The sequence below is a fragment of the Enterococcus ratti genome (assembly GCF_001886195.1).
Classification (GTDB): Bacteria; Bacillota; Bacilli; order Lactobacillales; family Enterococcaceae; genus Enterococcus_B; species Enterococcus_B ratti.
Genome location: NZ_JXLB01000017.1, coordinates 1 through 45,587 on the forward strand (window position 1 = coordinate 1; position 45,587 = coordinate 45,587).

Consider the following 45,587-nt stretch of genomic DNA (forward strand, 5'->3'; position numbering starts at 1 on the left):
TATTAGGCATATTCGGTAAAAATAATTACTCACTCCACTTTTTATAATCAGTTCCACCTGGGATACTTGCATTCATGACTGCTGGTTCTACATTATTCATGTCTAATATAGAATAAATTTTAGATTGTGAAAGTCCTGATTGATAAATTAAGGAATTCTTTTAGAGAGATTTTGCCTTGCTTTTGCCTATAGTTGACGTATTTTATAAAGTGTGAAAACTTTAGTCTTTACTTTAAGGTGACTAATTTTTTCAAAGGAGCCGTTCCAAAATGTTTTTCTTGATAAAGTAAAATTTCTGCACAAGCTCGGCTGTCTTCTAATGCATCATGATGGTGAGTTAAAGAAATATTTAACTGTTTACAGATAGTATGCAAGCGATGATTTGGCATTTCTGGAAATAATTGTCGACTCGTTTTTACTGTACATAAGGATAAATAATTGGGTTGGTAAAGACCATAGTAATCTAAACAATCAGCTAAAATTTTGGTATCAAAAGCAGCATTGTGGGCAACGACTAGACGATTTTTTTTGAAATATTGTTGGATGTCTTGCCAAACTTCAGGAAATTTTGGTGCATGACGTACATCTTCTTGATGGATACCATGAATTTGAATGTTTCTCCAAAAAAAAGGTGTTTCTGGTTGAATTAAAGTGTAATATTCACCAATAATTTGACTATTTTGTACCATGACTAATGCTAAAGAACAAGCACTGTGAGGTTGATGATTTGCTGTTTCAAAATCCATTGCAACAAAGTTCATGTTCAAAACCCTCCCTAAAAGCTAACTATTCATAGAAAAAACAAATAAAAGAAAACTAACGAAAAAGTATGTAAAAATCATTAAAACGCAAAGAAAAAGCAGCTTTTTGTTTTTACGCCAAAAATGGAACAAACCATTTAAAAAATTTTTTTGTAAATGAAGAGGGAATTTCGTCAATCAATAGATTGGCATCATTCCCCTTTCTTCATGAAAAGAGCTTATCATTTGAACTGATCATTGTTATTCATTTAAGTCTAACTCAACTGGGCAATGGTCACTTCCCATAATAGAAGTATGAATTTTGGCGTCACTTAATTGCGGTTTCAACTCTTCACTGATTAAGAAGTAATCGATACGCCAGCCTGCGTTATTCTTTCTAGCATTGAAACGATAGCTCCACCATGAATAAATTCCTTCTTGGTTCGGATAAAAATAGCGGAAAGTATCGATAAAGCCATTATTTAATAGACGAGAAAATGCCTCTCTTTCTTCAATAGTAAAGCCCGCATTTTTTTGATTGGTTTTCCAATTTTTTAAATCGATTTCTTGATGTGCCACATTTAAGTCTCCACAAACGATCACAGGTTTTTGTTTTTTTAGTTCTTCTAAATAATGATAAAAAGCTTCTTCCCATTGCAGGCGATAATCTAATCGTTTTAATTCATTTTGTGAATTTGGCGTGTAGCAGGTCACCAAAAAAAATTTAGGATATTCTAGTGTAATGAGACGTCCTTCTTGATCATGTAGCTCAATGCCCATTCCATAAGAAACATTGAGAGCTGCTTTTTTTGTAAAGATGGCTGTACCAGAATAGCCTTTTCTTTTGGCATAATTCCAATATTGGTAATAACCGGGTAAGTCTAATTCGATCTGTCCTGATTGCAGTTTTATTTCTTGCAGACAAAAAAAATCTGCGTCTAATTCCTTAAATACTTCTAGAAAATTTTTATTAACAATGGCCCGAAGTCCATTGACATTCCATGAAATTAACTTCAACTTGCTGCACTTCCTTTCTTGTTATTGATTCTTGCGATTCTATTGTACCTTATTTTAATTAAAAATAGTGTAAGATAAGAGTAATTAATTGAATGATTGAGGCTAGTAAGGAAATTCCTTTAGACACGACTTCTTCTAGAACTAGAGGTTTTGCTTATACATTAATTTAGGACCTAAAATAAGAAAAATGAATGGCTGGGTAGCAGGTACTTTTGCAGCTGGATATATAGGCTTTTATCTTAAACAATTTATTGTTAATCCTATTACTGCAGGCGCTGTTGCTTGGAACATGTGCTTCTATTAAATGGGCTGTAGAGAATGGGGTTAGACGAGTTTCTGTAGGAAAAAATATTGCAGGTTTTAGCATGGCTTTTAATGTTAATGTATTGTAGGTAACGAAAATATGCATAGTAAAATCGTGTTTTCACTCAAGACAGCCTTAGTGACGTTAGCATTAACTGTGTTTATTTTGTTTTTGATTTCTTTTTGGGTTCATATTAAAATGTGGGATTGGTGTTTTTGGAGTTGTCTCTTTATTGGATCCTTTCTATACGGACAATTCGCTTATGATAAAATGAAAAATAATATTTTATTTTTGCTTCTCTCTGTAACTTTTTAGTTGTTATCTTTTTCTATTCTTATAGGATGATGTCAATGTTAAAAATCTTTTAGAATCGCCGCTAGATTCGTATTTTTTATTTTTCAAGTTTATCCTGATCGGTTGTAAGTTTTCAGTAAAGATGCTGTATTTTAGGTGCGAAACATGATAATTTGGCTTGGCACACAAGAAAGCCGACCTTGCCAGTAGGGGCGGCTTTATGAAATTTCTGAGCTAACAGAGATGATTGTTCCTCAGATAGCAGGAAAACAATTGAAAAAATTTGGCGATTGGGAGAATACATTAGTAAAGTGTGGATTTTAGCCCATGGTTCAGGATTTTTTATCAGAAATAAACAAAAAATCACTAAATGTAGTTGTACTGAAACAACAAGATATTTATAAAAGTCATGTACTTTGTGAAGTGATGTTGGTTAAACCGATTAGATGGCAAATGTAAGGGAAACTGGTAAGTTTGTTTTAAGCGTGATAAAATAATGGAGATATTTGAGATAGAAGGGAAAATCCTGAGTGAATAAAGAAGAGTTAATTGAATTTTTATCAGAAATCAATCTGTTGTTTGATGAACCATTAATGAAATATACGTTCACAAAAACAGGTGGTGTGGCGGATGTTCTTGCGTTTCCAAAAACGCAAAATGAAGTAAAAAAAATAGTCAATTATTGTCGAACACATCAGGTACCTTGGATGGTTTTAGGGAATGCAAGTAATTTAATTGTTCAAGATGGTGGCATTCGAGGGGTAGTAATCATGTTAACGAAAATGCAACAAATACGAGTAGAAGGCACAACAGTGATTGCTGAAGCGGGGGCTAAATTAATTGATGCGACTTATGTGGCTTTAGATGCCTCTTTAACAGGGTTTGAGTTTGCTTGTGGTATTCCGGGAAGTATTGGTGGTGCGGTTTATATGAATGCTGGTGCTTATGGCGGAGAAATTAAAGACGTAGTGGCTGAAGTAGATGTTTTGTTAGAAGATGGAACGTTACAAACGATCGTAAATGAAGAGATGGACTTTTCTTATCGGTATAGTAAAGTCCAAAATACGAAAGCGATTATTTTAGAAGCACGTTTTCAGTTAACAACAGGTGATTATGAAACAATTAAAAAACGTATGGATGAATTAACACAATTACGACAATCAAAACAACCACTAGAATATCCTTCTTGTGGAAGTGTATTTAAACGTCCAGTCGGGCACTTTACGGGGCAATTGATTCAACAAGCAGGCTTACAGGGATTAAAATGGGGTGGCGCACAAATTTCTGAAAAACATGCAGGATTTATTGTCAACGTTGATCATGCGACTGCGACAGATTATATCGAATTGATTGCGCACATTCAAGAAGTGATTAAGAAAAAATTTGATGTATCTCTAGAAACCGAAGTACGAATCATTGGCGAAGACAAACGTTAGAAATGGCAAACATCAATTTTAACTAATTAGAGATAGTATAAAATTTCTCCATTAAATAAATGGGTAGTTGATTTGACTGAACTTTAGTTTTTAAATAAAAAGGAGAGAATGCATGTTAGATAAACGAGTGCCTTATGCAGAAATTTGGATGACTCGACCAATAAGTGAAGCATTGCCAATAGTTTCTTTGCCGGAAGGGTACCATTTTGAATCGTATACTGTAGGAGATGAAAAAGAATGGGCACGCATTGAGGCATCTGTGGGGGAATTTGCAACGAAAGCACAAGGACTAGCATATTTTCAACGTGTTTTTTCTCCTTATTTGCAACAGCTTAAACAACGCATGTTGTTTGTAGCGACGGATGCTGGTGAAAAAGTTGCAACATGTACGGCTTGGTACAAAAAGCGTAAAGATGGAACTTATCCGCTTTTTCACTGGCTGGCAGTAACTCCACCACATCAAGGAAAAGGAATTGCCAAAGCTTTAACTGTCGAAGTACTGCGTCTTTTTCAAGAGGTTGAAGTACAGGGTCCGATTTATTTGCATACACAAACGTGGAGTCATCTTGCAATCAGGCTTTACCAGCAATTAGGTTTTTCGATTAGTTCAGAAAATTTTTCAGGCAGTCAAAATAGTGAATACCTATTCGTAATGGAAGTACTGGAACAACTAAAAATCAATGAAAAAAACAAGCGTTAATTTCACTTGTCAAATTTACAATCATTGCTGACTTTTATGTATAAAAATTAGTCTAGATATTTCACAATACTTAGTCAAAGGAGAAAGCAAATGAAAAAGACCAAAGAAATTGAAACAATATTATCGGAAATATATGATCTGATTTTGGATACAAAAATAAAAGAGGAAGAGCGTACAATATTGCTAACAGCTAAAAATAGCCTAGAAAAAAAACATTACTTTCCAAAGGTGATGCAGGATTTAGAATGTCAATTGCGTCCGTTGGCGATTAAAGGAGAATTAACACCTACGATCGCAGCGTTTTATATGAAAATTTCTACTTTAGGAAAATTTGAAAAAGAGTTAGGTCGTGGTCTTGCTTCAATGCCTATTACTTTTGGACACTTTTAACATAGAGGCCGCCATTTATCTGTGTTTAGAGCGTGAAGTAAAAGTATTCTTTGCTTCACGCTCTTTTATTGTTGCTAATATACAATAAATTTTGCTACTTCTTGTTAGGAAATAAAACAGAGATTTCATTTTCTAACATGTTCTATGAATCTTTTTTGTCTTAGTTAACTGATGCACTTTTAGTTGGTAAAAAAGAAAAGGTTAAGCTATGAAGAATTGTTTTTCGACTAAACTAGGAAGGTTTATTTTATTGACGCTTTTCTCTTTTTTTTCTAGGAATAAAATTTTTTATAAATGTAAATTTTCGATAATCGTTTTGACTATAAAGATAGCCAAAGATGCTAAAGGTTAAGGCACCAATGAAATTGACAAATAAGTCTTTCATTGTATCCATATTTCCGATATCTAAATAGCCTCCAGAAAGAACATATTTTTCTGTTTTTCCTGCGGTATTTTTATGTTCAATAATAGTTTTTTTGATGTTATTGATTGTATAAACTGTATGTCCGTCTTTACTAAGCTCTACGCTATTAATTTCTTGAATCACGCTATCTTTTTGCATGTCAAGTTGAAATAAATGATCGGCAGAAAATTCAACAAATTCCCACATGACACCTACAGTCATTGAAAAGCAAAAAGAAACAACAGCCAAAAGCAAGGGGGTCAGATTTAATGCTTTTGTATTTTTGTTAAGTAAATAGACAAGAGAAAAGCCAACTCCCCCTGCTAGAAAGCCACTTAAGCCATGAAGACCGGTATCCCACATAGAAAAGTAATCATAAAAATTACTTAATTCACCTAAAACGGTTGCACTGAAAATAAATGAGAGGATAATAATTTCCAACATATTTGGTATTTCAATCTTTAACACTTTTTCTAAAAAATAAGGAATCTCAAATAAAATTAACGTGAATAACAAGAGAAACACATTACTTATATTGTTTTGAATGATTTGATCAACCAACATGATTATGACAATAATTCGTAAGAGAATATAAAAAGCATGGGTAATCATTCTAGCTGATTTAGTTTCATTCATAAAAAACCTTTTCACATAATTCATAAAATAACCCCTTTACGTATAATAAAGATTATACTAGGAAAAAAGTGTGAGCTCTATTTTTTTGTACTAAAAGAATAAATAATTTAAGAAGAAAAAAATCAACTAATCACTTTATTTTAAAAAAAGATACATAAATACTTGAAATTGTGGTTTTTTCAATTAAACTAAAAAAGGAGAATAAATTTTTAAGTGGAAAAGCAAAGAAAGTATATAGATTTTTACATATTATAAATGACTTTTCAAACAAACATCAAGAAAAAGGGAAAGAGTAAATGAGTGAACAATTATTTTTTATATTTATAATGATCGCTATCGTAAGATTATATGTACTAAAAATTTCAAGTAAACATGCCAAACAATTATTAAGTACAGGAGCGACGGAATACGGTAAAGTGGCAACCAAATGGTTAGCAATATTACATACATTGTTTTATTTTTCAGCTTTCTTTGAAGGAATCATTCGTAAAGTCCAGTTTGACTGGACTAGTTTCATCGGTGTTTGTCTGATCGTTTTTTCATTTCTTACGCTATTTTGGGTAATGAAATTATTAGGAAATTATTGGTCTGTCAAACTAATATTTGAAACGAACCATCAATTGATTGACCATTGGTTGTTTAATCGTGTGAAACACCCAAATTATTTTTTAAATATTTTACCTGAACTATTAGGAGTTGTTCTTCTTTTTCATGCTTATATCACTTTAAGTGTTTTTCTTCTTCCTTACAGCGTATGCCTTTATTTGCGAATAAAAAAAGAAAATCAGATCGTTGCATCTATCAGCCATGCATAAAAAAGTTTGAAGGATTCTTTGCTGGATCCTTCAAACTTTTTTAGCTATTTAAATGGGGAAACTATTTAGCAGATGGCAATTATTTAGAGGACAAAGTTAAAATAATTTTTCCGATATTTTTATTTGCTTCCATATATTCGTGTGCTTTTTTTACTTCATCTAAAGAAAAAGTTCGATCAATGATGGGTTTTACTTGTTTCTTAGCAAGATAAGGTCCAACGACTTTCATAAATTCTTGTGTTAACATTGCTTTATAGCGATCGCTTCTAGGGGTAAGTAATGTACCAATTAATTGGATTCGTTTAGTTATTAGTGTTTCTAAGTTCATAGTGGGAAGAATTGTTCCACCCAACATACCAATTAATACCCAACGACCATCTACAGCGATAGAAGCCAAGTTTTTTTCCCAATAAGAAGCACCAATAAAATCTAAAATAACATTTACTCCTATACCATTAGTTATTCTAGCTACTTCTTCTTGGAAATTTTGTGTTTTATAATTGATCAGTTCATCTGCACCTAGCTTTTGACAAAAAGTCAATTTTTCTTCTGAACCAGCCGTTACAATAACTTTTGCTTTTGATAGTTGTTTAGCTAATTGTATCGCTGCCGTTCCTACGCCACTTGCGCTCGCATGAATGAGTACCGTTTCACCTTTTTGTAATTTTCCCAACCAATAAAGTGTTTGATACGCTGTTAGAAAAACTTCTGAAAGGCCTGCCGCCTCTATATAATCTAAAGAATCAGGCAGCAAGATTGCTCGATCGGCTGGCATAACGGCATACTCAGCATAGCCTCCTAAATTCACTAACCCACAAACTCTCGTTCCGGGGATAAAGTGGTCCTCAGAACAAGGACTTTCAACGACTTCACCAGCAACCTCCACTCCCAAAATAGGATAAGGTGGTTGTTGAGCAGTTGCTTGTCTGCGCATGATATCTGTCCGATTAATAGCGGCCGCATGGACTTTAATGAGTAACTGTCCTTTTTCAGGTTTAGGTTTAAGTGCATTAATTTCTTGTAAAACTTCAGCAGAACCGGGATGCTTAATTGTAATCGCCCGCATGATTTATTCCTCCTCCATAAATTGATGAAATGCGCTCGAAAGAGGCTGCGTCCCTTTAGATAATACAAACGTCGTTTTAGAGATTTTTGGTTGGTCAACTAAGGCCGTTAAAACAGAAGCAACCGTTTTACGTGAAACCGTATCAGCAATTTTTTCTGAAGGCTTAGCCAATTGTACAGAAGTAACTTCCTCATCATTTGTCAATGAAACAGCTTGTACGATTACATAGTCTAAAGAAGTATGGTGTTTTAGCCATTCGTCTGCATAGTGTTTGGCAATATAATAATCAAGCATATTCTCTGGCCATTTGCTTGGAGTGTCCGCCAAAAACGCACTAACCATAAAATAGCGAGAGATATTTGCCTTTTCAGCCGCAATCATCGTTTTAACTGCACCATCTAAATCTACTTGTAATAAATTTTTTCCTCGCGAACCGGCAGTAAAGATGACGAGATCATTTCCGTTAAAGGCATGTACCATTTCTTCTACTGACCAAGTAAGATTAAAAGGAACATAAGAAACATTTTCTTTTTTTACAAGAGATTGTGTCGCTACCTCACGTACACCTGCTACTACTTGATAGTTGGCTGCAAGGTCTTTTATTAAATGACGACCAATTTGACCGTTCGCCCCTACAACAAAAATTTTCATTTAAACCATCCTTTCTTATTAAGCATTCACCACTAATCATAACACTAAAAGAAAAAAATATAAGAGGAAAAGTGTGCAAGCTAATAAGAAAAACAGTTTTTGTCTTTTTTAGTTAATTGAAAAAGTAAAATCAATCGGAATTTACAAAAAAATTTTCAAACCATTAGCATAATTTCCACCTGTTCTCTTGAAACGATCTATATTTTGATTTTTAAATGTAAGACCGTCAACAATTATTTTTTTGAGGAATAGCGTGCATTAGTCGAAGCAAAACACTGCAAACAGCAGCGGCAGCAATTCCAGCTATAATTCCTTCAAGCACCCCACTAGTGAAAATAACAGCTAAAATCGCAGAATATACAGCATGAATACTCTTTCCAATCACTTGCGCATAATCTTTTTGAAATAAGAAATAAATCATATTCATGACAAGAATAGTATTTACTAGAGAACCAGCTAAACCCGCTAAAAATAAAGAAGCAGTGTGGCACTTATTGCTGCTTAATTTTAGAATTCCTTTATAGACAAAATAAGGAACAACTCCAATCAATAGACGGGGGATAAACACAATGAGCAATGCTTTTAAGCTTCCATGATCTGTGCCAATCACTGGAATAAATGGAGAAAAAACAAAAGACAAAGGCGTTTGAACAACCGTGCTTCGAATCATACTAATCAAGCCAAACGTTCCTCCTAAGAAGGCACCTAATCTAGGACCTAAAACGATTGAAGCAATAATTACTGGAATGTGCATGGTTGTCGCATTAATAGGACCAATTGGAATAAATCCAAGCGGTGTGACAGCTAATAAAATCATGACCGCTAAAAACATAGCCGTTAAAGCAAAAGTTTTGGTGTTTTTCATAATGACTCCTTTATACTAAACAGTTCTTTTGTTTATAGTTTGTACTATTTTCTCGATGATTGTTTGACTATCCGCCAAAGCACCTTTACCAAAATCACCACAAGCTAATAAGGATTCTCTTGGTTCAATTTCTTGGTAACCGATTGATTTTAATATTTTTAAATTTTTTTGAGTAATAGAATGTTGATACATATTGGTGTTCATAGCTGGTGCAATCAGTTTAGGAACTTCTTGTGTTATTGCCATTGCTACAGTTGAAAGCAGATCATTTGCAATACCATTGGCTAATTTTCCAATAATATTGGCAGTAGCAGGAGCAATTAAGAACAAGTCTGTTTGCTTTGCAAGTTCGATATGATTAATAACAGCTGGATTGTTTTCCTGCATACTATCTGTATGAACACTTCGTTTAGATAACGACTGTAACGTAAGTGGAGTGATGAACTGTGTACTGTTTTTAGTCATAATAATGTCTACTTGATAACCACGCTTGACGAGTTCATTGGTAATATCTGCACTTTTGTAGGCAGAGATACTACCTGTTACGCCTAATAGGATTTTTTTCATTTTCTTGCTCCTTTCATTTATCATTAAAAATAACAAAAGAAAATATTCATTATTTTTAGAAACAAAATTGATGAATTTGAGCATAGAACGTCAAAAAATTAACGCTTTAAATACTCAATTTTTATTGGTCAGACAAAGAATCCCCCAGCATAACTAACGCCATCAATTGAGCAATTTCTCTTTTTGTCCATGCTTCTTTGATCGTTCCATCCGTTGCAATGAGGTAGCCATGATGGTTTTGTCCGTCAATTTGAGTGAGGTCATTTGCAAAAATATAGTCAAGTTGATTGTTTTGCAAGTTTTGTTTGGCTATTTCTAAGAGTTCTGTTTGAGGAACAGCTACTAATAATTTAAAGCCGATAATTTTAGCTTGTGGTTGCCATTTTCTTAAATAGCTGATGATTTTAGGCGTTTTTTTCAAGGAAATAAATAAATGCTGCGTATCAGAAGCGATTTTTGCTGTTTTTGCCTGATTTCTTTCATTTTCCAGTAACCAGTTAGAAAGCGAATCGGAGGTTAAAGGCGTTTGAGTAATACTTTTGATAAATTGTTCCTCAGACAGACTGAAAGCAGGTGTAAAATCGCTTACTGCCATACTGTGGATGATGCCGTCATAAGTTTGATCGGTGAATAACTTTTTTAGTGTCTTCATTAAATCTTGCGTTGATTCGATCAGATGAAACCGGATATTTTCCCTGTCATCTGGTTTAACAGCTAAACGTGTGGTGACATAATCAATGGTTACGGATGAATGGCTAAGTAGCGTTTCTGCAATTTTTTTTCCTAACTGACCAGTCGAATGATTCGTGATGGATCGTACTTGATCGATTTTTTCACTGGTGCCGCCTGCGGTAATCAAAATCTTCATTTTTCATCCCCTACGTTGACTAAAGTTCTTCCTTGATGTTTGCCAGCTAATAATTGTTGAATGACTGTTGGCAATTGTTCAAAAGTAATTTCGTTCACTAAAAGCTCATCTGCAATAGAAAGGTCAGCTAGTTGCTGCCAAATCGGGCAACGCTTTTCATAAGGAACATTAACAGAATCAATTCCAATCAACTGGATATTACGCAAGATAAATGGCAAAACGGTTGCAGTTAACTGAATGCCACCAGCATTTCCGCATAGCGTTGCTGCTCCATCATAGGCAATCAAAGGAAGTAGTTGAGTCAATTGCTCACCGCCTACTGTGTCCAAGACATAATTGATTTGTTGCTTTCCTAAAGGCTTCGTTTTTTCGGGGAAAAATTCATGAGGTGCATAGACAGCATTGGCGCCTAAGTCTTTTAACCATTTAGATGCTTCTTTTTTTCTAGAAAGTGCCATCACTGAAGAAAAACCTAACTTATGCAAGATAGCTACTGCTGTACTGCCAACGCCGCCAGAAGCACCAGTAATGACAATTTTATCTGTTTTTTTCATGCCATGATTAAGCAGTGCGTTGACACACAAAAGTGCTGTAAATCCAGCAGTTCCTAATATCATGGCCTGACGAAGAGAAAGATTTTTCGGAAGTGGGATCAGCCAATCTCCAGGTACTTTTTGATATTGACTATAACCGCCGGGATGAGTGACTCCCAACCCGTAGCCTGTTAATAGTACGAGATCCCCGGCAGTAAATCGTGTATCTAAGCTTTCTACGACAGTGCCAGACAAATCAATTCCGGGTGTCATGGGATAGGAACGAATGACGCCTCCTGATTTACTGGTAGCTAGTGCGTCTTTGTAATTGACATCTGAATACGCAATTTTGATCAAGACTTCATTTGTTGATAATATTGGCTTTCCTTGCTCGATGATGGCGGTATGGAAAGTAGGAACATTGTTGACTTGAAACGCTTTAAAGTTATTCATATAAAGATGAAACTCCTTTCCAAAATTTTCTTATATCATACCATAAAGTAGATGATTTTATCGTTATTCCTTAATGTTTGTTATTAAAAAAGCAGAAAAATTTAAATGTGCACATTAAAAAGAATTTTTTCGGGAAAATTAAGATAAAAAAGGTTGTCTTTTTTATTAAAGTTTGTATACTAGTACGAGTAATAGTAAACTTTTTGTTTACTATTAGAAAACTTCAAAGCGGAGGTAAAAAATGGAGATAGGGGAGAAGTTAAGAAACTTGCGTATTCAAAAGAACTTGACGCAAGAAGAACTAGGGGAGCGAACTGATTTATCTAAGGGATATATTTCTCAATTAGAACGGGATTTGAGTTCTCCTTCTATGGAAACATTTTTTTCCATTTTAGAAGTATTAGGCGTTTCTCCAGAGGAGTTTTTTCATCAAGATACCGTAAACTTACAAGTTGTTTATTCCAAAGAAGATTATACTGTTTATTTAGACGAAGAAAATGGCTATGAACTACAGTGGCTTGTAGCAGATTCAAATGAAAAAGAAATGGAACCTGTATTGCTTACATTTCATGAAGCAGGTGAATATAAAATATTTGAACCTTCATTGTCAGAAACGTTTATTTTTGTGTTAGCAGGTGAGTTAGAGTTAAGCTTAGGAGAGGAACGATATGTCGCAAAAGCAGGACAGTCGATCTATTATCAAGCAACAAAGCAGCATCAGTTAAAAAATCACCAATCAAAGTATACAAAGGTTTTGATTGTAGCAACAGAATCATATTTATAGTTTAGGGGGGTAAAAAGTGGGAAAACCAATTATTTCATTTGATCAAGTAGTTAAACGTTATGATGATGAAACGATTTTAAAAAAAGTAAGTTTTGAGCTTGAACAAGGCAAATTTTATACTTTATTAGGTCCTTCTGGTTGTGGTAAAACGACCATCTTACGAATGATTGCTGGATTTACTGACGTAACAGAAGGCGAGATGTATTTTGAAGGAAAAAGATTAAATGATATACCGGCCAATAAACGTCAAGTTAATACTGTTTTTCAAGATTATGCGTTGTTTCCTCATATGAATGTTTTTGATAACGTCGCTTTTGGATTGAAAATAAAAAAGATGAATAAATCAGCGATTGAAAAGAAGGTAAAAGAAGCATTACGTATGGTTCAACTTCCAGGTTATGAAAAACGAGAAATTAGTGAAATGTCTGGTGGACAAAGGCAACGGGTTGCTATTGCTCGTGCGATTGTCAATGAACCAAAAGTATTGTTATTAGACGAACCGCTATCTGCCCTTGATTTAAAATTGCGTACAGATATGCAGTACGAACTAAGGGAATTGCAGCAAAGATTAGGAATTACATTTATTTTTGTGACTCATGATCAAGAAGAAGCATTAGCCATGAGTGATGAAATTTTTGTTATGAATAAAGGAAAAATCATACAAAGCGGGACACCTGTGGCGATTTATGATGAACCAATTAATCATTTTGTCGCAGACTTTGTTGGGGAAAGCAATATTGTCAATGGTGTGATGATTGAAGATAATTTAGTTGAATTTGTTGGCAAACAATTTGAATGCGTGGACGGAGGAATGCGAGCCAACGAGTCTGTAGAAGTAATGTTACGACCTGAAGATTTAACAATTACAACGTCAGATAAGGGAAAACTAATGGTGACTGTTGATACGCAACTTTTTCGAGGAGTTCACTATGAAATTGTTTGTTATGATGAACAGCAAAATGAGTGGATGGTTCATTCAACTAAAAAAGCTAAAGAAGGCAGCAAAGTTGGTCTATCTTTTGAACCAGAAGATATTCATGTTATGCGTTTTAATGAAACCGAAGAGGAATTTGATGCTCGGCTTGACAGCTACGAAGAGTAAGGAGAGAGAACGTCGATGAAAACAATACGTAGAATTTATTCTGTTCCTTATGTTTTATGGCTGGGGTTGTTTGTTATTGCACCCGTTTTGATGATTATTTATCAATCATTTTTTGATCGGAACGGTCAATGGTCATTGAGCAATTACTCTGCTTTTTTTACATCAGGAACTTATCTTGCCATGACGCTTAATTCAGTTTGGTACGCTTTTTTAATTACTTTTTTTACCTTAATCATTAGCTATCCGACTGCTTATTTTCTAACCAAGTTAAAACACAAACAATTGTGGTTGATGTTAATTATTTTACCAACGTGGGTCAATTTATTGCTAAAAGCTTATGCCTTTATTGGAATTTTTAGTATTCACGGCAGCGTGAATCATTTCTTTGAGTTTTTAGGAATCGGTCCTAAACAAATTTTATTTACGGATTTCAGTTTTTTATTTGTAGCCACCTACATTGAAATTCCTTTTATGATCATGCCGATTTTCAACGCCTTAGAAGAAATGAATCCGTCCTTAATCAGTGCTAGCCGTGATTTAGGAGCCAATAATTTTGACACGTTTCGCCGAGTAGTGTTTCCTTTATCACTAAATGGTGTAAAAAGCGGAATACAAGCCGTTTTTATTCCTTCTCTTTCGCTTTTCATGTTGACACGTTTAATTGGTGGAAATCGTGTAATCACGCTTGGAACAGCCATTGAACAGCATTTTCTAGTAACGCAAAATTGGGGAATGGGCTCAACCATTGGTGTCATATTGATTATCGCCATGTTTATTGTAATGTTGCTTACGGGAGAGAAAAAGAAGGGAGGCCGTACACAATGAGGAAAATAAAGTGGTCTCACATTTATTTATTTGTAGTATTTGTATTGTTGTATGTGCCGATTGCTTACTTAATTTTTTATTCATTTAATTCTGGTGGCACGATGAATCATTTTACGGGTTTTACTTGGGAAAATTATCAAGCAGTCTTTGCCGATACGCGTTTGATTATTATTGTTTTAAATACGTTTATGCTCGCTTTTCTATCAGCTCTGATTGCCACTATCATTGGAACATTTGGTGCAATGGGGATTTATTATACGAAAAAGCGACAAGTAAGGACAACCTTATTAAGCGTGAATAATATTTTACTTGTTTCCCCTGATGTAATTATTGGTGCGAGTTTTTTGATTTTCTTTACATTTCTTGGAGTTGGATTAGGTTTTCAAAGTGTTTTACTTTCCCATATTGCATTTAGCATACCGATCGTAGTTTTAATGGTGCTGCCTAAATTGCAGGAAATGAATGACTCCATGGTAGATGCAGCAAGAGATTTAGGGGCGAATAATTTTCAAGTTATAAAAAGTATCATATTGCCTTTTTTATCTCCTGGAATCATTGCAGGTTACTTTATGGCGTTTACGTATTCATTGGATGATTTTGCAGTGACGTTTTTTGTGACTGGCAATGGGTTTACAACCTTATCTGTAGAAATTTACTCGCGTGCTCGTCAAGGAATTAGTTTAGAAATCAATGCTTTAAGTGCGCTGGTGTTCCTTTTCTCCATGGTTTTAGTAATTGGTTATTATTTTATCAGTAAAGAAAATCGTTCAAAAAAGCTGAGAAAAAATCGTCGAGGACGTGAGGAGGTGGCACGTTTACGATGAAAAAATTACAATCCCTATTCATCGGTATCGTCGCAATCATCTGCATCTTGTTTTTTGGTGTTCGGCAATTAGAACAAGCAAGTGGGATGAATGGAGCTAAAATCGTCACGATTTATAATTGGGGAGATTATGTTGATCCCAGTTTGATTACAAAATTTGAAAAAGAATACGGATATAAAGTGAATTATGAAACCTTTGATTCTAATGAAGCCATGTTTACAAAAATTCAACAAGGCGGAACTAATTATGATATTGCCATTCCCAGTGAATATATGATTCAAAAGATGATCAAAGAAAAACTTGTACTCCCATTAGATCATTCTAAGATTAAAGGATTAGCAAACGTTGATGAGCATTTTTTGAATTTAGACTTTGATCCGAATAATACGTACTCTATTCCGTATTTTTGGGGAACATTAGGGATCGTTTATAATGATAAAGTATTTAACAAAAAGGAAATTCAACATTGGAATGATCTTTGGCAGCCCAAATTAAAAGATAGTTTAATGTTGATTGATGGTGCCAGAGAAGTCATAGGTTTTTCATTAAATAGTCTTGGTTATTCATTGAATAGTAAAGTGATGAGTCAACTAAATGAAGCTGCAAATAAGCTAAACGATCTTACTCCTAACGTCAAGGCAATCGTAGCAGATGAAATTAAGATGTATATGATTAATGAAGAGGCATCCGTAGCTGTTACTTTTTCGGGAGAGGCCGCTGATATGATGGGTGAAAATAACCATCTTCATTACGTCATTCCAACAGAAGGGTCAAACTTGTGGTTTGATAATCTTGTGATTCCCAAAACGGCTGCCAATAAAGAAGGAGCTTATGATTTTATCAATTTCATGCTGCAACCAGAAAATGCAGCTCAAAATGCAGAATACATTGGGTACTCTACTCCTAATAAGAAAGCCAAAGCTCTTTTGCCAAAAAAAATTTCAGAAGACGAACAATTTTATCCTTCTGATCAAACGATTGCACATTTAGAAGTTTATAAAGATTTAGGTCCCAAGTTTTTAGGAATTTACAATGATTTATTTTTAAAGTTTAAAATGTATCGGAAATGATGGTAAAACTCAATAAAACTGGGGAAAATTCAAGGCTCAAAAGCCTTTGTTTCCGTGCTTTTAAAAGCTCAGTTTTCCAATTTTCTACCAAAAGCGTCTTTTTAGGCGCTTTTTTTCGTTATTTTATCTTTTCTACCAGTATTTTCTACCAGAAGAAAAGTGGAGTAAATGTTGATAGGTTGGGCAGGATAAAGGTTTTGTGACGAGTGGAAATTATAGTTGTTGCGAAGGATTGAGTGAAGGGCAATAAAACGTTATGATGAGTTTTATTAGACGGTTAATTCTCCCTACTTGATAGCCTATTGGGAAGAAAGAAAATTTTCTACTGATTTATTGGAATTTTAACGGTATTACTACGATAATTAAGATTTGAATGAAACTGTAACCAAAAATGTGTCCACAGTTTTAGACTTATAATAATATTTGCTATAATATGAGCTGAGCCATAGAAGTAATTTTTTCGTAAATCTATTATATAGGAGTTGTAGATAGAATATAATATTAATAAAGTAGTGTATTAGAGGAGTAAAAGCAGGAGTGGATTTTTTGAAACTTGCTAATCAGTTTTAGAGCTATGTTAAATTGAATGCTACCAAATCAACGCCCAGCGCGACCCTCTAATTTGATAGGTTTTAGAGCTATGTTAAATTGAATGCTACCAAATCCTCGTAGAAAATGAGGTAAATTGTGTCGAAAAAGGATAGATAAAAATGTGCGTTGGGGAATTGTTGGTGTAAGTTGTTTTCTTATTTTAGGAATTGGACTGTTTACTGTTAATGAATCGAAGTATAGTAAAAAAGTAGAAGCGATTTCCAGTGAGCAATCAACCAATCCAAAAGCAAGAATTATCAAAAACAGGAAGTACACAAAGTATTCAATGGGGAGTGATAGGATTCCTACTCATGGTTTTTGTTGGATTTGTTTGGTTAAAGCACTCTAAAAGTAATAAATAAGATCAAATCACTTAAAAAATTGAACAAAAGAAGAAAGCTATGCTATAATGAAAATGAAAAAAGGAACTGCGTCAACAGTCCCTTTTGACAGCACCGCTAAAGACGGTGACAAGTTTAATAGTTAGATCAAAGAGAAGTAACTAATCGACTCGCTAAAGTGACGGTTACTTCTCTTTGTCATTTTTGTTGGCTAAGGTTAGAATGCCAAAGATCAAAGTTGCGGTAAATGAATCGAAACTAATCATTAGCCCTAACGCTGCTTCAACAGACAAAAGGCGTCTCCTTTCTTTAAAGTTTGAGATTATGTGCATACGCACCACCTCACTTTCGAATGGATAGCCACCGCCATTCAACTTTACTGTTTCAATTATTATAGCATATAGATTTAGTTATTCCTTTGAAAATTCAAGAATAACTAGGTCTATTTTTTTGCCTAGAGATGCTAAAATAGCCAAAAAATAAATGAAACAAGAATTGACACTTTCATTAACCTGTATTACAATGTTATACAAAAGGAGGCGATAATATGGCTATGATTACGGTACGTGTGAGTGATGCTGAAAAGCAATGGCTTTCTTATATGGCGGAATTTTATGGAGTTACTTTATCTGAACTACTGAAAACCTATTCAATGGAACAATTAGAAGATGAATATGATCGACAAACAGCTGAAATTGCCCATAAACATTGGATAGAAAGTGGGAAGACAACTGTATCCATGGAAGAAGTACTGAATGAATTTGGAGGACTAAAATGACCTATCGTTTAGAATTCACACCTGAAATTCAAAAACAACTTCGTAAAATGGACAAATATCAAGCTACGTTGATCGTTCGATGGCTGTATCAACATATTGATGGCGTGGATGACCCGAGAAAATTTGGGAAAGGGTTGACAGCCAATTGTTCAGAGCAATGGCGTTATCGGATTGGCAAATATCGAGTGTTGGTAGAAATAGAAGATGATCAAATGGTTGTCATTGCTATTCAAGTGGGACATCGAAGAAACGTCTATGATTAAGAATGCTTAAAAAATGTGATGACTTCTGCTCCCGCCGTTCATCTGTGTTTAGAGTATGAAGTAAAAGTATTCTTTACTTTTTGTCTCAAGCTCTAAAACAAAAGAATTAGAAAAAGCAGCGACTTGTAAATTTTGTACGTTTTCTAAAAAATAAAACATTTTAAGGAAAACGCTTGCATTTTTTGTTTATTTAGTATATACTTCAAATACAATTAAATGGGTAGTTACTGATTATGCAGGCTATACCTTATTATGCGTTTTTTACGTGTATTAAGGTATAGTTTTTTTGTTAAGGAGGTGAATGTGGGGAATGATCAAGAAAATATTGAATAACAATGCGGTTCTTGTAAATGAAGATGGAAAAGATTTTATATGGATCGGCACAGGGGTAGGATTTCAAAAAAAAATTGGACAAAAAATAGATAAATCAAAAGTGGAAAAAGTTTTTGTTCTTCATAAGAAAAACATCTCAGAACGTTTTTCAACGTTAATGGAGTCTATACCAATTGAGTATGCGTCTTTAGCAGATGATATCATTGCTTTGGCCAAAAAAATGTTACGTAATGAATTAAGTGAAATGCTTTATGTCTCACTTATCGACCATCTCTATCACTTAGTAAAATTACATAAGCAAGGTCGAACACTTCACAATCGTATTTCTTGGGAAATCAAAAAATTTTATCCGAAAGAGTTCGAGGTTGGCAAACAAGCATTGGTATTACTTGAGAAAAAAACCGGTTATTTTTTTGAAGAAGAAGAAGCAGGCAATATCGCTTTGCATTTGATTAATGCACAATTAACGGATGAATTAAATAAACCTGAAGACATTCAAGAATTAACGAAAAAAATTAGAGATATTGTGGCATTGATCCGTTTATCGAACAAGATAGAAATTGATGAAAGTACATTAGCTTTTGAGCGCTTTATCACGCATCTTAGGTTCTTTTTTCAGCGGCTCAGCATTCATAAAGAATCTTTTCATAAAAGAAATTTATTGTTAGATCAGGTAAAAGAGCAATATCCCAATGCGTTTAAAACTATGTTATTGATAGAAGAATATTTGAAGACGCTTTTTACTGAAGACGAGCAATTATATTTAACATTGCATATTCATAAAATAATTGAAAATGATTAGGTGTTACTGGTAGTGCAGGCAAGACTAATAGAGAAACTCTTTTATAGAGCCTTTATTGGACTTGTTTTTATATTTGAATAGCAAGAAAAGAAAGGAATGAAAAAATGAAGTATCAAGAACTGGTAGAAAAAATTTTAAAAGGTGTCGGTGGAAAAGAAAACATCCAAAGTTTAACTCATTGTATTACACGTTTACGTTTTGACTTAAATGATGAAAAAAAGGCGGATACTAAAAAGCTTAAACAAACGGCTGGTATCGTCACAGTTATTCAAAGTGGAGGTCAGTATCAAATAGTCATTGGAAATCATGTTCCTGAAGTATATAAAGAATTTATGGAATATGCAGGACTATCGGAAGTGGAATCAAAACAAACACATAAGAAAAAAAACCATTTGATGCGTTTATTGATGTTATTTCTGGTATTTTTACCCCCGTATTGAGTTTATTAGCTGCTACGGGGATGATTAAAGGTTTGAATGTGTTGTTTGTTTCACTCGGTTGGATTTCCAATCAATCAGGAACTTATACTATTTTACAAGCTGCTGGAGATTGCTTTTTTTACTTTTTACCTATTTTCTTAGGGTATACGGCTGCAAAAAAATTTAAATTAACTCCTTTTGTAGGAATGACGTTAGGTGCTGCTTTAGTTTATCCAGCTCTTTCTAACCTCACGGCTACTTCGAAACCGCTTTATACATTATTTGCTCATACAATTTTTGAATCGCCGGTATATATTACATTTTTAGGTATTCCAGTTATACTGATGAGCTATAGTTCAAGTGTTATTCCTATTGTGATAGCCACCTTTTTTGGAGCAAAACTCGAAAAAAAATTAACTGAAATCATTCCTAGTTTGTTAAAAAACTTTCTTGTTCCGTTTTTTACAGTATTATTAATGGTTCCCTTAACATTCATTATTATCGGTCCAATTGCAACATGGATGGGAGATATTTTGGGGGCGATTGTACTGAACATCTATGACTTTAGTCCGATGATTGCTGGAATTGTTATGGGAGCAATATGGCAAGTATTAGTTATGTTTGGCTTGCATTGGGGAATGATTCCGATTGCAATTAATAATATTAGCGTATTGGGATACGACCCTGTATTAGTTTTGAGTTCGGCAACGCCTTTTGCTACGGCTGGAGCCGTTCTTGCAGTTATTATTAAATCCAAAAATAATTCTGTTCGTTCAATTGGTGTGCCTGCATTTATTTCTAGTCTTTTTGGTGTTTCAGAACCTTCATTATACGGGGTAACTTTGCCTCGCAAAAAACCCTTTATTGCTACTTTAATGGCTTCTTCAGTAGGGGGATTAATTATAGGAACGTTCGGTACAAAATCTTACATTATGGGCGGCATGGGGATTTTTAGTTTGCCTAATTATCTGGACCCGGAAAAAGGAATGACAAGTAGTGTTTATGGGTACGTAATTGCAATCGCTGCTGCGTTTATTCTATCGTTCATTCTGACGTTTACTTTTATGTATGATCCTAAAGTCGATCAGGCAGCAAATAAAGTTGGAGAAGAAAAGGAACAATCAACAAGTACACAGTTACTAAATGAAACAGAGATTGATTTGCCACTTTCAGGAAAAGCACTCTTATTAAAAGAAATAGCGGATACAGCTTTTTCTGAAGGTTTGTTAGGTAAAGGGTTAGCTATTCAACCTGATACAGGAAAGGTTTATGCGCCTTTTGATGGAACCGTCGAAACACTATTTCCAACCAATCATGCGTTAGGTCTTAAATCATTAAATGGAATAGAATTATTGATTCATATAGGTGTCGATACAGTTAACTTAAAAGGAGAATATTTTTTTCCAACGATTCAACAAGGGGTAGAATTTAAAAAAGGGGAGCTTCTGCTAACTTTTGATTTAGATAAAATTCAAAGAGCTGGCTATTCTACGATTACACCAGTTGTCGTGACAAACACGAAAGATTATTTGGAAGTGATTGGTGAACCAATAGCAAGAAAAATTAAGATTATTAGGTAAAGGAGAGAGTCTGATGCGTGCCATTATGATAATGTTTGATACATTAGCACGAGATTTTTTGTCAAATTATGGAAACGAATGGATAAAAACACCAAACTTTGATCGATTACGTGAAAAAACGGTAACATTTGATAATTTTTATGGTGGTAGCATGCCTTGTATGCCTGCACGACGAGAATTGCATACAGGAAGATATAACTTCATGCATCGCATGTGGGGGCAATTAGAACCTTTTGATCATTCTATTTTTGACGTATTACAAAAAAATAATGTGTATTGTCATTTAGTTACCGATCATTCTCATTATTTTGAAGATGGTGGGGCAACCTATCACAATCGCTATTCGACATGGGAAGGATTTCGAGGACAAGAAGGCGATCGCTGGGTACCGAGAAAAGAAGGAGAAAAGACGCAATTTTATCATCCCTTAAATAAAAGTGGTGTATCCGTTACACAACATTTTGCTAATCGTACTCGACAAGTCAATGAAGAAGAAATGTCCAGTGTTCAGACAATTCAAGCAGGACTAACCTTTTTAGAAAATTATAAGAATGAAGATCAATGGTTTTTACAAATTGAATGTTTTGATCCACATGAACCTTTTTACGTTCCTGAAAAATATCGAAAATTATATGAAGAAAATCCGACAAAAACACCTTATTTTTGGCCCAAATATGGACGTGTGACAGAAGAAATAACTGAAGAAAATCTGATCGAGTTACAAAAAGAATATGCTTCATTGATTTCTATGTGTGACCATCACTTAGGAAAGATTTTAGATTTTGTAGAAAAAAACAATATGTGGAAAGATACATTAATTATTGTGAATACAGACCATGGATTTTTGTTAGGAGAACATAATTGGCTTGGGAAAAACGTTGCTCCGATGTATGAAGAAATTATTCATTTGCCGTTTTTTATTAATTATCCAAGTAGCACGATTGAAAAAAGTTGTCAGGTGTTGAGTCAAACAATTGATATTCCGGCTACCTTATTAGATTATTTTGAAATAGAAAATCGGCTAGACATGGATGGAAAGTCTTTATTGCCTATTCTGCGTAAAGAAGATACGCAATTGCATGAGTGGGTGATTTTTGGAACAAATGGAGGTCATGTCAATATTTACGACGGTCTCTATGTTTATATGCGTGCCTCCGTTCATCCTGATAATGGCCCCATTACTGTTCAAACATTAAATTTTTCTCAAATGAGAGGGTTCTTTACAAAAGACATTTTAGATAAAATGGTACTTAAAGAAGGCAATCGCTTTACCAATCAATACCCTTATATAGAATTAGCAGTTTCTACTTTTATCGATTCCTATTCTGTTGGCCATCTATTATTTGATTTAAAGGAAGACCCCAAACAGGAAAATCCTTTAAATAATCCTGAATTAGAAAAAAAGATGATGGAGCAACTGGTAAAAATGATGGATCAGATTGAAGCACCTACAAGTGAATATGTACGCTTAGGATTGTTAGAAGATTAAAGTCAAGAGGTGAAAAAATGAAGCATCTATCTGTTTTAATAAAACCTGCCTCCTCCTTGTGTAATCTACGTTGCCGCTATTGCTTCTATGCAAATGTCAGCTCACTAAGAGAGATTTCGTCTTACGGCAAGATGAAACAAGAAGTCGTAGACAAATTGATTCAACAAATTTTTATGGATTTAAAAGACAATGATCAGATAACTTTCACCTTTCAAGGTGGCGAACCAACGCTAGCAGGTTTAATTTATTACCAGCATTTTATAGAGTTCGTACAGCAACAAACAAAACAAGTGAAGGTGCACTATGCGCTGCAAACAAACGGCGTACTGATCAATAAACAATGGTGCAAGTTTTTAAAAGAACATGACTTTTTAGTTGGCTTATCCATTGATGGACATCCTCAGTTTCACAACCAAAATCGACTGGATGCAAAGGGAAAGGGAACGTTTGAGCGAGTACTGCAAGCAAAAATGTTATTTGATGTCTATCGTATAGAATACAATGTTCTTTGTGTATTAACCAATCAGCTAGCCACTCATGCAGAAGAAGTCGTTCATTTTATAAAACGGGAGAATATTCATTATATTCAATTCATTCCATGTCTTGATGAATTAAAAGAGGAGAAAAATAATGATTATGTACTAACTCCAAAAAAATTCTTTACTTTTTATCGTGATTTCTTTCAATTATGGTGGACTGAACTTGTGAAAGGAAATTATATCCGCGTGAAACTTTTTGAAGATGTGATTCACCTTCTAGTTAATCAACAAGTGACAGCCTGCGGTATTTTAGGAAACTGTCAAGTACAATATGTCATTGAAGCGGATGGGGGCGTCTATTCGTGTGATTTTTATGTATTAGATGAGTACCGTTTAGGCTACATCCAAGAACAAACACTAAAAGAAATCTTTGAAAGTCCGCCTTTAAAAAAATTTCTTTGTCCAAAAAAGCAACCCTTAAAAAAATGTGAACAGTGTGTATTTCAGCAAATGTGTGGTGGCGGCTGCAAGCGAATGAAAGAGGTGATGTATGTGGATAAGAATAATTTTTGTGGTTATCAAGCATTTTTGTCTTTATTTATCCCCAAAATATCAGAGATATTGAGGTATATTGAAGGAGCCGATCAATGCTAACAGGGATGCTGTATTTTATCGTTATACTGATTTCAAATGCCATTGGCGCCATTTCAGGAATGGGAGGAGGTATAATAATAAAACCTGTTTTAGATTTTATTGGAGGGCATGCGGTTGCTGAAATCTCCTTTTTTTCCTCCGTTGCTGTTTTTACTATGTCGGTTGTTTCAACAATTCATCAGTTTTCAGAAAAAAAGAAATGAATGGGCAGTTAATATTTTGGGTATCATCGGGCGCAGTAATTGGCGGAATGATGGGAAATCGTTTGTTTGACTACTTATTAACGGTATTTGTTAGTAGCAATCAAGTGCAACTCATTCAAATTCTTCTGACCATTCTCACCTTAGTATTTGCTTTTATTTATAGTTTTGGAAATTGGCGAAGTTATACATTCGAGTCTTTTTTCTGGTATTTATTTTGCGGTTTTTTATTAGGTTTTTTGGCTAGCTTATTAGGGATTGGAGGAGGTCCGATAAATGTCTCACTTCTTATGTTGTTATTTTCAATGACGATTAAAGCGGCTACAATGTATTCCATTTGTATCATCTTTTTCTCCCAGTTGGCTAAATTAATGACAATCTTCATGACGACTGGCATCCAGCAATATGATTTATCAACGTTGGTTTTTATTATTCCAGCAGCCGTTTTAGGAGGGATTATTGGATCGAAGTTAAGTAATTGGTTATCTTCAAATAATGTCAAAATTGTCTTTCAAGCAGCCATTCTACTTGTTATTGGTTTGAATGTTTACAACGGTTGGCAGTTATGCCAAATGTAAATAAAGCCAAACTGATTCTGTCAGAAGGATTGAATGAAAAAGGCAGCTTTTTATAAATTAACAGATTTACTGAAGATATTATTTTTTTAAAAATATTTCTAAAAAAAGACAAATTATTTTAGATAATTTTTCAAAATTGAAGTGTATATTATCTATATGCAGACGAAAAAATTCTATAATACTTTTTCATTTTTACTCCTCAAGTGAAAATAAGCTCTTAAACCGCAGTTAATTTCTGCGGTTTTTTTATATAAAATAAAAGAATAAAAAGGTTCATCCAAATATGAAATATTTATTTATTAAAACGATTTCTTTTTTGATAAAAAAATCATTTTGGTGCACTTAAAAAGCGTAAAATGACCTATTTAAAAATTCAATAATCACTATAATATTTTTGAACGATCTGTTTTAGATGGGAGTGATTATGATCAAATTAAAAGATTACATATCAAGCATAAAGATCCATTATGAATTTAAGAAAAGATTAAAGAACTATCAAGAAAAGTACTATACTCAATCCAAGAACATTGTGATACCTGAAAAATCCATTGAACACTTAGAGCAGCGCGTAAAGCATGCATCTGTAGTGAATGAGCGTGGCAATTCTAGGAAAGAATTTAGTAAAGAAATGAGGAATTATTGTTCAGGGAATTTATACTTATTTAGAGTACCTTGCTTATTGGATTAATATAGATGAAAAAGCGATAATTAAAATGAAAAATGATCCTGTTTTGAGGATGTGTGCCAAAAAAGCAGAAAAAAATTTAAATATACGCAAAGAGATGCTTAATAGATGTTTTAAAGGAGAAATTCCAAATCAACAATTGAATGAAACGGTAGAATATGAATTAATTCAACGTTTTGGTTGTGAAGATTATGAGTTACCTCAATCTATTTTTGCGGAGGTTAAAAAAACAGATAAACGAAAGAAACAATTAGAACTGGAAAAGAAAGAGAAAAAGCATGTGGATGAATTAATAAAAAATCCCAACTCTAAAGCAAAAACATATTCCTCTAAAAAACGTGAAGTAGCAAAAGCAAGAAAAGCATATAGTTTTTATCACTAATGACGAAAGATGAAAAGAAATAGAAAAGAAAAAGTGATCAAGTAATCAAAGTAATAAGTTCTATTAAATATAGCTGTATTATTTGTCAGTAACTTTATTTATATAAAAAAGACTATTTTCACATAACGAGTAAAAACAACCTATACGAAGAACCAATATAAGCATACTGGCTCCGTACAGGTTGTTTTTATTAAGGAGTTTCATATTCTTCCAACTCCATACTTAACTCTTCCCATTCAGAAAGTTTAATATCTTGGGAGTGACGAGCAGATTCTAAGGCTTGATTTAATTCATTCAGCTTGATATGATCATCTAAATTTTCCAGAGCCATCATTTGTTGTTCAAGTCCATCAATTTGTGCGTCTAATAAAGTCATTTCTTCTTCTATTTGGGTAATTTTTCGTTGCAAGCTACGGATAAGTTTTTGCTGCTCTTTGTTTTGAAAATAATGTTTCTTAGTTGAAGACACCGCTGCTTTTGCTGGTGCTTTTTCAGCTAACAGCTCTGCAAGTTCTTCTTCTTCTTGTTTCTTTTCTAAATAGTAATCATAATCTCCCCAATATACCTTGCTGCCGTTTTCAGATAATTCAATAACTTTAGTAGCAATACGATTAATGAAATATCGGTCATGAGAGACAAATAACAAGGTTCCTTCATAATCAATCAACGCATTTTCTAACACTTCTTTGCTATCAATATCTAAATGGTTCGTCGGTTCGTCTAAAATTAAAAAGTTTTCTTCGTTCATTGCAAGCTTTGCCAAAGCCACGCGTGCTTTTTCACCGCCGCTTAAAAGCGGAATAGTTTTTTCTACATCGTCTCCGGAAAATAAAAAGGCACCTAAAACGCTTCGAATTTCTTTTTCTGATGTAGTTGGATGTTCGTCCCATAATTCAGCTAAAATTGACTTATTAGTATGCAAATTTGCTTGACCTTGATCATAATAACCAATCGTCACGTTGGTTCCCAAATGTTCTTTTCCACGAATAAAAGGCAATTGATGAATAATTGATTTTAACAATGTTGATTTTCCAATGCCATTTGGTCCGACGAGTGCAATTGCTTCTTGCCGACGAATATCAAGATTGATCGGTTCAGCTAATATGTCACCGTTATAACCAATCGCAGCATCTTCAACTTGTAAAACCACATTTCCTGACGGCTTAGCTACATGAAAGAGAAAACGAGCTTGTTTTTCTTCGCCTTGCGGGCGATCTAAACGATTCATTTTTTCTAAAGCTTTTCTACGACTCTGTGCTCTTTTAGTCGTAGAAGCACGAACCAAATTGCGTGCGACGAATTCTTCTAATTTATGAATCTCCGTCTGCTGTTTTTCATAAGCCTTCCATTCAGCCGCTAGTTGTTCCGCTTTTATGTCCAAATACTTGGAATAGTTTCCTTTATAATGACGGATTTTTTTACGACTTAATTCATACACTTCTGTTACAACTTTATCTAAAAAATAGCGATCATGAGAGACAATTAATAAAGCGCCCGTATAATTTTGCAGATATCCTTCTAACCAAGAAAGTGTTTCAATATCTAAATGGTTCGTCGGCTCATCTAAAATTAAAATATCTGGATGCTGCAATAGCATTTTCGCTAACGCTAACCGAGTACGCTGACCGCCAGATAACGCGTTGACTTTTTGGTCATAAAATGAGGGATCAAAATTAAATCCGTGCAAGACAGAGCGGATTTCATTTTCATAACTGTAGCCGTTTTTTTCAGAAAAATCATGTTGCAGCATGTCATATTCATTTAAAAGCGAGTCATAAGCAGGAGTATCAGGTGCTTCTTCACTAATCAAGATTTCCAGTTTACGCATTCGTTTTTCCATTTGTCGAATGGCATCAAACGCTTTAAGCATTTCATTCCATACGGTTTCAGAAGAATCTAGTCCAGTATCTTGAGCCAAGTAGCCTAAAACCGCAGTTTTATTTTTAATAATCTTTCCTTCATCCGGTCTTTCTATTCCGGCAAGAATTTTTAATAGAGTCGATTTTCCTGCACCATTGCGCCCAACTAAAGCAATTCGAGCACCTGTCTGTATTTCTAAATGGATAGTTTCAAATAAAATTTCTGCACCAAAATGGCGAGCAATTTGGTTAGCTTGTAATAATATCATGGAATCCTCTTTTCTACTTTGTGAATTCTCTAAGAATAAATCTCTTTTTCTTTTAATAGTCTACCATAAATTCCTTGGTACTGCGAGATTCAAAGAAATGATAAAAAAATGAATAAAGAATAAAAATTCACAATATCTAAGCAATCAGATTGATTTTTCCCTGTATCTCCTGCTATGATGAATAAACCAAAAAGAAAAAAGAACTAGTGGAGGTAGTTAAGTGAAAGATCATATTATTCCAAAGGCAACAGCTAAACGTCTGCCTTTGTATTATCGTTACTTAAGAATTTTAAATAATGCAGGAAAGAAAAAAGTATCATCAACTGAGTTAAGTGAGGCTGTTCAAGTTGACAGTGCCACGATTCGTCGTGATTTTTCGTATTTTGGAGAATTAGGAAAACGTGGTTATGGTTACGATGTAGAAGATTTAATGCACTTTTTTGCAAGAACATTAAATGACGATCAATTAACCAACGTTGCCTTAATTGGGGTCGGCAATTTAGGGAGCGCATTACTAAAATATAAGTTTCATCAAAGCAACAGTATTCGTATAAGCTGTGCATTTGATGTCAATAAAGAGATTGTCGGCCGGATTGTAGACAGCATTCCTGTTTATCCGATGGAAGAAATGTTTGAACAAATTAAGATTCAACAGATTGAAGTGGCAATTTTGACGATTCCTGCTGAAAGAGCACAAGACGTTGTTAATCGTTTAATAGAAGCAGGTATTAAAGGAATTTTAAACTTTACATCGGCTCGATTGAATGCCCCAGTAGACGTGTTGATCCAAAACGTTGATTTAACGAATGAGCTGCAAACCTTGATTTATTTTCTTCATTCTAATTCTGCGCCTCGGACAACATAAGAAAGAGAAGTGTTTAAATAAACGTTTATTTTTGGCGTAGTTCATCTCTTTCTGAGATAATTTATTTTTAAAATAAGTCGAAATCTACAGAAATTGATGCAGCAGTTTTTGTGAAAATTCGGCTTTTTTAGCTTAATATGACAAATCTTTGTTTTGAGAGTTTTTTCTTTGAGTTTTTAGTTGTGTGATACTTGTATACGAACAAAAGTTCCTATATAATCGTTGCAGGAGGGAGTAAAATGGAATTACAATTTCCTTTACATAACGATACATCAAGAAAAATTATTCATATCGACATGGACGCTTTTTTTGCTTCGGTTGAAGAGCGAGACCATCCAGAATTTCGAGGAAAGCCGCTAGTGATTGCTAGACATCCTAGTGATACTGGCGGACGGGGAGTGGTGACTACGGCAAATTATGAAGCAAGAAAATATGGGATTCATTCGGCTATGAGTGCTCAAGAAGCATATGAGCGTTGCCCTCAAGCAATTTTTAAACCCGGAGATCATCAAAAGTATAGTGAAGTGTCAAAACTTGTTCGTGAGATTTTTAATCGGTATACAGATGTCGTTGAACCGGCGAGTATTGATGAAGCTTATTTAGATGTGACGCATAATAAAATAAATTGTCCATCGGCAATCAAAATTGCTCGTTTCATTCAGACAGAAATTTGGGAAACTGTTAAGTTAACTTGTTCTGTAGGGGTAAGTTACAATAAATTTTTAGCAAAACTGGCTTCCGATTTTCAAAAACCTAGAGGAATTACAGTGGTGGCTCCACAAGATGCACTGCCTTTTTTAAAGGCGTTGCCTATTGATAAGTTTCATGGTGTGGGAAAAAAAACAGTACCGAAGATGTATGAACTAGGCATTTTTACCGGCAAGGATCTTTATGAATGTCCAGAAATGCTGTTGATTCAACATTTTGGTAAGATGGGTTATTCCCTTTATCGAAAAGTAAGAGGAATTCATGATGAACCGGTAAATGTGACAAGAGAAAGAAAATCAGTTGGGAAAGAACATACGTATAGTCAACCGTTACAAACAGAAGAAGCAGTTTTATTACAATTACGGCAATTAGCAGAAAAAGTAGCAGATTCACTAAAAAAGGCGCAAAAACATGGAAAAACAATCGTTTTGAAAGTACGTTACACCGATTATACGACAATTACTAAAAGAATGACTTTGCCTGAATACGTGGATAAAAAAGACGCTTTGTTTTATCAAGCAAGTTTGATTTGGGAAGAAGTGTTGGGGATTGAAAAAGGGATTCGGCTATTAGGAATTACTGTAACGAATTTAGCGCCTATGACTTATGAAAATATTGTTTTGCCGTTATGGAAATAAAATACAGTAGAAAAGAATACCTGAGAAAAGGTAAGCTTGCTACTGTATTTTTGCATGCAGAAAATAATTAAATTAACTCTTGTTTTTTAATTTGTTCGTAGGTTTCAGTTGCATCGGTACACTTTTTCCAAATAACAACCTTATTTTCTATTAAAGATTTTTTAACATCAATAATTCGTTGATTGCTGCTACCACGAAATTGCAGTTTTAAGTCTCGTTTGTTTAATTCAAAACGTCCGTCTACTAAAATATCGATTTTGGTTAAGAGTTCTAATTTATCTGTAGAATCTTGTAATAACTCATCAATTGTGTAACCCGTCCACGACCAGATGTCTTTTGTCTGTCCGAACTCTTTACGAATACGATTGACTACTTGAAGGCATACGTGAGTATTTAAAAACGGTTCCCCACCTAAAAGAGTGAATCCTTGAACGTAGTCATGACGCAAATCATTGATGATTTGTTCTTCTAACTCTTGAGTAAAAGGTTTGCCATAACGAAAGTTTTGTGCCGCTTTGTTAAAGCAGCCTTCACAAGCAAACAAGCATCCGCTCACATATAAACTATTTCGAACCCCTTCGCCATCGACGAAATTAAAAGGTTTGTAGTCTGCAATGTAGTTTTGGCTGTAATCTCGTGCTAGCCATTCTTTTGGTTTAGGATTATGCATAAAAAAACTTCTTTCTATTGTCAGTTAATGAAACTTTAATCTGTCCTTTCAATGAGAGCAAATCAAATGGTATACATTTTGATAAGTTTTGAACTTATAAGAAGGAAAGGACGAGCTAAAAAATTGGCAAAACGATTTTAAAATAGTGATCAAAGAAAAGACAAGAAACAAAGAATAAACGGCAGATAGAAACAACAAGGCTTTCTTTAAGAAACAAGGTGAGAAGCTCTCGTTTTGCCTTTGTAACATCGGCGAAGCTTTGTTGCTTTTACTGTCTCTTTAAAAGAAATACGACAGCTAAATTTACTTTTATTCCGTCGTCTTATTTAATTAGAAATAATCGCAAATTACTTCATGTGTTTCACACGAGCAGAAATTTCTTTATGACGGCCATGCACCATAGGACGTGCTTGAGGATTACCTAAATAGCCGCAAGTTCTTTTAACGACATCACAAGTTTTCGGATCATGATTGCCACATTCAGGACATTCAAAGCCTCGTTCTGTTGGCTTAAAGTCTCCTTCAAAGCCGCATTTGTAACAACGATCAATGGGGGTGTTGGTTCCCAAATATCCAATCTTATCATACGCATAATCCCAGACGGCTTCTAGCGCTTTAGGATTTTGTTGCAACATGGGGTACTCGCAATAGTGTATAAAACCGCCAGAACAGTATTTTGGGTAATCTTTTTCAAAATCAAGTTTTTCAAAAGGAGTCGGGTTTTTTCTTACGTCATAATGGAAACTATTTGTGTAATACTCTTTATCGGTAATATTTTCGATTTTACCAAATTTTTCTGTGTCTAAGCGGCAGAAGCGATCCGTCAAACTTTCACTTGGTGTAGAGTATACGCTAAAATGATAGCCGTATTCATTGCTCCAAGCATCTGCTTTTGATTTTAATTCTTTTATAATATCTAATGTAAAGTTTTTAGCTTCAGGATTTCTTTCCCATTTTCCGCCATAAAAAGCTGCGGCAACTTCATATAAACCGATGTAGCCTAGAGAAACTGTTGCTCGGCGATTTCTGAATAATTCATCTACGGCATCTGTTTTTGAAAGTCGTTTACTGAATGCTCCATACATATATAAAATAGGTGCATTGGCTGGAATTGCTTCTTTGCAACGATCGACACGATAAACCAAAGCGTCTTTCATGATTGCTAAACGTTCGGATAAGATCTGCCAGAATTTTTCTTGGTCGCCTTTAGCTTCTATTGCAATGCGTGGTAAGTTTAACGTTACAACACCGAGATTCATTCTTCCGACATTGATTTCTTGGCCTGTTTCATCTTTCCAGCCTTGTAAGAATGAGCGACACCCCATTGGAACTTTGAAGCTTCCTGTTAATTCCACGATTTTATCGTAGTTCAAAATATCTGGGTACATTCGCTTGGTGGCGCATTCTAGTGCGAGTTGTTTGATGTCGTAGTTCGGATCTGCTGGTTTTAAATTTATGCCGTCTTTTAATGTAAAAATTAATTTAGGAAAGATTGCGGTACGTTTTTCACTGCCTAATCCATTCATGCGGTTTTGTAAAATGGCTTTTTGAATTTCTCGTTCAAACCAATTAGTACCAAGGCCAAAGCCAAGGGAAGTAAATGGTGTTTGCCCATTTGACGTGAAAAGAGTATTAATTTCATACTCTAAACTTTGCATAGCATCAAAAATATCTTTTTTAGTTTTCGATTTTGCGTATTCTTCACGCCGTTCTGGTGTTTCGATCCATTCCTTGGCATCTTTTAAATGTTTTTGATAATTAAGTTCAGCAAAAGGTGCAAGTAGTTCATCCGTTCGATCGGCAGAACAACCTCCATACTGACTAGAAGCCACGTTAGCAATAATTTGGGAAATTTGTGCCGTAGCTGTTTGAATGGATTTTGGCGATTCAACTTCAGCATTCCCAATTTTAAAACCATTATTCAACATGCCTTTAAAGTCTATTAGACAGCAGTTTGTCATAGGCGTATAAGGATGATAGTCCAAATCATGGTAATGAATATCTCCTTTTTGATGAGCATTAGCGATGTGTGGCGGCAACATTTTCAATCCAATAGATTTTCCGACGATACCCGCAGTTAAATCTCGCTGCGTATTAAAGACATTGCTATCTTTATTGGCGTTTTCGTTAACCACCGTTTGATCTTTGTTGATTAATTTTTTGATGGAGAAGTTGATGTCTGTCGCTTTACTTCTTGCAAAATCACGTTTTGTCCGGTAGTTAATATACTCTTCTGCTAACTCATATTCATTTTTTTCTAAAAGAATATGTTCAACGATATTTTGGATTTCATAAATTTTAACGTTATCCGTAAAGCGGCGTTTGATTTCTTGAACAACTAATTCAACAATTATTTGGATTTTTTCATAGGTAAGAGGCGACAAAGAACCATGAATTTTCTTTTCAGCTTTGACTAACGCTTCATTGATTTTTGTTTCATCAAATTCTACACGTCGTCCATCTCTTTTAATAATTGTTATGTTTTCTGCTTTAGAATGCAGTGGTTTTTCCACTTTCTCTTCAAATTGTACACTCATTTTATTCAACTCCTGCTAATTTCTTCTTGTCTATCATAAAACAAAAATACACATCGATCAACTAAAGAATAGCTATATATAGTATACAGATAGTTGTATATTTGGATGTATATACTATATGTTGTGTATATTTCTTTTTGAAAAAAAGTGAAAACGTACACTTATAGGATTTTTTATTTGAATCAGTTAGGCACATGAATAAAAATAGATGAATAAAAAATTTTTTTAATGAAGGTTATTTCACTCAATAAAAAGATAAAATTATAGGAAGATTCAATGATGCAATGAAAAGGAAAGAGCAAAAATAAACGGAGTATGCTACTATTCAGATAAGAGAAAATCAAGGAGGAAAGCCATGAATAAAATGATTGAAGTAAAACATGTCAGTAAAAGCTACGGAAATAAGCTTTCGGCAGTAAAAGTGTTGGACAACATTTCCTTTGCAATAGCCAAAGGAGAATTTGTTGGTATCATGGGACCCAGCGGTGCAGGAAAAACAACATTGATGAATATACTTTCAACGATCAGTTTGCCCACGATGGGTAGTGTATTAATTCAAGGAAATGAAATTACGAAAATGAAAACTAATGAATTAAGTGATTTTAGACGAAAAAAATTAGGATTTATTTTTCAAGAATTTAATTTGATCGATACATTGAATGCTAAAGATAATATTTTACTTCCTTTAGCCGTTGAGCGAATCTCTAAAGAAGAGATGGAAAAAAGAGTACTTCACGTGGCACAGTTATTGGATATCGAAGAGATTTTGAAACGCTATCCAGATGAATTATCTGTCGGACAGCGTCAACGAATTGCTGCTGCTAGGGCGCTAGTCATTCGTCCTCAAGTGATTTTTGCAGACGAGCCGACAGGATCATTGGATTCTAAATCAGCTACTGAGTTGCTAAATTATTTAACAACAATGAATCAAGTTGAAAAGTCAACAATTTTGCTAGTCACTCATGATCCATATACAGCAAGTTATTGTAATCGAATTTTATTTATCAAAGATGGGGTGATTTTTTCTGAAGTGGTTCGCAGCGGCACGAGAAATGAATTTTTTGAACGGGTGATTGACATGCAGGCAACGATTGGAGGAGGCGGAAAACTAAATGCTTTATAAGCTGGCTGCTAAAAATTTCTTGCAACAGTCAAGAGGGTACCTTGTTTATTTTTTTAGTTTAACCTTGTCAACAATGATCTACTATTCTTTCAGCGCCATCACTTATGATCGGTTATTGAGCAGGCGAACGAACACAGATGTATTATTTAATACGTTTTTTAATATTGGCAGCTGGGTAATTATGATTGTTTTGCTTTTTTTTGTCATTAGCGCCAATCGCTTCTTTTTAAACAGACGGCAAAAAGAAATCGGCATCTATCAATTATTTGGTGTTAAGAAAATACAGATTTCCATCATTTATATACTGGAAACGATGGCGATTGGACTGGTTGCGTGTCTCTCAGGGATCATCTTAGGAATTATTTTTTCTAAATTATTTTCTATGATTTTAATTCGAATGATGAAAATGAAACTAACGAGTCTGTTTTTTATTTCCGTGCCATCAATTTTTGAAACGGTTCTTTTACTTTTTTTGATTTTATCGATTGTTTCTTTATATTCGTTATGGTTAATTTGGCGTTTTCCAACTATACGCAGTTTTGGAATGTATGATCATACTCAAAGCGCAATGCTAAGAGTCCGCACAAGGCATCGCCTATTAGGAACATTAGGTTTATTATTAATTTCTAGTAGTTACTTTTTTGCTGTCCATTTTCGGGAATTTATAACAAAATTTAATTATAGCCAAGATTTTCGTTTCCTTTTTTTGTTATTCATAATAATTATTCTTTTTTGCGTGAGTGGTACGTATTTGTTCTTTTGTTTTTCCCTACGTGTATTACTGGAAATGATTAATTGTTCGAAAATAAAATATCAAGGAATCAATTTTTTGCTTATTGGAAATACCAAAATTCATCTTCTTAAAAGCTGGCGTATCAATTCCCTGATTACTTTAGTTATAGGAATTGCTTTAGTTATGATTGGGGGAATGATGAGTGTAGCTGCTATAATGACTAAAAGCGTAGAGATGTCTACCCCCGTTTCTTATCAAATGGATACCAAGACGGCAAAGAAAATGCGACCGATACTAGTTAGAGAAAATCAAACAATACAAAAAGAATTGACACTGAACTACAAAGTAATCGGAAGCTATTTTATCAGTCAAACAGAAGGAACAGCTACAGAGAAAGAATTTCAGCTAGTTAATGTGATTTCTGAGAAAGAATACCATGCGTTTCGCCAGTTTAATCCTAAAATCCCAAAGTTAAATTTAACTTCTGATAACAGTACGGTAGTATTAGAGGGGATGAAAAACGTTTTTAGAAATTTCGCCATTTATGGCTCAACTTTTTATTTGCCACATCAAAAATTAGACATTCAAGCAACACTACCTAGCTTTTTAGGAGATAGTTACATGTGTTATTCCGGTCCCACTTTAGTTGTTAGCAATTCAGTCTTTGCTAAACTACAAGGCTTTAATTATCAGGTGGTTAATTGGGAAATTCAAAAAGAAATTGAAGAAAAAACAAATGAGCGCTTGATGAATGAACTACCACCAAGTTTTGAAAACGTCATCTACTATTCTTACGCGATCAAAGGAGAGGAATTGACAGGCACGATTCAAACGAGTGAAATCAAACCTGAAAAAGGCGCTGCTACTCAATACAGCAATGAAGATTCACGAATGAATTACGTTTCACGTTCCCCAATGAAACAGCTTGTTGCGCGACGAATAGGGATAATGGCATATATTTCAATCTTTATCGGGGTAATCGTTATTATCGCTACAGGAAGTATGCTAATGGTTCGCCAATTAGCCGAAGCCGAAGAAGAAAGAGAAAATTATCAACTACTGACTAAATTAGGAATTTCACGAAAAAAAATTAAACGAATGATCTTTGGTCAAAACGCAATCACATTTTTTCCACCCATCATTTTAGGCAGCATGCATACTATTTTTGCTATCAGCTTGTTTACACAATATATAGAAACTGCAAATTACGGTTTGGTATATCTTATTTGTAGCTTATTGATTCTTATCTATATTTTGTTTTATTACCTAACTAGTTTGTTGTATTGTAGAATCATTGAGGAATAAAAAACGAATGATTTGTTCAAAGGGCAGCTTTTCTTGCTAGTAAATAATCAATTTTTCATATTGTTTGCTAAAAAATAACTCGACACACTCTGAAAAAGTTAAATTATTTTTTCTAGTGTGTCGAGTTACTTTTGTTCTTTTAAAAAATAAATTTACTAGAAAAATATATAGATTAATGTTTAGGATTAAAATACTATAATGGACTGAATGGTTATTTGGATTGTTTAAGAAAAAAATTTTATTTATTTAAGAAAATATTCATGTTAAAGCCATCATTTTTTTGTATTCTATCTTAGTTGTGACAAAATTGTTAGCAAAAAAGCGATTACTGTTAGGGAAACGAATGTTGTTTTGGTTATAGAATGGGTAAAATTATTTTGAGGTTAGGAGGCAGCATTAAAATGAAGAAATGGTGGAATCATCCTCAATTTAAGTATTGGGCAATCTTTGTTGGACGAACATTGTTGTATACTGGGATTCTTTTTATGTTGATTTATTTATATCATTATAAAAATGTGCAAGGAGGCTCGTTTATTTATAATGAATTTTAGAGGAGGGAGACGATGACTATTCATACGATCGTTGAATCTATTGATTTTTTTGGAGAAACAGAGCCGAATCGAGTGGTTTATCAAACCAATTTGGCTCAACATACCTATGGTGAGTTGAAAAGAAAAACAGATGCGTTGGCCAATTATTTAGAAAAAAACCTGAAAAATCAAGGACCAATTGTTGTATTCGGTAATTTAGAGTTTGAAATGATCGTTTCTTTTCTAGGAGCGTCAAAAGCGGGGTATGCCTATCTTCCTATTGAAGAACATACACCGCATGAACGGGTTGAAACGATTCTTCGAATTGCTAAGCCATCTTTGATTATTAGTGTGGGCAAATGGAAAACAGATATTCAAAATCTTCCTGTTATCTCAAAAGAAGAATTATTATCAATCATCAAGGAAGAAGTTGCATATGAAGCAACACATATGGTTAAAGGAGATGAAAATTATTATATTATTTTCACTTCTGGAACAACTGGCGAGCCTAAAGGCGTTCAAATCAGTCATACTAATTTAGTAAGCTTTATTCATTGGACAATTCAAGAATTTCAGATTGAAAATGGATTGCGTTTTTTAGTGCAAGCTCCCTTTTCGTTTGATTTATCCGTTTTTTCGATTTATCCAGCTCTTGTTTCCGGAGGGATGTTGCAACCACTTGAAAAATCAGTAATTCAAGATTTCAGACAATTATTTTCTGTTTTAACACGTTTGCAACTGGATGTCTGGGTTTCTACTCCTTCATTCATTGACATTTGCTTAATGGAACCGACTTTCAATGCCGAACATGTACCGGATCTTTCAATTTTCTTGTTTTGCGGAGAAGAATTAACGAAAAAAACCGCTCAAGAACTAGTGAAACGATTCCCAGAAGCACGCATTTATAACACGTATGGACCTACAGAAGCAACGGTTGCCATTTCAAGTATTTTGATTACTCAAAGCGTATTGGATCAATATGAACGTTTACCGATTGGCTATATTAAAGAAGATACGAAAGTTGTTGTGGTTAATGAGCAAAAAATTGTTCCAATCAATATTACTGGAGAGATTATCATTTCTGGTCCTAGTGTTTCTAAAGGCTATCTAAACAATCAAGAAAAAACACAAGCTGCTTTTTTCAAGAAAAACGGTCAACAAAATTATCGTACTGGAGATGCTGGTTTTTTAAATGAGGAAGGACTTTTATTTTATGAAGGCCGGCTAGATCAACAAGTAAAACTTCATGGCTATCGAATTGAATTAGGGGATATCGAACATGCTCTTTTACTAGATGAACGCATCAAACAAGCGATAGTCGTACCTAAATACCAAGGAACCAAAGTCCAACAATTAGTAGCTTTTGTTGTGTTGGAAAAAAGAATTGAAGAACCGAGTTTTAAATTTTCTCAATCAATCAAAGAAAAACTGGCTCATGTAGTCATGGACTATATGATTCCTCAAAAAATCAATTATGTTGAGTTTTTACCGCAAACAATTAATGGAAAAATTGATCGGAAGAAATTAATCGCTGAGGTGAATACTCTATGAGCTTTTCCCATATGATTCCGTATGCTACGCCTTTTTACTTTTTGCTTTTAATTTTTGGATTAATACCCATTATTTTCTCGTTTTTATTTTTTGGAAAAAGATTGCCGATCTATGAGACAATCATTACCTTATTTTTTTTGTTTATCAGTTTTGGCGGAGTTTATTGGCAACAAGGCGTAGCATTAATTGTTTATGTTATTTGGCAAGCATTGTTAGTTTGGCTCTATTTTTCTTACCGTCAGAAGAAAAACAAAGACGGTTGGTTTTATCTTGCTGTAGTAGTCGCCATTTTTCCTTTATTTTTAACGAAAGTGACCCCATTTTTTGCTCACGGGAAAGACTCTCTTTTTGCTTTTTTAGGTATTTCGTATTTGACGTTTAAATCCGTGCAAATGATCATGGAAATAAGAGATGGGCTAATTAAAAAGTATCAACCGTTTCGCTATATTCAATTTTTACTTTTTTTCCCTACTATCTCTTCTGGACCAATTGATCGTTACAGAAGATTTGAAAAAGATCAGTCTGCTTCTTTAACGTCAGACAAATATATGGACATGTTAGAAAAAGGCATTCACAATATTTTCATGGGTTTTTTGTATAAATTTATTCTAGGGTATTACTTAGGACAAGTTTTACTACCAACTGTATCAAAAGCAGCGTTGCAAAATGGTGGTATTTCTTGGGCATTAGTAGGGTATTCTTATGTGTACAGTCTCTATTTGTTTTTTGATTTTGCTGGTTATAGTTTATTTGCAGTAGGAACAAGCTATTTGATGGGATATCAAACACCAATAAATTTCAATAGACCATTTTTATCTTGGAATATCAAAGAGTTCTGGAATCGTTGGCACATGACGCTCTCTTTTTGGTTTAGAGATTATGTTTACATGCGATTAATGTTTTTTTTAATGAAAAAGAAATGGTTCAAGAGTAAAATTGTTGCTTCTAAAGTTGGTTATTTTGCGTTGTTTCTTTTGATGGGAGTTTGGCATGGACTAACATGGTATTATATTGTTTATGGATTGTATCATGCTTCATTGATTTGTTTAACCGACGTCTGGCTGCGTTTTAAGAAAAAACACAAAAAATATTTGCCCTCGAATCGTTTTACCCACGTTTTTGCTATTTTTATGACTTTTCAAGCTGTTTGTTTCAGTCTATTGATTTTTTCTGGCTTTTTAGACCAGCTTTTTTTTAAGTAACTAAGTTATTTAAAACGTCAAAAATAGGACATTTTTCAGTATAAATTATTTAAGGAGAGATCATGATGGAAGAACAAATTTTAACTATTTTAGAAGAAATTACAGGGACGCAAGAAATAAGAACAGATCGAGATATTGATTTGTTTGGGGAAGGGTTGCTTGATTCACTTGCTTCAGTTCAACTCTTAGTTGAGTTAGATGGTCAATTAGACGTACAAGTACCGGTTTCTGAATTTGATCGAGAGCAATGGGGAACACCAAATAAAATTATCGCACAAGTGCAAGAATTGCAGGGCTAAGAATGAAAAAGAAATTATTTGCTATTTTTGGTCCGTTGCTCTTAGCGTTTGGACTAATAGCAGTTTTTTTCACTTTTTATCATGTCAATTTTTACGATCCTGTGGTTATTCAAAAAGCTTCCTCGTCAATGTCAGAAAATGTTTTAAAAGGAGATGCGATCAAAAATAAAGCTTTATCCGATCACACGTACGTTCCTTTTTTTGGATCAAGTGAGTTGAGCCGAATTAGTCCATTTCATCCTTCAGTGTTAGCAAAAAAGTATCGACGTGAATATCGTCCCTTTTTATTAGGAGCTCCGGGTACACAATCATTGAGTCAGTATTTTATGATGCGCTCAGTCGGCGATAAGTTAAAAAACAAAAAAGTTATATTTATTCTTTCGCCTCAATGGTTTGTGAAAGGCGGACTCAAAGAAGATTATTTTAATCTGTATTATTCACAGTTGCAAACACTCGACTGGCTGCTTTCATTGAAAAAAATTACACCTGCGGATCGTTATTTAGCAAAAAGGCTGCTAACATTTTCAATTGTTAAAAAAGATGAACGGTTAACTGAAATGTTAAACGTGATTAAGTCTGGTCGATTGCCGTTGGAAAAGAAGCGCAATGAATTAAGTAATAAATGGAATATCTTAAAAAGAGAAGATGAAGTGTTTAGTGCAATTGGTTTAAGAAGCAAACAAAAAGAAATTGATGAGGCAACGAAGTCATTACCAAGTGACTACCAAGAAAAAACACTAGTTGATTTAGCTGAAAAAATTGGAAAAAAAGAAACAATAAATAATCCTTTTGGATTAAAAAACGATTTTTACGAAAGGCGCATTCACCATCGTTTGAAGAAATTTAAAAATTCACAAAAAAATTGGGATTACCGTTTTTCGCCGGAATTTTCAGATTTTCAATTAGTCTTACATCAATTAGCTCAAGAACATGCCGAAGTTTTGTTTATCATCCCACCGGTCAATCAAAAATGGAGTCAATACACAGGGTTATCTCAAAAAATGCTACAAGAATTTGCTAAAAAAATAAAATTTCAACTTAAGAGTCAAGGATTCAAACGAGTGGCAGATTTTACAAAAATGGCGAATCAATCTTATTTTATGGAAGATACGATCCATCTAGGGTGGAAAGGTTGGCTAGCAGCAGATAAACAAATTAAACCATTTTTAGAAAATCCACAAACATCAAGTAACTATCAACTAGATCCGTCATTTTATAGTAAAGAATGGCAGCGATATTTGCCAACTAAGTTGAAAGAAGAAAATTAGTGAGATATCTAACTTTACTTGGGATTAGAAAAAATAATGTTTTGACAAGTTCATTTTATTGTTATCTACTTGTAAGATTGTGTTTCATAAAAAAGCAGAGATTTTCGAAATTTATTCTTCAAGTTTTCGAAGTTCTCGCTTTTTTTGTATAAGAAAAAATAGATAAGATGAAAAGCAAACTTGATAAATGGTATAATCATGCTAATAATACTAGAAAAGAGGGAAATGATTTGGATAAAAGAGAAGAACAATTATTGATTGCATTGACTACAGCTAAAGGAGTGCCGGGAAATGAAGAAGAAGTGAGAAAAGTTTATAAAAGCTATGCGAAAGATTTTGCCGATGATATTTTTTATGATGGATTAGGAAGTATTATTGCAAAACACGGATCTGGTGGAGGACCTAAAGTATACATTTCCGGTCATATGGATGAAGTTGGATTTATGGTGACGAAAATTACCGATAAAGGATTCTTAGAATTTCAAACTTTAGGCGGTTGGTGGGGGCAAGTCATGCTTGCTCAACAAGTAGAAATTAAAACCCAAGAAGGAAAAATAATTCATGGAGTAATCGGATCAAAGCCGCCACATGTTCTAACCCCACAAGTACGAAATAAACCTTATGACATTAAAGAGATGTTTATTGATATTGGTGCGACGAGTGAAAAACAAGCCAAAGAATGGGGGATTCGTCCTGGGGACATGGTTACTCCGTTTATCGAATACAAACGCTTGAATGGCGGAAAATTTTTGCTAGCAAAAGCGTGGGATAATCGAATTGGTACAGCTGTTTCATTGCGTGTTCTTGAGAATCTAGCAAAAGAAGGACATCCCAACGTTTTATTTGCAGGCAGCGATGTTCAAGAAGAAGTCGGGCTAAGGGGTGCACGTACTAGTACCCATTTAGTGAATCCCGATATTGCGTTTGCTTTAGATACGGGAACGGCTGGAGATACCCCGGGAATGACGCCGAAAGAAGCAGATTCGGTATTAGGTAAAGGACCGCAAATTTTAATATTTGATGCGTCGATGATTCCTCATAAAAAGTTATTGAACTTTGTAATTGATGTAGCTGAAGAATTGAATATTCCTTTCCAATATACGGTTATTACCGGAGGAGGAACAGATGCGGGACAAATGCATCTCACAAGAGATGGTGTTCCATCAGTAGCAATTACTGTTCCTGTTCGATATTTGCATTCCCATACATCAATTATTCACGAAGACGATTATTTAAATACAGTGAAATTAGTTACAGAATTAGTCAAACGTTTAGATAGCGAGATGGTTGAAAAGATTAGGAGTTATGAATAATGGAAAAACAGCTATCTATCTCGGATTATCGAAAAAAAGCACGAGTAAGTCTGGCTCAACAATGGGGGATCAATGCTTGGCTTGTTTTTCTTTCCTTATTTCTCACGGGTTTATTACAAATGTTTTTCGAAAAGTCTTTTTCTTTAGGGGATTTACAACAACAGGTTAGTAATTTTTTATTGGAAAATATTCTGTTGTTTGCTTTTTCTTATGGCTTATATTATATTGCGCTAGTTGTTGTTCGCGGCGAAAGAGCAAAAAGTAATTTGTTGTTTGCTGTCTTTCAAAAAGAGTATTATGGTTCTATTTTAGTTATTAATTTGATTAATAGAGTGATGAATTGGGTCGTTCATGCATTAGTGCTGTTACCCGGATTTTTAATAGGCGGTGTCAACACGTATACTCAATTGCTTTTTAGACAAAATTCAGTTTCAACATCTTTTTTATCAGAACATGTTTTAGATATTAGCTTTGTTTTAACAACCACGCTTATGACTTTTGGTTCTCTTTTGTTGATGAGCATCATTGGTGGTTTGTTTCAGTTTGCAGCTTGGACAAAATTTGATTATCCTGAACTTTCGATTATGCAATGTTTAAAGTATGGATGGTATTTATTAAAAGACCGCATAGGAATATACATCTTGTTGCAGCTGTCTTTTATCGGTTGGTATATTCTGGGATTCATTGCTTTGTTTTTTGGATTACTGTGGGTCATTGCTTATGTAAATGTAACGATTGCCGGATTTTATGAACAAGCAAGGATTGAAAAAGAAAGTCCTGCTGCTTACTTTTTAGAAAGATAAATAAATGAATAGAGATGATGGGCGGCATTAAAATCAATTTTTGAAGGAGGATTCATCATGAAATTAACTATTTTGGGATGTTTAGGTGCCTATCCTTATAAAAATCAAGGTACGACCAGCTATTTGTTGCAATCAGAAGGGTTTAATTTATTGATTGATGTAGGAAGCTCAACTTTAGTTAAATTAGAAGAACACCTCGACCCGTTGGCGCTTGATGCAGTGATTTTGAGTCATTATCATCATGACCATATTGCTGATTTAGGTGTGTTGCAATATTATTGGCAGTTACATCCGGAAAAAGAGCCGGGAGTGATTTTACCTATTTATGGACACACGCAAGATACGTTTCATTTCAATGAATTGACCATGCCGGAAGTATCAGAAGGACATGAATATTTTGAAGCAGAAGAATTAAAAGTAGGCCCCTTTTTAATTACCTTTATGGAAACTGTTCATCCTGTTGTTTGCTATGCTATGCGAATCGTGGAGAAATCAACGGGAAAAGTATTCGTTTTTACTGGCGATTCAGGTTATCTAGAAAGTTTTATAGCATTTGCCAAACAGGCGGATTTATTTTTAGCGGATACTTATCTTTTTGCCGGAAATGAACGACACAAAGCACACTTTACGTCAAAAGAAGCTGGGGAGATAGCGAAAGTCGCCCAAGTTAAAAAGCTGGTATTGACCCATTTACCACAGTTTGGAGATCTAATACAATTGAAACAAGAAGCACAACATGCAGCTGGCTCTGCGATAAAAGTAGAACTTGCTGAGCGCGATAAAATATTTGAAATCTAGGAGGAAGACGATGATTTATGTCCCTAATAATCAACATGATCCACGTGTTAATTTAGCAATTGAACAATTTTTACTACAAGAAATGCCTATAGCTGAACCAATTTTACTTTTTTATATTAACGAACCGTCAATTATTATTGGACGTAACCAAAACACTATTGAAGAAATTAATCAAGAATATGTAGAAAAACAAGGAATTCATGTTGTTCGTCGGTTAAGTGGAGGTGGAGCTGTTTATCATGATTTAGGAAATTTAAACTTTAGTTTTATTATGCCGGATGACGGAGATTCATTTCGTGATTTTGAGAAAGTTACAAGACCGATTATCCAAGCTTTGCATGAATTAGGTGTATCCGATGCCGAATTAAAAGGGAGAAACGATTTAGTGATTGATGGGATGAAATTTTCTGGAAATGCAATGTATGCAACAAACGGTCGAATGTTTGCACACGGAACAATTATGTTTGATTCAGATATTAATGAAGTCGTAAATGCTTTAAAAGTGAAAAAAGATAAAATTGAATCAAAAGGAATTAAGTCTATTCGCTCTCGCGTCACCAATATCAAACCATTTTTACCTAAAGAAAAACAAACCATGACGACTGAAGAATTTCGTGAAGAAATCTTATTAAAAATATTTGGCGTGGAAACAGTAGATGAAATTAATACGTATCTTTTAAAAGAAGAAGATTGGGTAAAAATTAATGAGATTTCGGCTCACTACTATTGTAACTGGGACTGGAATTATGGTAAATCACCAGATTTTAATTTTTCTAGACAAAAACGTTTCTCAATTGGTTCGATCGAAGTTCATTTAAATGTTTCAAATGGTTTCATTAAAGAAGCAAAAATTTTTGGTGATTTTTTTGGGTTAGGTGATATTCAAGATGTTGAAAATCGTCTGATTGGACAAAAATACGACAAAAACGTTTTAAATGAAGTCGTTCAATCCATCGATATCAAAAAGTATTTTGGTGCTATTGAAGTAAAAGATTTATTGTCTCTTTTGTATTGATTCTTTTATTTTCAATTTTATGTGCGAAAAAAGTATGAAATATTGTATTTTGCCTTAAAAAAAGAAGAAGCTCACGTGTTTTTTCTAAGAGACGGGCGTTACTGTTGATTTAATTTTGAGAGATAAGCTAAAAGCAAGGGGGACTTTTAGTTTATCTCTTTTTTTATTATTGTCTTTAGACCTA

General features: G+C 34.2%; 42 protein-coding genes and 2 pseudogenes. 31 read left to right on the top strand and 13 right to left on the bottom strand.

Annotated elements, in window-relative coordinates:
* Positions 1-227 precede the first annotated feature (227 nt).
* Both RV14_RS08695 and RV14_RS08700 read right to left on the bottom strand, forming a co-directional pair.
* On the bottom strand, positions 228-761 hold the full coding sequence (locus RV14_RS08695) for a 3'-5' exonuclease (RefSeq protein ID WP_071855876.1): 534 nt from the start codon (positions 759-761) through the stop codon (positions 228-230).
* Positions 762-1,001: 240 nt separating this feature from the next.
* Positions 1,002-1,757: an exodeoxyribonuclease III gene (locus RV14_RS08700; RefSeq protein ID WP_071855877.1), complete on the bottom strand. Its 756-nt coding sequence runs from the start codon at positions 1,755-1,757 to the stop codon at positions 1,002-1,004.
* 1,128 nt (positions 1,758-2,885) lie between these two features.
* Between RV14_RS08700 and murB the strand changes: the two genes are divergently transcribed.
* The 3 genes from murB (at position 2,886) to RV14_RS08720 (ending at position 4,881) form a co-directional block, all read left to right on the top strand.
* Complete coding sequence (gene murB / locus RV14_RS08710; protein ID WP_071855879.1) at positions 2,886-3,791, top strand: UDP-N-acetylmuramate dehydrogenase; 906 nt, start codon at positions 2,886-2,888, stop codon at positions 3,789-3,791.
* Between the two features lie 112 nt (positions 3,792-3,903).
* Entirely contained in the window at positions 3,904-4,491 is a 588-nt protein-coding gene (locus tag RV14_RS08715; RefSeq protein ID WP_071855880.1) for a GNAT family N-acetyltransferase, read from the top strand.
* A 90-nt stretch (positions 4,492-4,581) separates the two neighbouring features.
* Positions 4,582-4,881: a bacteriocin immunity family protein gene (locus tag RV14_RS08720; RefSeq protein ID WP_071855881.1), complete on the top strand. Its 300-nt coding sequence runs from the start codon at positions 4,582-4,584 to the stop codon at positions 4,879-4,881.
* Positions 4,882-5,128: 247 nt separating this feature from the next.
* Here the strand turns inward: RV14_RS08720 and RV14_RS08725 are convergent, their stop codons facing one another.
* Positions 5,129-5,944, bottom strand: coding sequence for a DUF2238 domain-containing protein (locus RV14_RS08725; RefSeq protein ID WP_071855882.1), 816 nt, complete (start codon positions 5,942-5,944; stop codon positions 5,129-5,131).
* A gap of 272 nt (positions 5,945-6,216) precedes the next feature.
* Here RV14_RS08725 and RV14_RS08730 point away from each other — a divergent pair, with 272 nt between their 5' ends.
* The gene (locus RV14_RS08730) at positions 6,217-6,735 is read left to right on the top strand and encodes an isoprenylcysteine carboxylmethyltransferase family protein (protein ID WP_071855883.1); all 519 of its coding nucleotides are present in this window, start codon (positions 6,217-6,219) and stop codon (positions 6,733-6,735) included.
* A gap of 79 nt (positions 6,736-6,814) precedes the next feature.
* On the opposite strand, the gene RV14_RS08735 is transcribed toward RV14_RS08730, so the two are convergent.
* The 6 genes from RV14_RS08735 to RV14_RS08760 all read right to left on the bottom strand — a co-directional run bounded on the left by RV14_RS08735 (position 6,815) and on the right by RV14_RS08760 (position 11,738).
* Entirely contained in the window at positions 6,815-7,801 is a 987-nt protein-coding gene (locus tag RV14_RS08735; RefSeq protein WP_071855884.1) for an NAD(P)H-quinone oxidoreductase, read from the bottom strand.
* A gap of 3 nt (positions 7,802-7,804) precedes the next feature.
* Complete coding sequence (locus RV14_RS08740) at positions 7,805-8,452, bottom strand: NAD(P)H-binding protein (protein ID WP_071855885.1); 648 nt, start codon at positions 8,450-8,452, stop codon at positions 7,805-7,807.
* A 226-nt stretch (positions 8,453-8,678) separates the two neighbouring features.
* Positions 8,679-9,317, bottom strand: coding sequence for an ECF transporter S component (locus RV14_RS08745; RefSeq protein WP_071855886.1), 639 nt, complete (start codon positions 9,315-9,317; stop codon positions 8,679-8,681).
* A gap of 15 nt (positions 9,318-9,332) precedes the next feature.
* Positions 9,333-9,884, bottom strand: a complete 552-nt coding sequence (coaC, locus tag RV14_RS08750; protein ID WP_071855887.1) for a phosphopantothenoylcysteine decarboxylase — start codon at positions 9,882-9,884, stop codon at positions 9,333-9,335.
* A 121-nt stretch (positions 9,885-10,005) separates the two neighbouring features.
* Positions 10,006-10,752, bottom strand: a complete 747-nt coding sequence (locus RV14_RS08755) for a phosphopantothenate--cysteine ligase (protein ID WP_071855888.1) — start codon at positions 10,750-10,752, stop codon at positions 10,006-10,008.
* On the bottom strand, positions 10,749-11,738 hold the full coding sequence (locus RV14_RS08760) for an acrylyl-CoA reductase family protein (protein ID WP_071855889.1): 990 nt from the start codon (positions 11,736-11,738) through the stop codon (positions 10,749-10,751). Before RV14_RS08760 ends, RV14_RS08755 begins: the two co-directional genes overlap by 4 nt.
* A gap of 241 nt (positions 11,739-11,979) precedes the next feature.
* On the opposite strand from RV14_RS08760, the gene RV14_RS08765 reads away from it, so the two are divergent.
* The 6 genes from RV14_RS08765 (at position 11,980) to RV14_RS13055 (ending at position 17,296) form a co-directional block, all read left to right on the top strand.
* Complete coding sequence (locus tag RV14_RS08765) at positions 11,980-12,522, top strand: helix-turn-helix domain-containing protein (protein WP_071855890.1); 543 nt, start codon at positions 11,980-11,982, stop codon at positions 12,520-12,522.
* Between the two features lie 16 nt (positions 12,523-12,538).
* Complete coding sequence (locus RV14_RS08770; RefSeq protein WP_071855891.1) at positions 12,539-13,624, top strand: ABC transporter ATP-binding protein; 1,086 nt, start codon at positions 12,539-12,541, stop codon at positions 13,622-13,624.
* A 15-nt stretch (positions 13,625-13,639) separates the two neighbouring features.
* Positions 13,640-14,449, top strand: coding sequence for an ABC transporter permease (locus RV14_RS08775; RefSeq protein ID WP_071855892.1), 810 nt, complete (start codon positions 13,640-13,642; stop codon positions 14,447-14,449).
* The gene (locus RV14_RS08780; protein WP_071855893.1) at positions 14,446-15,273 is read left to right on the top strand and encodes an ABC transporter permease; all 828 of its coding nucleotides are present in this window, start codon (positions 14,446-14,448) and stop codon (positions 15,271-15,273) included. The genes RV14_RS08775 and RV14_RS08780 overlap by 4 nt, the downstream gene beginning before the upstream one ends.
* A complete protein-coding gene (locus RV14_RS08785; protein ID WP_071855894.1) occupies positions 15,270-16,343 on the top strand; it encodes an ABC transporter substrate-binding protein in 1,074 nt (357 codons plus the stop codon). Before RV14_RS08780 ends, RV14_RS08785 begins: the two co-directional genes overlap by 4 nt.
* Before the next feature lie 884 nt (positions 16,344-17,227).
* Positions 17,228-17,296, top strand: a complete 69-nt coding sequence (locus tag RV14_RS13055) for a hypothetical protein (RefSeq protein ID WP_425429254.1) — start codon at positions 17,228-17,230, stop codon at positions 17,294-17,296.
* Between the two features lie 164 nt (positions 17,297-17,460).
* Here the strand turns inward: RV14_RS13055 and RV14_RS12925 are convergent, their stop codons facing one another.
* A complete protein-coding gene (locus RV14_RS12925; protein WP_217265352.1) occupies positions 17,461-17,607 on the bottom strand; it encodes a putative holin-like toxin in 147 nt (48 codons plus the stop codon).
* A 215-nt stretch (positions 17,608-17,822) separates the two neighbouring features.
* Here RV14_RS12925 and relB point away from each other — a divergent pair, with 215 nt between their 5' ends.
* The 8 genes and pseudogenes from relB to RV14_RS08840 all read left to right on the top strand — a co-directional run bounded on the left by relB (position 17,823) and on the right by RV14_RS08840 (position 25,917).
* The gene (gene relB, locus RV14_RS08800; RefSeq protein ID WP_071855896.1) at positions 17,823-18,053 is read left to right on the top strand and encodes a type II toxin-antitoxin system RelB family antitoxin; all 231 of its coding nucleotides are present in this window, start codon (positions 17,823-17,825) and stop codon (positions 18,051-18,053) included.
* On the top strand, positions 18,050-18,316 hold the full coding sequence (locus RV14_RS08805) for a type II toxin-antitoxin system RelE family toxin (RefSeq protein WP_071855897.1): 267 nt from the start codon (positions 18,050-18,052) through the stop codon (positions 18,314-18,316). Before relB ends, RV14_RS08805 begins: the two co-directional genes overlap by 4 nt.
* 310 nt (positions 18,317-18,626) lie before the next feature.
* On the top strand, positions 18,627-19,451 hold the full coding sequence (locus RV14_RS08810) for a PRD domain-containing protein (protein ID WP_071855918.1): 825 nt from the start codon (positions 18,627-18,629) through the stop codon (positions 19,449-19,451).
* 104 nt (positions 19,452-19,555) lie between these two features.
* Positions 19,556-21,450, top strand: a pseudogene (locus RV14_RS08815) (beta-glucoside-specific PTS transporter subunit IIABC).
* Between the two features lie 13 nt (positions 21,451-21,463).
* The gene (locus tag RV14_RS08820) at positions 21,464-22,939 is read left to right on the top strand and encodes a sulfatase family protein (RefSeq protein WP_071855898.1); all 1,476 of its coding nucleotides are present in this window, start codon (positions 21,464-21,466) and stop codon (positions 22,937-22,939) included.
* A gap of 17 nt (positions 22,940-22,956) precedes the next feature.
* Positions 22,957-24,072, top strand: a complete 1,116-nt coding sequence (locus tag RV14_RS08825) for an anaerobic sulfatase maturase (protein ID WP_071855899.1) — start codon at positions 22,957-22,959, stop codon at positions 24,070-24,072.
* Positions 24,066-24,850, top strand: a pseudogene (locus RV14_RS08830) (sulfite exporter TauE/SafE family protein). Before RV14_RS08825 ends, RV14_RS08830 begins: the two are co-directional and overlap by 7 nt.
* Positions 24,851-25,563: 713 nt before the next feature.
* Entirely contained in the window at positions 25,564-25,917 is a 354-nt protein-coding gene (locus tag RV14_RS08840) for a hypothetical protein (RefSeq protein ID WP_071855901.1), read from the top strand.
* 190 nt (positions 25,918-26,107) lie between these two features.
* Here RV14_RS08840 and RV14_RS08845 read toward each other — a convergent pair whose 3' ends face one another.
* Complete coding sequence (locus RV14_RS08845; RefSeq protein WP_071855902.1) at positions 26,108-28,045, bottom strand: ABC-F family ATP-binding cassette domain-containing protein; 1,938 nt, start codon at positions 28,043-28,045, stop codon at positions 26,108-26,110.
* A 220-nt stretch (positions 28,046-28,265) separates the two neighbouring features.
* Between RV14_RS08845 and RV14_RS08850 the strand changes: the two genes are divergently transcribed.
* Both RV14_RS08850 and dinB read left to right on the top strand, forming a co-directional pair.
* Positions 28,266-28,910 (top strand): redox-sensing transcriptional repressor Rex, encoded by a 645-nt coding sequence (locus RV14_RS08850; RefSeq protein ID WP_071855903.1) that lies wholly within the window; start codon positions 28,266-28,268, stop codon positions 28,908-28,910.
* A 239-nt stretch (positions 28,911-29,149) separates the two neighbouring features.
* Positions 29,150-30,256 (top strand): DNA polymerase IV, encoded by a 1,107-nt coding sequence (gene dinB, locus RV14_RS08855; protein ID WP_071855904.1) that lies wholly within the window; start codon positions 29,150-29,152, stop codon positions 30,254-30,256.
* Positions 30,257-30,323: 67 nt separating this feature from the next.
* Here the strand turns inward: dinB and nrdG are convergent, their stop codons facing one another.
* On the bottom strand, positions 30,324-30,926 hold the full coding sequence (gene nrdG, locus RV14_RS08860) for an anaerobic ribonucleoside-triphosphate reductase activating protein (protein WP_071855905.1): 603 nt from the start codon (positions 30,924-30,926) through the stop codon (positions 30,324-30,326).
* 347 nt (positions 30,927-31,273) lie between these two features.
* Positions 31,274-33,463, bottom strand: coding sequence for an anaerobic ribonucleoside-triphosphate reductase (gene nrdD, locus RV14_RS08865; RefSeq protein ID WP_071855906.1), 2,190 nt, complete (start codon positions 33,461-33,463; stop codon positions 31,274-31,276).
* 355 nt (positions 33,464-33,818) lie between these two features.
* Here nrdD and RV14_RS08870 point away from each other — a divergent pair, with 355 nt between their 5' ends.
* From RV14_RS08870 to lplA, 11 genes are all read left to right on the top strand, one after another.
* A complete protein-coding gene (locus tag RV14_RS08870) occupies positions 33,819-34,586 on the top strand; it encodes an ABC transporter ATP-binding protein (protein WP_071855907.1) in 768 nt (255 codons plus the stop codon).
* Positions 34,576-36,624 (top strand): ABC transporter permease, encoded by a 2,049-nt coding sequence (locus tag RV14_RS08875; protein ID WP_071855908.1) that lies wholly within the window; start codon positions 34,576-34,578, stop codon positions 36,622-36,624. Before RV14_RS08870 ends, RV14_RS08875 begins: the two co-directional genes overlap by 11 nt.
* Positions 36,625-37,025: 401 nt before the next feature.
* The gene (locus RV14_RS08880; RefSeq protein WP_071855909.1) at positions 37,026-37,175 is read left to right on the top strand and encodes a teichoic acid D-Ala incorporation-associated protein DltX; all 150 of its coding nucleotides are present in this window, start codon (positions 37,026-37,028) and stop codon (positions 37,173-37,175) included.
* Positions 37,176-37,187: 12 nt separating this feature from the next.
* On the top strand, positions 37,188-38,705 hold the full coding sequence (gene dltA, locus RV14_RS08885; RefSeq protein ID WP_071855910.1) for a D-alanine--poly(phosphoribitol) ligase subunit DltA: 1,518 nt from the start codon (positions 37,188-37,190) through the stop codon (positions 38,703-38,705).
* Positions 38,702-39,907, top strand: a complete 1,206-nt coding sequence (gene dltB / locus RV14_RS08890) for a D-alanyl-lipoteichoic acid biosynthesis protein DltB (RefSeq protein ID WP_071855911.1) — start codon at positions 38,702-38,704, stop codon at positions 39,905-39,907. Before dltA ends, dltB begins: the two co-directional genes overlap by 4 nt.
* Positions 39,908-39,972: 65 nt before the next feature.
* Positions 39,973-40,206, top strand: coding sequence for a D-alanine--poly(phosphoribitol) ligase subunit DltC (gene dltC / locus RV14_RS08895; protein ID WP_071855912.1), 234 nt, complete (start codon positions 39,973-39,975; stop codon positions 40,204-40,206).
* A 2-nt stretch (positions 40,207-40,208) separates the two neighbouring features.
* Complete coding sequence (dltD, locus tag RV14_RS08900) at positions 40,209-41,474, top strand: D-alanyl-lipoteichoic acid biosynthesis protein DltD (protein ID WP_071855913.1); 1,266 nt, start codon at positions 40,209-40,211, stop codon at positions 41,472-41,474.
* Positions 41,475-41,704: 230 nt separating this feature from the next.
* Complete coding sequence (locus tag RV14_RS08905) at positions 41,705-42,787, top strand: M42 family metallopeptidase (protein ID WP_071855919.1); 1,083 nt, start codon at positions 41,705-41,707, stop codon at positions 42,785-42,787.
* Positions 42,787-43,590: a DUF975 family protein gene (locus RV14_RS08910; protein WP_071855914.1), complete on the top strand. Its 804-nt coding sequence runs from the start codon at positions 42,787-42,789 to the stop codon at positions 43,588-43,590. The genes RV14_RS08905 and RV14_RS08910 overlap by 1 nt, the downstream gene beginning before the upstream one ends.
* A gap of 57 nt (positions 43,591-43,647) precedes the next feature.
* Positions 43,648-44,388, top strand: coding sequence for an MBL fold metallo-hydrolase (locus RV14_RS08915; protein ID WP_071855915.1), 741 nt, complete (start codon positions 43,648-43,650; stop codon positions 44,386-44,388).
* Between the two features lie 10 nt (positions 44,389-44,398).
* Positions 44,399-45,403 carry a lipoate--protein ligase gene (gene lplA / locus RV14_RS08920; RefSeq protein WP_071855916.1) on the top strand — a complete coding sequence of 335 codons (1,005 nt, stop codon included), beginning with the start codon at positions 44,399-44,401 and terminating at the stop codon, positions 45,401-45,403.
* The last annotated feature ends 184 nt before the right edge of the window (positions 45,404-45,587 follow it).

Coding starts and splice junctions, on each gene's coding strand:
- relB (WP_071855896.1), top strand. CDS start 17,823: ATGGCTATGATTACGGTACGTGTGAGTGATGCTGAAAAGCAATGGCTT.
- RV14_RS08820 (WP_071855898.1), top strand. CDS start 21,464: ATGCGTGCCATTATGATAATGTTTGATACATTAGCACGAGATTTTTTG.
- dltD (WP_071855913.1), top strand. CDS start 40,209: ATGAAAAAGAAATTATTTGCTATTTTTGGTCCGTTGCTCTTAGCGTTT.
- RV14_RS08915 (WP_071855915.1), top strand. CDS start 43,648: ATGAAATTAACTATTTTGGGATGTTTAGGTGCCTATCCTTATAAAAAT.
- RV14_RS12925 (WP_217265352.1), bottom strand. CDS start 17,607: ATGCACATAATCTCAAACTTTAAAGAAAGGAGACGCCTTTTGTCTGTT.
- RV14_RS08755 (WP_071855888.1), bottom strand. CDS start 10,752: ATGAAGATTTTGATTACCGCAGGCGGCACCAGTGAAAAAATCGATCAA.
- nrdG (WP_071855905.1), bottom strand. CDS start 30,926: ATGCATAATCCTAAACCAAAAGAATGGCTAGCACGAGATTACAGCCAA.
- RV14_RS08740 (WP_071855885.1), bottom strand. CDS start 8,452: ATGAAAATTTTTGTTGTAGGGGCGAACGGTCAAATTGGTCGTCATTTA.
- RV14_RS08870 (WP_071855907.1), top strand. CDS start 33,819: ATGAATAAAATGATTGAAGTAAAACATGTCAGTAAAAGCTACGGAAAT.
- coaC (WP_071855887.1), bottom strand. CDS start 9,884: ATGAAAAAAATCCTATTAGGCGTAACAGGTAGTATCTCTGCCTACAAA.
- RV14_RS08805 (WP_071855897.1), top strand. CDS start 18,050: ATGACCTATCGTTTAGAATTCACACCTGAAATTCAAAAACAACTTCGT.
- dltB (WP_071855911.1), top strand. CDS start 38,702: ATGAGCTTTTCCCATATGATTCCGTATGCTACGCCTTTTTACTTTTTG.
- RV14_RS08910 (WP_071855914.1), top strand. CDS start 42,787: ATGGAAAAACAGCTATCTATCTCGGATTATCGAAAAAAAGCACGAGTA.
- RV14_RS08825 (WP_071855899.1), top strand. CDS start 22,957: ATGAAGCATCTATCTGTTTTAATAAAACCTGCCTCCTCCTTGTGTAAT.
- dinB (WP_071855904.1), top strand. CDS start 29,150: ATGGAATTACAATTTCCTTTACATAACGATACATCAAGAAAAATTATT.
- RV14_RS08735 (WP_071855884.1), bottom strand. CDS start 7,801: ATGCGGGCGATTACAATTAAGCATCCCGGTTCTGCTGAAGTTTTACAA.
- RV14_RS08765 (WP_071855890.1), top strand. CDS start 11,980: ATGGAGATAGGGGAGAAGTTAAGAAACTTGCGTATTCAAAAGAACTTG.
- RV14_RS08875 (WP_071855908.1), top strand. CDS start 34,576: ATGCTTTATAAGCTGGCTGCTAAAAATTTCTTGCAACAGTCAAGAGGG.
- RV14_RS08780 (WP_071855893.1), top strand. CDS start 14,446: ATGAGGAAAATAAAGTGGTCTCACATTTATTTATTTGTAGTATTTGTA.
- RV14_RS08730 (WP_071855883.1), top strand. CDS start 6,217: ATGAGTGAACAATTATTTTTTATATTTATAATGATCGCTATCGTAAGA.
- RV14_RS08725 (WP_071855882.1), bottom strand. CDS start 5,944: ATGAATTATGTGAAAAGGTTTTTTATGAATGAAACTAAATCAGCTAGA.
- RV14_RS08720 (WP_071855881.1), top strand. CDS start 4,582: ATGAAAAAGACCAAAGAAATTGAAACAATATTATCGGAAATATATGAT.
- dltC (WP_071855912.1), top strand. CDS start 39,973: ATGGAAGAACAAATTTTAACTATTTTAGAAGAAATTACAGGGACGCAA.
- RV14_RS08745 (WP_071855886.1), bottom strand. CDS start 9,317: ATGAAAAACACCAAAACTTTTGCTTTAACGGCTATGTTTTTAGCGGTC.
- RV14_RS08695 (WP_071855876.1), bottom strand. CDS start 761: ATGAACTTTGTTGCAATGGATTTTGAAACAGCAAATCATCAACCTCAC.
- lplA (WP_071855916.1), top strand. CDS start 44,399: ATGATTTATGTCCCTAATAATCAACATGATCCACGTGTTAATTTAGCA.
- RV14_RS08810 (WP_071855918.1), top strand. CDS start 18,627: ATGATCAAGAAAATATTGAATAACAATGCGGTTCTTGTAAATGAAGAT.
- RV14_RS08760 (WP_071855889.1), bottom strand. CDS start 11,738: ATGAATAACTTTAAAGCGTTTCAAGTCAACAATGTTCCTACTTTCCAT.
- RV14_RS08715 (WP_071855880.1), top strand. CDS start 3,904: ATGTTAGATAAACGAGTGCCTTATGCAGAAATTTGGATGACTCGACCA.
- RV14_RS08845 (WP_071855902.1), bottom strand. CDS start 28,045: ATGATATTATTACAAGCTAACCAAATTGCTCGCCATTTTGGTGCAGAA.
- RV14_RS08880 (WP_071855909.1), top strand. CDS start 37,026: ATGAAGAAATGGTGGAATCATCCTCAATTTAAGTATTGGGCAATCTTT.
- RV14_RS08785 (WP_071855894.1), top strand. CDS start 15,270: ATGAAAAAATTACAATCCCTATTCATCGGTATCGTCGCAATCATCTGC.
- RV14_RS08775 (WP_071855892.1), top strand. CDS start 13,640: ATGAAAACAATACGTAGAATTTATTCTGTTCCTTATGTTTTATGGCTG.
- nrdD (WP_071855906.1), bottom strand. CDS start 33,463: ATGAGTGTACAATTTGAAGAGAAAGTGGAAAAACCACTGCATTCTAAA.
- dltA (WP_071855910.1), top strand. CDS start 37,188: ATGACTATTCATACGATCGTTGAATCTATTGATTTTTTTGGAGAAACA.
- RV14_RS08840 (WP_071855901.1), top strand. CDS start 25,564: ATGAAAAATGATCCTGTTTTGAGGATGTGTGCCAAAAAAGCAGAAAAA.